51 protein-coding genes (2 of these 51 cut by a window edge) are annotated in these 57671 nt (G+C 47.6%); 17 read left to right on the forward strand and 34 right to left on the reverse strand.

The genetic code is table 11. The features are described 5' to 3' along the window. The 7 genes from BN2762_RS03325 to BN2762_RS03355 form a co-directional block, all read right to left on the reverse strand. Positions 1–1466 carry the 5' portion of a response regulator gene (locus tag BN2762_RS03325; RefSeq protein ID WP_055105615.1) on the reverse strand. Its footprint begins 109 nt before the window's first position, so only the first 1466 of its 1575 coding nucleotides appear in the window; it begins with the start codon at positions 1464–1466; the stop codon falls past the left edge of the window. Positions 1467–1570: 104 nt separating this feature from the next. Beyond that, entirely contained in the window at positions 1571–3244 is a 1674-nt protein-coding gene (locus BN2762_RS03330; RefSeq protein ID WP_055105616.1) for an extracellular solute-binding protein, read from the reverse strand. A gap of 85 nt (positions 3245–3329) precedes the next feature. Further along, the gene (locus tag BN2762_RS03335; RefSeq protein WP_055105617.1) at positions 3330–4223 is read right to left on the reverse strand and encodes a carbohydrate ABC transporter permease; all 894 of its coding nucleotides are present in this window, start codon (positions 4221–4223) and stop codon (positions 3330–3332) included. A gap of 27 nt (positions 4224–4250) precedes the next feature. Continuing rightward, entirely contained in the window at positions 4251–5219 is a 969-nt protein-coding gene (locus BN2762_RS03340) for an ABC transporter permease (RefSeq protein WP_055105618.1), read from the reverse strand. Positions 5220–5454: 235 nt separating this feature from the next. After that, entirely contained in the window at positions 5455–6765 is a 1311-nt protein-coding gene (locus tag BN2762_RS03345; protein ID WP_055105619.1) for a 6-phospho-beta-glucosidase, read from the reverse strand. Next, positions 6758–7753 (reverse strand): N-acetylglucosamine kinase, encoded by a 996-nt coding sequence (locus BN2762_RS03350; protein WP_055105620.1) that lies wholly within the window; start codon positions 7751–7753, stop codon positions 6758–6760. Before BN2762_RS03350 ends, BN2762_RS03345 begins: the two co-directional genes overlap by 8 nt. An 82-nt stretch (positions 7754–7835) precedes the next feature. Continuing rightward, positions 7836–8780, reverse strand: a complete 945-nt coding sequence (locus BN2762_RS03355) for an AraC family transcriptional regulator (RefSeq protein ID WP_055105621.1) — start codon at positions 8778–8780, stop codon at positions 7836–7838. 447 nt (positions 8781–9227) lie between these two features. Between BN2762_RS03355 and BN2762_RS03360 the strand changes: the two genes are divergently transcribed. Together BN2762_RS03360 and BN2762_RS03365 are read left to right on the forward strand one after the other, a co-directional pair. Continuing rightward, entirely contained in the window at positions 9228–10580 is a 1353-nt protein-coding gene (locus BN2762_RS03360; RefSeq protein ID WP_055105622.1) for a lytic polysaccharide monooxygenase, read from the forward strand. Positions 10581–10841: 261 nt separating this feature from the next. Continuing rightward, on the forward strand, positions 10842–13085 hold the full coding sequence (locus BN2762_RS03365) for a poly(ethylene terephthalate) hydrolase family protein (RefSeq protein ID WP_055105623.1): 2244 nt from the start codon (positions 10842–10844) through the stop codon (positions 13083–13085). A gap of 86 nt (positions 13086–13171) precedes the next feature. Here BN2762_RS03365 and BN2762_RS03370 read toward each other — a convergent pair whose 3' ends face one another. Further along, a complete protein-coding gene (locus BN2762_RS03370) occupies positions 13172–13720 on the reverse strand; it encodes a GbsR/MarR family transcriptional regulator (RefSeq protein ID WP_055105624.1) in 549 nt (182 codons plus the stop codon). A gap of 252 nt (positions 13721–13972) precedes the next feature. Here BN2762_RS03370 and BN2762_RS03375 point away from each other — a divergent pair, with 252 nt between their 5' ends. Genes BN2762_RS03375 through BN2762_RS03385 form a run of 3 tightly spaced genes read left to right on the forward strand, consistent with a single transcriptional unit; the run spans position 13973 to position 16956 of the window. After that, entirely contained in the window at positions 13973–15187 is a 1215-nt protein-coding gene (locus tag BN2762_RS03375) for a quaternary amine ABC transporter ATP-binding protein (RefSeq protein ID WP_055105625.1), read from the forward strand. Next, positions 15171–16013, forward strand: coding sequence for an ABC transporter permease (locus tag BN2762_RS03380; RefSeq protein ID WP_195903617.1), 843 nt, complete (start codon positions 15171–15173; stop codon positions 16011–16013). The genes BN2762_RS03375 and BN2762_RS03380 overlap by 17 nt, the downstream gene beginning before the upstream one ends. A 4-nt stretch (positions 16014–16017) precedes the next feature. Next, the gene (locus tag BN2762_RS03385) at positions 16018–16956 is read left to right on the forward strand and encodes a glycine betaine ABC transporter substrate-binding protein (RefSeq protein ID WP_055105626.1); all 939 of its coding nucleotides are present in this window, start codon (positions 16018–16020) and stop codon (positions 16954–16956) included. Positions 16957–17201: 245 nt separating this feature from the next. Here BN2762_RS03385 and BN2762_RS03390 read toward each other — a convergent pair whose 3' ends face one another. The 6 genes from BN2762_RS03390 to BN2762_RS03415 form a co-directional block, all read right to left on the reverse strand. Continuing rightward, a complete protein-coding gene (locus BN2762_RS03390; RefSeq protein WP_055105627.1) occupies positions 17202–18263 on the reverse strand; it encodes a glycosyl hydrolase family 18 protein in 1062 nt (353 codons plus the stop codon). Positions 18264–18303: 40 nt separating this feature from the next. Next, on the reverse strand, positions 18304–19998 hold the full coding sequence (locus BN2762_RS03395; protein ID WP_316246757.1) for a polysaccharide deacetylase family protein: 1695 nt from the start codon (positions 19996–19998) through the stop codon (positions 18304–18306). Positions 19999–20109: 111 nt separating this feature from the next. Continuing rightward, positions 20110–21978 (reverse strand): glycosyltransferase family 2 protein, encoded by a 1869-nt coding sequence (locus BN2762_RS03400; RefSeq protein ID WP_392391558.1) that lies wholly within the window; start codon positions 21976–21978, stop codon positions 20110–20112. A 31-nt stretch (positions 21979–22009) separates the two neighbouring features. Next, a complete protein-coding gene (locus BN2762_RS03405; protein ID WP_055105630.1) occupies positions 22010–23323 on the reverse strand; it encodes a nucleotide sugar dehydrogenase in 1314 nt (437 codons plus the stop codon). A 36-nt stretch (positions 23324–23359) separates the two neighbouring features. Next, positions 23360–24766: a polysaccharide deacetylase family protein gene (locus tag BN2762_RS03410; protein ID WP_148499875.1), complete on the reverse strand. Its 1407-nt coding sequence runs from the start codon at positions 24764–24766 to the stop codon at positions 23360–23362. Positions 24767–25066: 300 nt separating this feature from the next. Then, the gene (locus tag BN2762_RS03415; RefSeq protein ID WP_055105632.1) at positions 25067–25765 is read right to left on the reverse strand and encodes a universal stress protein; all 699 of its coding nucleotides are present in this window, start codon (positions 25763–25765) and stop codon (positions 25067–25069) included. 509 nt (positions 25766–26274) lie between these two features. Between BN2762_RS03415 and BN2762_RS03420 the strand changes: the two genes are divergently transcribed. The 8 genes from BN2762_RS03420 (at position 26275) to BN2762_RS03455 (ending at position 32914) form a co-directional block, all read left to right on the forward strand. After that, the gene (locus BN2762_RS03420) at positions 26275–28677 is read left to right on the forward strand and encodes a Na+/H+ antiporter subunit A (protein ID WP_055105633.1); all 2403 of its coding nucleotides are present in this window, start codon (positions 26275–26277) and stop codon (positions 28675–28677) included. Further along, positions 28664–29086, forward strand: a complete 423-nt coding sequence (locus tag BN2762_RS03425; protein ID WP_055105634.1) for a Na(+)/H(+) antiporter subunit B — start codon at positions 28664–28666, stop codon at positions 29084–29086. Before BN2762_RS03420 ends, BN2762_RS03425 begins: the two co-directional genes overlap by 14 nt. A 4-nt stretch (positions 29087–29090) precedes the next feature. After that, positions 29091–29429, forward strand: coding sequence for a Na(+)/H(+) antiporter subunit C (locus BN2762_RS03430; protein ID WP_055105635.1), 339 nt, complete (start codon positions 29091–29093; stop codon positions 29427–29429). Further along, positions 29422–30900: a Na+/H+ antiporter subunit D gene (locus tag BN2762_RS03435; RefSeq protein ID WP_055105636.1), complete on the forward strand. Its 1479-nt coding sequence runs from the start codon at positions 29422–29424 to the stop codon at positions 30898–30900. The genes BN2762_RS03430 and BN2762_RS03435 overlap by 8 nt, the downstream gene beginning before the upstream one ends. A 55-nt stretch (positions 30901–30955) precedes the next feature. Continuing rightward, positions 30956–31438 carry a Na+/H+ antiporter subunit E gene (locus BN2762_RS03440; RefSeq protein ID WP_055105637.1) on the forward strand — a complete coding sequence of 161 codons (483 nt, stop codon included), beginning with the start codon at positions 30956–30958 and terminating at the stop codon, positions 31436–31438. Beyond that, a complete protein-coding gene (locus tag BN2762_RS03445) occupies positions 31438–31722 on the forward strand; it encodes a Na(+)/H(+) antiporter subunit F1 (protein WP_055105638.1) in 285 nt (94 codons plus the stop codon). The genes BN2762_RS03440 and BN2762_RS03445 overlap by 1 nt, the downstream gene beginning before the upstream one ends. Beyond that, a complete protein-coding gene (locus BN2762_RS03450) occupies positions 31700–32134 on the forward strand; it encodes a Na+/H+ antiporter subunit G (RefSeq protein WP_055105639.1) in 435 nt (144 codons plus the stop codon). The genes BN2762_RS03445 and BN2762_RS03450 overlap by 23 nt, the downstream gene beginning before the upstream one ends. A 279-nt stretch (positions 32135–32413) precedes the next feature. Then, positions 32414–32914: a hypothetical protein gene (locus BN2762_RS03455; protein WP_055105640.1), complete on the forward strand. Its 501-nt coding sequence runs from the start codon at positions 32414–32416 to the stop codon at positions 32912–32914. A 60-nt stretch (positions 32915–32974) separates the two neighbouring features. On the opposite strand, the gene BN2762_RS03460 is transcribed toward BN2762_RS03455, so the two are convergent. The 3 genes from BN2762_RS03460 to BN2762_RS03470 are packed head-to-tail and all read right to left on the reverse strand — an operon-like array spanning position 32975 to position 37010. Further along, positions 32975–34201, reverse strand: coding sequence for a Ger(x)C family spore germination protein (locus BN2762_RS03460; RefSeq protein WP_055105641.1), 1227 nt, complete (start codon positions 34199–34201; stop codon positions 32975–32977). Beyond that, on the reverse strand, positions 34198–35307 hold the full coding sequence (locus tag BN2762_RS03465) for a GerAB/ArcD/ProY family transporter (RefSeq protein ID WP_055105642.1): 1110 nt from the start codon (positions 35305–35307) through the stop codon (positions 34198–34200). Before BN2762_RS03465 ends, BN2762_RS03460 begins: the two co-directional genes overlap by 4 nt. 38 nt (positions 35308–35345) lie before the next feature. Further along, the gene (locus tag BN2762_RS03470; RefSeq protein WP_055105643.1) at positions 35346–37010 is read right to left on the reverse strand and encodes a spore germination protein; all 1665 of its coding nucleotides are present in this window, start codon (positions 37008–37010) and stop codon (positions 35346–35348) included. A gap of 170 nt (positions 37011–37180) precedes the next feature. On the opposite strand from BN2762_RS03470, the gene BN2762_RS03475 reads away from it, so the two are divergent. Beyond that, positions 37181–38104, forward strand: a complete 924-nt coding sequence (locus tag BN2762_RS03475; RefSeq protein ID WP_055105644.1) for an AEC family transporter — start codon at positions 37181–37183, stop codon at positions 38102–38104. Between the two features lie 147 nt (positions 38105–38251). On the opposite strand, the gene BN2762_RS03480 is transcribed toward BN2762_RS03475, so the two are convergent. The 6 genes from BN2762_RS03480 to BN2762_RS26435 all read right to left on the reverse strand — a co-directional run bounded on the left by BN2762_RS03480 (position 38252) and on the right by BN2762_RS26435 (position 46246). Then, the gene (locus tag BN2762_RS03480; RefSeq protein ID WP_083484747.1) at positions 38252–38791 is read right to left on the reverse strand and encodes an NADPH-dependent FMN reductase; all 540 of its coding nucleotides are present in this window, start codon (positions 38789–38791) and stop codon (positions 38252–38254) included. Positions 38792–39104: 313 nt separating this feature from the next. After that, positions 39105–39386 (reverse strand): YfzA family protein, encoded by a 282-nt coding sequence (locus tag BN2762_RS03485; RefSeq protein ID WP_055105646.1) that lies wholly within the window; start codon positions 39384–39386, stop codon positions 39105–39107. Between the two features lie 28 nt (positions 39387–39414). After that, a complete protein-coding gene (locus BN2762_RS03490; RefSeq protein ID WP_055105647.1) occupies positions 39415–40032 on the reverse strand; it encodes an ABC-2 transporter permease in 618 nt (205 codons plus the stop codon). Next, positions 40016–40891, reverse strand: a complete 876-nt coding sequence (locus tag BN2762_RS03495; protein WP_055105648.1) for an ABC transporter ATP-binding protein — start codon at positions 40889–40891, stop codon at positions 40016–40018. The genes BN2762_RS03490 and BN2762_RS03495 overlap by 17 nt, the downstream gene beginning before the upstream one ends. A 2-nt stretch (positions 40892–40893) precedes the next feature. Continuing rightward, positions 40894–41268 (reverse strand): GntR family transcriptional regulator, encoded by a 375-nt coding sequence (locus BN2762_RS03500; RefSeq protein WP_055105649.1) that lies wholly within the window; start codon positions 41266–41268, stop codon positions 40894–40896. Positions 41269–41689: 421 nt separating this feature from the next. Next, complete coding sequence (locus tag BN2762_RS26435; protein WP_148499860.1) at positions 41690–46246, reverse strand: S-layer homology domain-containing protein; 4557 nt, start codon at positions 46244–46246, stop codon at positions 41690–41692. A gap of 365 nt (positions 46247–46611) precedes the next feature. On the opposite strand from BN2762_RS26435, the gene BN2762_RS03510 reads away from it, so the two are divergent. After that, positions 46612–47988: an extracellular solute-binding protein gene (locus tag BN2762_RS03510; RefSeq protein ID WP_055105651.1), complete on the forward strand. Its 1377-nt coding sequence runs from the start codon at positions 46612–46614 to the stop codon at positions 47986–47988. 134 nt (positions 47989–48122) lie between these two features. Here the strand turns inward: BN2762_RS03510 and BN2762_RS03515 are convergent, their stop codons facing one another. The 3 genes from BN2762_RS03515 to BN2762_RS26735 form a co-directional block, all read right to left on the reverse strand. Then, positions 48123–49526 (reverse strand): M56 family metallopeptidase, encoded by a 1404-nt coding sequence (locus BN2762_RS03515; RefSeq protein WP_055105652.1) that lies wholly within the window; start codon positions 49524–49526, stop codon positions 48123–48125. 1 nt (position 49527) lies between these two features. Continuing rightward, positions 49528–49905 carry a BlaI/MecI/CopY family transcriptional regulator gene (locus BN2762_RS03520; protein WP_055105653.1) on the reverse strand — a complete coding sequence of 126 codons (378 nt, stop codon included), beginning with the start codon at positions 49903–49905 and terminating at the stop codon, positions 49528–49530. A gap of 583 nt (positions 49906–50488) precedes the next feature. Continuing rightward, positions 50489–50629: a hypothetical protein gene (locus tag BN2762_RS26735; protein WP_154674762.1), complete on the reverse strand. Its 141-nt coding sequence runs from the start codon at positions 50627–50629 to the stop codon at positions 50489–50491. An 80-nt stretch (positions 50630–50709) separates the two neighbouring features. Here BN2762_RS26735 and BN2762_RS27460 point away from each other — a divergent pair, with 80 nt between their 5' ends. Both BN2762_RS27460 and BN2762_RS03525 read left to right on the forward strand, forming a co-directional pair. Beyond that, positions 50710–50868 carry a hypothetical protein gene (locus tag BN2762_RS27460; RefSeq protein ID WP_222861011.1) on the forward strand — a complete coding sequence of 53 codons (159 nt, stop codon included), beginning with the start codon at positions 50710–50712 and terminating at the stop codon, positions 50866–50868. A gap of 63 nt (positions 50869–50931) precedes the next feature. Beyond that, the gene (locus BN2762_RS03525; protein ID WP_055105654.1) at positions 50932–51849 is read left to right on the forward strand and encodes a hypothetical protein; all 918 of its coding nucleotides are present in this window, start codon (positions 50932–50934) and stop codon (positions 51847–51849) included. 71 nt (positions 51850–51920) lie between these two features. Here the strand turns inward: BN2762_RS03525 and BN2762_RS03530 are convergent, their stop codons facing one another. The 8 genes from BN2762_RS03530 to tatC form a co-directional block, all read right to left on the reverse strand. Beyond that, the gene (locus BN2762_RS03530; protein ID WP_055105655.1) at positions 51921–52193 is read right to left on the reverse strand and encodes a hemolysin XhlA family protein; all 273 of its coding nucleotides are present in this window, start codon (positions 52191–52193) and stop codon (positions 51921–51923) included. A 95-nt stretch (positions 52194–52288) separates the two neighbouring features. Continuing rightward, positions 52289–52732, reverse strand: coding sequence for a hypothetical protein (locus BN2762_RS03535; RefSeq protein WP_055105656.1), 444 nt, complete (start codon positions 52730–52732; stop codon positions 52289–52291). Positions 52733–52887: 155 nt separating this feature from the next. Continuing rightward, complete coding sequence (locus BN2762_RS25750) at positions 52888–53025, reverse strand: XkdX family protein (RefSeq protein WP_083484748.1); 138 nt, start codon at positions 53023–53025, stop codon at positions 52888–52890. Further along, positions 53025–53288, reverse strand: a complete 264-nt coding sequence (locus BN2762_RS03540; protein WP_055105657.1) for a hypothetical protein — start codon at positions 53286–53288, stop codon at positions 53025–53027. Before BN2762_RS03540 ends, BN2762_RS25750 begins: the two co-directional genes overlap by 1 nt. Before the next feature lie 137 nt (positions 53289–53425). Continuing rightward, positions 53426–54730 carry a tail fiber protein gene (locus BN2762_RS27465; RefSeq protein WP_055105658.1) on the reverse strand — a complete coding sequence of 435 codons (1305 nt, stop codon included), beginning with the start codon at positions 54728–54730 and terminating at the stop codon, positions 53426–53428. 299 nt (positions 54731–55029) lie between these two features. Continuing rightward, the gene (gene groL, locus BN2762_RS03550) at positions 55030–56658 is read right to left on the reverse strand and encodes a chaperonin GroEL (RefSeq protein ID WP_055105659.1); all 1629 of its coding nucleotides are present in this window, start codon (positions 56656–56658) and stop codon (positions 55030–55032) included. Between the two features lie 66 nt (positions 56659–56724). After that, entirely contained in the window at positions 56725–57006 is a 282-nt protein-coding gene (groES, locus tag BN2762_RS03555) for a co-chaperone GroES (RefSeq protein ID WP_055105660.1), read from the reverse strand. A 343-nt stretch (positions 57007–57349) separates the two neighbouring features. After that, positions 57350–57671: the 3' end of a twin-arginine translocase subunit TatC gene (gene tatC / locus BN2762_RS03560; RefSeq protein ID WP_055105661.1), read on the reverse strand. It continues 434 nt past the right edge of the window; only the last 322 of its 756 coding nucleotides appear in the window; the start codon falls outside the window, past its right edge — the gene reads right to left on this strand; the stop codon is at positions 57350–57352.

A 57671-nucleotide genomic window follows, 5' to 3' on the forward strand; every position in this document is an offset into this window, starting at 1 on the left:
TTGAGCGTCGGATTCCGCAGCAGCTCACAGGCCTTCTCCATCCTGAGCTGAATCAGCATCTCGCTGAAGCTCCTGCCTACCTCCTCTTTAAATAAATGGCCTAAATAGTTCGGGGAGAAGGAAAATTTGTGGGCGATATCCTTCAAAGTAATGTTCTCATGCAGATTATCCTGCATCGTGCTCAGTATTTCGCGGATCAGCCTGCTGCACTGCGAGTTCTCCCTTTGTCGCAGAGTTTCGGAAATTTCGAAGGCCTTGCGCACGAGCCAGGAGCGGATGTCGTCCATCATTTCGAACTTCAATACGATATCCAGGCTAGAGAGCTCCAGGCCTAATATTTTGGATAAATCCTCATCCAGCGTGCTCAAGTAGTGCTCCAGCTTGAACACAATATATATCGCCAGATTGTAAATCGTAAACTTGGAACGCAGCGTGGATACGGATTGGAACAAATTATCAATTTCATCATGTATTTTAACGAGCTCATAATTGGACATGGCCTTGAATAAGGCATCCAGGCGAATGTCCAGTGTTCTCGCATCTTTCATCTCTGGGGTACGGCGGACTTCTTCATATTTAATGAGCTGTCCCCGGCCAATAAACATTTTGCCGTCCAGTGCTTCAAGCGCCTGCTTATAGGATTGAGGCATCAGGGATATATCCTCGACCGGGTCTCCAAGACCAATCGTCACAGACACAGCCAGCCTGTGGTTAACAGCACTATATAATGTAGAAATGCAATCATTCACTTGGTCTTCACGCATAATGACGGCTATCCGCCGTTTGGACAATTTGCATGCAAACTGCATGCCGAGCTCCAGCAGAAGCTGCTGCAGCTGCTGCAGCAAGCCGTCAAATTGATCTGTCGCTTCCACCTGGTTCTGATTTCTCCGGCTTAAATCATCGATTTCCATGATGGCTGCCCGCAGCGGGCCTTGCAATGAATTTAACCCAGAAGCTGCAGCAACCCGCGTCCAGGCTTCAGTCTCCTGTCCCTTTAGCTCGCCCTCAAGCAGACGCAGGAGCAGTTCGTTTCTCGCCATCGGCATCATGCTTCGATATTGCTCCTCCGCTTCACGCCGTTTACCCTCAATTTCAAGCTCCTGCCTAACCGTCTGCAGCGAGGCAATCAGTTCATCATCATCTACGGGCTTAAGCACGTAGCTGCAAGCCTTCATGGAAAGTGCCTGCTTCACATAATGAAAGTCCTGATATCCGCTGACGAATACAATGCGAATATCCGGCTTCTTCTCGATCGCTATGCGCGCCAGCTCCAATCCAGACATATGAGGCATATTGATATCTGTCACCAAAATATCGACAGGCCGGCGTTCAATTACCTCGCAAGCGGCAAATCCGCTATTCACGGCATCAACCACTTCAAGCCCGAGCTCAGACCAGGGAATGAACTGCCTCATTCCTTCAAGGTCCAACACTTCGTCATCGGCCAGCAGCACTTTGTACATGGTGAACATCTCCCCCTGAGCGATCTTCTTGCTTTTATGAATTATTAATATCTGGATTTAGGTAACACAATGAGGGGTCCCGGAGGCCCCCTCAAATACAACTATTAATTTCTATTAATCATTGCCTTATTCTCTTCCCACTTCATTGTATAATAGTCGAGCACTTTTTGGAATCCAGCCTTCATCGAATCTTCGTGGGCCTTATCCAGTATGGCTAACGCTTCTTCATCCGTCTTAGCATACATGGACTGCGGTCTCGCCTTCAGCCAAATATCCTTAACCCGCTGGAAAGCAATTCCTTCCTCGGTATCCGGCATCGGGTGCATGTTTACAAACTCCGTATAGTCGCCTTGCGTTTTCCATGTGATTTTATACTGCCAGTAAGTCGCCCAGTTCCGATCCTCTTCCTTCAAGGTCTCTTCATATTTTCCTTTCATATCATCCAGATATACGGTATTACCCACCCACTGGAACGGATCCGTACTCTTCTGATACTCGGCCAGTTGGTCTCTTTGCGTTACATATTTCTCCGTAAATATCGGCGTAGTTCCATCCTCTTGCCAGCCTTGCCAGTACTCTCCCTCAACTCCGTAGTATTGCAAGACCATCCCCTCAGGTCCCGTCCACCAGTCAAGGAATGCAAATACAGCCTCAGGATTCTTCGCGCTGGTCGTGATTACCGCAGCATTCCAGCCTAATTTATTATAAGTCCCTGGATAAATTTTGTTCTTGTCCAGACCTTCCTTGTAGATCGGCCAAATCATGAAATAACCGTCATTTGGATCTTTCTTTCTTAACGCTACATCAGCTTCCATAGCAAATACCGTAGGGTTCCCCGAAGCATATACAGCTACGCGGCCGGATACAAGCTTCTCTTGAACCTGATCACGGGTTTGTGTCATGGCATCTTGTGTGATCAGACCTTCACGGAACAATTTAGCCGTGTAGACAACAGATTCACGGAATGCCTCATCCTTATAAATCGATTCCATCTTGTCGCCCACAGGAACGGCATAATATCTTTCGGCACTTAAGTTATTTTCTTTAAATGCAGAATAAATTTGGCTTAGACCGTGTCCCTCTGCGGCCAAATCTGTTTCCAGCGGGATGACGTTTGGATATTTCTCTTTAACCATTTTCAAATAGTTGTATAAATCGTCAGTCGTCTCCAGCTTAGGAGATCCGAGTTCCTCGTAGATTTTCTTGTTCACTACCCAGCCCGCATTACCGTTCGGGCGGTTCGTATACCAGTTCGGGAATTGATACAGCTTCCCGTCAGGTGAACGCAGCATATTTAAGGCTACAGGGTCAAGCCATTTTTTCAGATTCGGATATTTATCCAGGTAATCATCAAGCGGCACCAGAAGCCCAGCTTCCCGAAGACGCTCTACGTCTGCACCACGTTCTCCCCAAACGATGTCCGGCAATTCACCGGAAGCAATCATCGTATTGAGCTTTTGAGCGTTATTTCCACCGTTCGGAATTTCCTTGATTGTAATTTTTTTGTTGTCTTGAACCCATTTGGTCATGGGATCTGCTCCCCATTTCGGCATCGTGTACCACTCATAGTTACCGAAGATTGAGATTTCAAGAGGCTCTTTGCCAAGCTCATACAGGTTGGATTCCTCAGGAGGTGTATTTCCCTCCTGCTGCTGCTCTCCCCCAGTGTTGCTCGGTGCGGCTCCTTTGTTGCCCCCATTGCCGGAGGAGCAACCCACCATGAGTGAGAAGACCATCACCACAGACAAGATACTGATCAGCCAATTTCTTTTTTTCATCCTGCTGCTTTCCCCTTTCAAATTCTTAATTTATGTTTAAAGCATGATGCTCTAAACGCTGTACATACGAGTAGCTGCGCCCGATCTACTCTTTCAGCGAACCTACAAGAACCCCTTTAACGAAATGCTTCTGTACGAATGGATATACAGTAATAATCGGAAGTGTGGCTACCATCATCGTGGCCATGGACAAGGATTTGCTTGTAATCGTTCTCACTTTGGCCATATGCGCCAAAGCGGAGGAATCAAGCCCGCCCTGATCCGTTACAATATTCGAAAGAAGAATCTGCCGGAGGATGGTCTGGATCGGATACTTTTCTACATCCGAAATATAAATCCCCGCCAGGAACCATTCATTCCAATGCGCAACCGCCGTAAACAAGGACAAAGTCGCTATGACCGGACCCGACAGCGGAATTACGATACGGAAGAATGTTCCCCAGTTACCGCAGCCGTCTATTCGCGCCGATTCCTCAAGCCCTACCGGAAGCCCCTGGAAGAAAGTACGGAATATAATCATATTCCAGACACCGACCAGGGAAGGGATGATAAATACCCAGAAGGAATTCATCAGTCCAAGGTTACGGATGAGCAGGAATGTAGGAATCAGACCGCCCGAGAAATATATAGTAATAATACACATAATCATGTAATATTTCCGGCCGATTAACTCCCTTTTTGACATGCCGTATGCAAAGATGGCTGTACAGAATATCGATGAGATTGTACCGATCACTGTACGAAGAACCGAGACAACAAAGCCGTTAATCAGCCTTTCGTCCTTAAACACCACACCATAATTCTCCAATGTGAACACTCTGGGCCAAAGCGTAATTCCGCCTCTTGAAGTATCCATTCCTTCGTTAAAGGAAATTGCCAGCGCATTCAGGAATGGATACAAGGTTGTAATCGCCAGTAAACTCAAGAAAACATAAATGATAATTACCATGAGCCGATCGCCGAAGCTTTCACGTGCCATTTCCGCATTCCTCCAATTGTGTCAGGATTACCATAGACTATTGCCGGATCTTCTAGCTATTAGGTTCGCCAATGTCAAAAGTCCAACGCTTACTACTGCTTTGAACAAACCGACCGCCGTAGCGAAAGAGTAACGATAGTTTTCAATACCCACCCGCACGACATACGTGTCGATAACATCGGAGACGTCCCTAAGCGATTTATCTGCAGCGAGGATCAGGATATCTTCAAAGCCTGCACTGAGCAGATTGCCGATAGCCAAAATCATGAAGATCGTAACAACTGGCATGATCGAAGGAAGCGTTATCAAATAAATTTGTTTAAAGCGGCTTGCCCCATCGATGGAGGCTGCCTCATAGGTATGCGGGTCAACTCCGGCAATCGCTGCCAAGTACACGATTGAGCCGAAACCAATCTCTTTCCACACATTCGTGGTTATGAGAATTCCCCAAAAATACTCAGGCAAGGACAAGAAATTAATCGGCTGGGAGATTAGGTTAAAGCGCTCCAGCAGCATATTAATGGCACCGCTGTCTACGGACAGCAAGGAGCTCACCAGACCGCCAACAATAACCCAGGACATAAAGTATGGCAAGTAAGTCACGGTTTGGACGGTTCTTTTAAATGCCATATTCCGGACTTCATTCAGCATCAATGCCAGCATGATTGGTGCTGGAAATCCAATTAGGAATTTAAGGAAGCTGATGACGATCGTGTTGCGCATGACCACACCGAATTCCGGCGAGTTGAAAAAATAATTAAAATGCTTGAATCCTACCCAGGGACTGCTCGTGAAGCTGCTGCCGATTTTATAATCCTGAAAAGAGATTAAAATTCCGTACATGGGAATGTACGAAAAGACAAAAACGAGCGCCAAAGCTGGGATGACCATTAACTGCAAATCCCATTGTTTCAAAAAGCGCATCAGCCCGCTCTTCTTTTTTTTGGTCTGCGGCAGGCTTGGCTGCATACTTTTCTCAACGGAAAGCTGTGACATATGTTGTTCCCTCCTACTCCGTTTTACAACTTACTTATATCTTAAAAAAGACAGAGATTATTAACTACTTGCCTAATCAACTAAATCTGATAAAAATCACCGTCTTCTTATAGCTGGAGCATGAAGGAGAACAAAATATCACTTCAGCAAACTGAGAACAAAGTATTAGGTAAACAAAGAGATGCCCCTGTGGTCATGCTTGATGACAGCCGGGACACCCCTGATCGTTATAGCTTTATGCAAAAAATTTCGGAAGATACTCGCGATGCGCCTCCAGCATTTCATTCAGGAGCGCTTGCGCCTTCGAGACGGAAGGCACGAGCGGATGATGCGCCAGGGCCAGCAGTGCCAGCGCCCGATCACCGCTTACTGCAGCGTCGATCGCCAAGCTCTCGTACGTCTTGACTGCATGCAGCAGGCCCTTGATGTGCGATGGAACATGCCCTGGGACAAGAGGAACGGGACCGCCGGAGGTCACGACGCAGTTCACCTCAATAGAGGCATCCTCAGGCAGAAAATCATAAATGCCGTTATTTGTCACGTTCAGCGTCTGGATATCATTGCGTCCCAGATACAGCGACTGCATCAGCCTTACTGCAGCCTCAGAGTAATAAGCTCCTCCGCGCTGCTCCAGCTGCTTCGGCTTCTCCTCCAGCGTCTCGTCCTGGTACAGCTCGAACAATTCCTCCTCCACCCGGCTGACGATGTCGGCCCGGGTCCCGTTCTTCAGCAATGATTCCTTCATTTCCTCGAACATCTCGTTCTGCATGTAAAAATATTTGAGATAGTAGGTCGGAACGGCCGATAGCGATTGCAGAAATTCAGGATCCCAGCCGAAGGTCGGAACATTCGTCGCCGTGTACGCGCCGCCTTCGCCCGCGAGGAGCTCAGGCAGAACCTCTTTGCCGTCTACGAGGGCAGAGGTAACCCAGTGCAGATGGTTGATACCGACGAACTCCGGAAGAACCTTCTCCTCCGGCACATGATAAGCCGATGCCAGAGACTTCTTGAAATTGATCGGTGAATTACACAGTCCGATCGATTTGACCCGCGAGTACTTATGGACAGCCTCGGTAATCATTCCCGCCGGATTCGTAAAGTTCAGCATCCATGCATGCGGCGCCAGCTCCTCAATATCGCGGCAAATATCCAAAATGACTGGAATCGTGCGCAGCGCCTTGAACATGCCCCCAGGTCCGGTCGTCTCCTGACCGATCACGCCATGGCTAATCGGAATATGCTCGTCGAGCTTCCTGGCTTCCAGCATGCCGACGCGCATCTGCGTCGATACGAAATCCGCGTCCTTGATCGCTTCCCTCCGGTCCAGGGTCAAATGCACCTCAATGGGCAGTCCTGCCTTGCGAACCATACGCTTGGCGAGATTGCCCACGATGTCCAGCTTGTGCTTCCCCGCCTCGATATCGACCAGCCAAATTTCGGCTATCGGCATTTCCTCATACCCGTTGATTAATCCTTCCACCAGCTCAGGGGTATACGAGGAGCCCCCACCAATTACAGCTATTTTGAGTCCGCGTCTGTCACTCATCCTCTGTCTCTCCCTTCAAGTTGCTGAAGCTTATGCCGCGCAGGCGGCCCATAATCTCCTCGCTTGCTTCATGTCCCGCTGCATCCATGGCGCTTAACACCGCACCGGCAACGGGCTCCATAGTAATGCGCGCAACCTTGGCGCGCGGAGCCGTCAGGCTGATGGTCCTGGCCAGCGCATCGGTCAGAATCGTGCCTCGGCTCTTGGATAAGATGCTGCCGCCAAGCACGACATCAAATTCTTCCTCCTCCATCCCGAGCCTGCGAATCAGCGCTGCAGCCGCATTCCCCAGTTCACTGCCCTGCTCCGCCAAATGGCTGGCAGCGACTTCGTCGCCTTGTTCCGCTGCCGCAAATACAAGCTCCGCCAAGGATAGAGGCGGAACATAGCCTTGATCCAGCGCCGCATCAAGCATTTGCGGAACGCTTGGGAATCCCGTAGCCTGCAGTACATAGTCGTGGAGTATCGTGGGCTTGCCCCGTAAATCCCAAGCGCGAACCGCAGACCGGAACGCGAAGTTCGCCAGATCCCTTCCCGAGCCTTGGCCGTCGCCGTAAATATAGCCGAACCCGCCGTATTGCAGCTCTTCGCCAGCCGAATTGCGGGCGGCGGCATTAAAGCCCGTGCCGCTGATCACGACCGCGCCATAGGAGCGAGCGGTGCCCGAACGCATGGCAATCATCGTATCGCAGGCGATGGAGTGCCGCGGAAAGCCCAATCTTTGAATCATCGGGCGCAGCACCTTATAATCCGGCTCGCGATCCGCCCCGGCAAGGCCGAAGTATGCATGAGTTATATTTTCCTTGGACAACCCCGCTTCCCGGAGAGCTTGATGACAAGCTGAAGCAATATTGTTCTCCGCATGAACGGGGTTGGTCTGATGATTTCCATTGCCGCTTGCACCGCGGCCGAGTGTCTCGCCCTTCTCATTGACGATAAGGCTGTATGTCTTGCTGCCGCCAGCGTCGACACCCAAAAAGAAGTTCATAGGTCATCTCTCCCTCTCCTTATTAGAATAAGGGGATAACCTGCTGAATTCTTCTATAATCAGCCTCAAAACTGATATCATCTTACTCTTTTGGAGCGCTTACAGTCGATTTGACGGCGGATTCCCCCTGCAGCCGCTTTCTCATTGCGCTGGGAGTCATGCCCAAATAGTTCAGGAATAGCCGATTGAAATTCGAGAGGTTTCTAAATCCGCATTGCTCAGCGATTTCCAGTACGCTCAGCTCTCCCTGCTCCAGCAATTCGACCGCATGATCCAGACGGAGCTGGACGAGATAATGCAGCGGCGAGGTTCCTACGACCTGGTTAAAAAGCGCGCTAAAGCGGGAGGGGCTCAGATGAGCGATATCCGCCAGCTCCTTCAACGTCCACGGATGGGAAATTTCGTTTTCCATCGCTATGATAACCGCCCTCATCTGCTCCAGCTGCCTGCGGCCGGAGAGGGAACGGCCCGCGCCTGTGCCTGTGGTTGCACCCGCGCTTCTGCCCAGCCCCTGGCGCTTAAAGCTGCGGTTTACCTCGCCCAGCAGAAGCAGCAGCAAGCCGCGGATGATCGAGGCATACGATGGCTGCATGGCTGCAAATTCCGCATCGATTTGCTCGATATATCCGGCAATTCTGTCACTTCCGGGCTGTTCATTCGAAATATGATTCGAGAAACAGGTCCCGCTATCCCGAAAGGGAAGCAGGATTTCCGGGTCGTATCTTTGCTCGGTTGCAAGCAAAGAAGGCTCCATCATCAGAATTACCATCTCGAGGCCATTGCCTTCGTAAGCACGATGCAGGTCATCCGAATCGATCAGGAAGATGTCGCCCGCACCAAACGGATATTCCTGCCCGTTGATAACATAAATCCCGGTGCCGCGAGCGATCAAATTGATTTCCAGAGCCCGGTGCCAATGAAGTCGCTGAAAGGAAGGGGATACCCCTTCAGTTCTGGAACTGTGCAAAGGGAAGTGCGGGGGAAGCGAAATCTGATCCCGCTGAATGGAAGTGGTTGACGGCTTCATTTTTTTGCCTCCTAACATCGTATTTATCTCTTGATCTAGCAAGGGTTTGCCAATAATGCCTTCATAGCTGTAAAAAAATAGGCTTGACGAGTTGCATAAGAGAGCGTTAGTATGTTACTTAAAATTCTTAATGTTTTGTCATTTCTGTTGATTTTCGGAATATAATCCAGTGTTAACCATGTAATTATTGCTGCATTTTGTCGATACTCGTCGTCTGTTCACCTTGTAAATTGCGATATGAACTCTGTCAAAGACTGTTTCAACCACGGAGCTCCTTGGAACAGCTTCTTCGGTCAGAGTTTATATAAATTTTATTTTGCAGGAGGTGATGCTCATTAGTAAGAAGGCCTGCCAATTCATTGTATAAGGAGGAGGACCTGCATTGTCAATCCAGGTAAAGCAAGGTTGCATAGTCGGTATATCCAATCTCAAAAGGGGGTTATCATAATGTCAGCAATCCGAATTTCTCAATCATCGCTTTTGAAAGCGGTTACTTCTTTAGGCCTAATGATTCTTTTGTCTTTAATCATGGTACTGTTTGCCGAACAAGCATCGGCGCATGGTTATGTGGATAGTCCGGGAAGCCGGGCAATTCTCTGTAAAAACGGGCAAAACAAGGACTGCGGCGCAATTGTTTATGAGCCTCAGAGCCTAGAAGCGCCAAAAGGCTTCCCTCATGCGGGACCTGCTGACGGCAAGATTGCCAGCGCAGGCGGAATTTTCCCTAAACTGGACGAGCAGTCGGCTACACGCTGGACGAAAGTGAATATCAATCCAGGACCGAACACGTTCAAATGGAAGCTCACGGCCGCTCATGCCACCACAAGCTGGAAATACTATATCACGAAGGAGAACTGGGACCCGAATGCTCCACTGTCCAGAAATTCCTTTGATCTGACTCCATTCTGCTCCGTTGACTACGGCGGTGTCCGTCCTCCGTTTGAATATTCGGATACTTGTAATGTTCCAGCACGCAGCGGATATCATGTCATTCTGGCCGTGTGGGAAATCGCCGATACGGCGAACGCCTTCTACAATGTCATTGACGTTAACTTCGGCGGCGGCAATCCCCCTACCGATACTGTTGCCCCAAGCGCCCCTTCGGCTTTAACTTCCACAGGCTCCACTTCCACAAGCGTATCCCTGTCTTGGAATGCTTCAACAGATAACGTTGGCGTTACCGGTTATCAAATCTTTAACGGAAGTTCGCTTGTCGCCACAGTTCCGGGCAATACCTTGAGCTACACCGTTTCAGGTTTAACCGCGAATACTTCCTACACGTTCACCGTGAAGGCCAGAGATGCCGCCGGCAATGTATCGGCTGCAAGCAATGCGGTTACGGTAAAAACGAAGGAAGTCGTTGTAGACACCGAGGCTCCTTCGGCTCCAGGCAATCTGCATGTTATGGGAACTCCAACCTCTTCAAGCGTCTCCTTAATGTGGAACCCCTCCACGGACAACGTGGGCGTAGCAGGCTATCGCATTTACAACGGTAACTCGCTGGCAGCTACAGTCTCTGGTACGACCACTGAGCATGTCGTAACAGGACTGAGCGCAAACACGTCATATACCTTCACCGTCCGCGCCTTCGATGCTGCGGGCAATGAATCCTCGCCAAGCAATTCCGTAAGCGCTACGACGGCCGAAGCACCTGCAGCCCAGCCATGGGCGGCCAACACGGCCTACACTGCGGGAACGCTGGTAACTTATAACGGTTCGGTATATGAGTGCCGTCAACCTCATACTTCCCTTGAAGGATGGGAGCCAGCGAACGTGCCGGCCCTATGGATTTTGAAATAAGGCCCCGCCGTTGACCCTCCTGAATTAGCCTAAGCAAGCCCGGCCCCTTTAAGCTGCCCTTGGATGAATCGCTTGGTTGATCCATCGGCCGTTAAAGGGGCCTTTCGATGTTTATTTGCACTTACAGTATATCCATACATAACCTGCATGCAGCCTTACATAACTTCCATGTTCAGATTCTGCCCATGCCGCTATCCTTCACGCAGCCCGAAGCATGTTACAATAATAGAAGATCAATCATCAAATGGGAGAAACGAAACGATGGAACTTCAGCCGCTTCAAACTGAATATATTCCGTTAAAGCCGAAGCTTACCGAACGTCTAGGCCGCAGAATCCGGCAGACGTACCGCTATGATTCCGCGTTTTGGCGAATAGCCCTAGCGGGACCTTGGGGGGCGGCGATGTTTGTTTTCGCACTGGCTGCCTTGGGCATGCCAACGGGCTTAGGCGCTTTGGCGGATATTATAGTATTTATTTCCCTAGGTACTGTAGGCCTATTTATCACCGCTCATATGGCTGCTGTGCTGCTGGCCGTCCTCGGACTGCCGCTTCCCCGGTTATACGCCGGGGTGGTAATGTATGCCCTAACCGTCATTTTCTTTATATTTTGGCAGGACCATGACGCGGTTATTTCCGCTGCAGCTTCAGGAATCCTCACGCTGGCGGGAATCGCTGCCGGAATCGTCATTAGTCTGCTCTATAGCCGGATTGGCAGACGCCTCAGATTCTATGCCGCAGCCGCGCTCGGACTCCTGTGTGTTCTCACTGCGTTGTGGATCGCGGACAGCCCTGTGGCACGCTCAGACATGGCGGCGAAGCACGCCGAGCCTATCCCGGCAGAGAATCCTGCCAAACCGGGAAGCTACGGGTACACCCGTTTCGATTATGGGAGCGGAAAAGATTATTGGCGAAAGGAATTCGGCCGGGAGACCGACCTTATAACGCCCCCGGTAGACGCTTCAGCCTACATCAAGAAATGGCCTGCCTTCCGTACCCGCTACTGGGGATTTGATCAAAGCGCGCTTCCCTTGAACGGCAGGGTCTGGATGCCTGAAGGGAACGGTCCATTTCCGCTGGTGCTCATGGTTCACGGCAACCATCTGATGGAGGATTTCTCCGATGAAGGCTACGGTTATTTAGGTGAGCTGTTAGCCAGCCGGGGCTTCATCGCCGTGTCGGTCGATGAGAATTATTTGAATTACTCGGTCTGGACGGGCATTCCTGACAATGACATGAAGGTTCGTGCCTGGATCCTGCTCAAGCATCTGCAGCAGATCGACAAATTTGCGGAAGATCAGGCAACACCTTTTTATCAGAAGGTGAATTTTGACCAAATTGGATTGATTGGACACTCCAGAGGGGGGCAGGCGGTAGCCATGACGAAGGACGCCGGCCGCTGGTTCAGCGAGGACGAAACGCTCAGCAATCTAGAGCGGTACAACATTCAAGCCGTCATTGCCATTTCTCCTACGGATAAGAAGGTTGACGGCGGACTGGCGAGAATCAGGGACGTCAGCTACTTGGCTATTCAGGGGGCGCGGGATGCGGATGTCATCGATTTTGACGGGGATCGCCAGTATATCAGGACTTCTTTTACAAAACCATCTCCCCATTTCAAAGCATCGATATATATCGCCGATGCTAACCATAGCCAATTCAATACGGAATGGGGCTTCAGGGATATTAGCTATCCGAAGGGCATTTTCCTGAGCCAGAGCGAGATCATGGGCCCTAAGGAACAGCGCGAAATCGCCAAAATATACGTCTCAGCCTTCCTGGAGTCGACGCTTCACGGAGAGCAGAGCTATCGGGCTTTGTTCCAGGATTACAGATCAGGGCTGCACTGGCTTCCAGCGGGTACCGAGTATTTCAACCGCTTTGAAAGCGCCAATTTTTACAAATTAGCCTGGTATGATGATGACCTGAATCGGGTCACGCTTCCGGACGGCGGCTTGGCCCGCGGCGAGAAATTGACCTGGGTCGAAGAAGAGGTTAAGAACCGCAAGGCGGTGAGCAAAGGAACCCGGGGAGTAACCTTGGAATGGGCGGCTAGAGAAGACGGGGCTCCCGCTTCATATTCCTTGACATGGAATGCCTCCTTCCTGCCAGGGGCGATGACCAAGACACCGGAAGTCCTCTCGTTTTCGTTGGCCGATCGGAGCTTTGAGCTCTCCGACCCAACAGCTTCCACCGCTGAACTGGAGGTCGAAGTGGAGCTGCTAAGCACGAATGACGAATCGGCGCGCATCTTGCTGTCCGACCATGCGGAGATCACCCGGCCGCCGGATATCGCCTTCACCATTCATCCCTGGGTGGAGAAGCGGTTGTCCAACGGCAAGTACAAGCACCCGCAGGAGGCGGTGTTTCAGACCGTCCTGCTTCCTTTATCCGAATTTAAGAAAATGAACGAGCGGCTTGATTTGTCCTCCCTCAAGGAAATCACCTTTTACCTTTCCGGAGGGCCTGGTAAGATTATGCTCGACGATATCGGCATTTATGAATAAACAGCACCAAAAAACCGCCGTACCTGGTCGGCAGCGCCGATTACAGGCAGGGCGGTTTTATGCTGATAGCAAGACTCAACCTCGAGTTAATCCTTCGGAACAAGCTGATATATTTCTCCGCTCTCCATCGCATCAATTAAACGGTCAAGCCATTCGTAGTACTTCTCGGCATCGCGCATTTTTCTGCAATCCTCCCGCAGGACTTCGGCAATAGCTCCATCCGGCTCTGAGTCCAGCCATTTATTGATCTCCCCGATTGACCTGCGTAAAATGAGGAGGTTGGATTCTACCGCTTTTCTCCATTTGATCGCGAAATAATCCGTAAATGTCTGATGCCAATCGTACTCTACCTCATATAAATCTTTACGGGAGCCTTTCTCCCACACTTTGTTTACCATTTTAAGATCAAGCAGAGTCCTTACGCCCGTGCTCATGCTTGTCTTGCTCATCTTCATCTCCATGCCCATTTCATCCAGCGTCATCGGTTTATTCGCAAAAAAAAGCAGACCGTAAAGATGACCTGTAGATAATGAAATGCCGTACAAATCCATATTTCTGCCAATGGCTTCAATGACGCGCTTGCGCACTTTCATCACATCCGCCTGCTGCTCTGGGGTGAGCTGGTCCAAGCCCATGCTTGCAACCTCCTATCACGATACTTCCTATATCTTAAAAAAAGGCCCGTTAAAAGTAAAGCGGCGGCTTTGCGAGCATTTGTAAGCATAACAGAGCATATGTACCGTTCATTACGTACAGTTTTTTCTGTACGTTCTATACGAACGGTATTAATGGTTGTTTAATTTATCTTTCTTTTGTTAGACTAAGTACCATGTGAGGCTACAGGCCCGTGCAGCCTTAGTAATTTTATTGGAAAAGGAGTGGATAGTTTGGAGGAACCCATTTTAGAAGTAAAGCAAGTTACTAAATTGTTTGGTTCGAATGCGGAGCTTGGGCTTCAACTGCTTGAGCAGGGTCAAACCAAAGAGCAGCTGGCCGAAAAAGGCATCACCGTTGGCGTGAATCGGGTCAGTCTAGATATCCGGCAGGGAGAAATCTTTGTCATTATGGGACTGTCGGGCAGCGGCAAATCGACTCTCGTCCGAATGCTGAACCGCCTGATCGAACCGACATCCGGCCAAATTCTCATACGCGGTAAGGATTTGCTGAAAATGAACAAAGCCCAATTACGGGAAGTACGTCAAAAGCGCATCAGTATGGTATTCCAAAAATTTGCGCTGTTTCCGCACCGGACGGTGCTGCAAAACGTCGAGTACGGCCTGGAAATTCAAAAGGTCGATGCTCAATCGCGAAAGGAAAAGGCGGAGCAAGCCCTCGAGCTCGTAGGACTTAAGGGCTGGGGCGATAAAATGCCGGATGAGCTCAGCGGCGGCATGCAGCAAAGGGTCGGCCTTGCCCGTGCCTTGGCGAATGATCCCGAGGTGCTGCTGATGGATGAGGCCTTCAGTGCGCTGGATCCTCTGATTCGCCGGGACATGCAGGATGAGCTGATCGAGCTGCAGGAAAAAATGAAGAAGACGATCGTCTTTATTACGCATGACCTCGATGAAGCACTGCGGATCGGGGATCGGATCGCCTTGATGAAGGATGGCTCGCTCATCCAGATTGGAACGCCAGAGGAAATGCTGACACAGCCGGCTAACGGTTACGTCGAACGATTTATAGAAGATGTAGATCTCTCCAAAGTCCTCACAGCTTCGCACGTCATGCGAAGACCCGAGACGATCACTTTGGATCGCGGACCGCGGGTTGCCCTGCAACTGATGCGGGAACGCGGAATTTCAAATCTCTTCGTTATCGATCGTTCCAAACGCTTGCTTGGCGTTATTACAGCAGAGGATGCATCCGAAGCGAATAAGACAGGAAAAGCGCTATCGGACATTCTGATAAGCGATTGCCCGCAGGTGCCTCCGGATACCGTGCTGAGCGACCTGTTTGAAGCAACGAGCTCGACTAAAGTGCCGCTGGCCGTAGTCGATGAGCAAGGGCGGCTGCTGGGCGTCATCGTGCGCGGCGCAGTTTTGGGCGCTCTTGCGGGAGATGTAGGCGAAATGGAGGTGAAGCAGCATGAGCTTCATTCCTAAAATACCGCTTGCGGATTGGATTGAGTATATCGTCGATTGGATGGAATCGAACCTTGGGGGCTTTTTTGAAGGGCTGTCCAAGATCATTGAAAGTGTCGTCGAGTTCTTCTCCTGGTTGTTTCTCTTACCTCATCCGCTTCTATTCATCGTTATTTTCGGCGTCCTTGCGTACCTGATCGGCAGAATTCCGCTCACGTTATTTACGGTAATCGGGTTCCTGCTCATCGACAATCTAGGCTATTGGACCGAAACGATGAATACCTTAGGACTCGTAGTTACGTCCGGCATCATTTCAGTGGTCTTAGGCATCCCTATCGGAATATGGAGCGCCTACAGCAAGACTACCCATCGCATTGTTTCACCGCTGTTAGACTTCATGCAGACGATGCCTGCATTCGTATATCTGCTGCCAGCCGTCACCTTCTTTAGCCTCGGGGTAGTGCCCGGCGTGATTGCTTCCGTCATCTTCGCGATCCCGCCTACGATCCGCTTGACCCATCTCGGAATCAAGCAGGTATCCGGCGAGCTTACGGAAGCGGCCGACGCCTTCGGCTCGACCTCATGGCAGAAGCTGTTCAAAGTGGAATTGCCTCTCGCAATGCCCACGATGATGGCCGGCGTCAATCAGACGATTATGCTGTCGCTCTCGATGGTCGTCATCGCTTCGATGATCGGGGCGCAGGGCATCGGAGCAACGGTATACCGCGCGGTCACCCAGCTCAAGATCGGCCAAGGCTTTGAAGCCGGACTCGCTGTAGTCGTGCTGGCGATCGTGCTTGACCGTTTTACGCAAAATCTATTCAAATCTAAAAAAAGAGGTGCTTAAGAACATGAAGAACAAAAAAGCTGGTCTCTGGACGACTTTAAGCTTGGCGGCGGTGCTGCTGCTATCCGCTTGCGGAAACACAGGGAACACAGGGAACACAGGGAATGCCGGGAACAGCGCGGGCAATGCCGCCGGAAATGCCGGAGGCAAATCGCTTGGGGAGCAAGTAAAGTATGAAATTATCGGCATTGACCCCGGAGCGGGAATTATGAAGGCGACAAGCAAGGCTATCGAGGAATACGGCCTTTCCGACTGGACGCTGATCGAAGGATCCGGCGCAGCGATGACAGCTACGCTGGCCAAAGCAGTTAAATCCGAGCAGCCGATCATTATTACAGGCTGGACGCCGCACTGGATGTTCTCCAAATATGACCTGAAATACTTGGATGATCCAAAGAAAGTATACGGCGAGGCGGAGGAAATTCACACCGTAGTGCGCAAAGGGCTGAGGGAGGATCATCCGGTAGCCTATGAGTTCCTCGACCGCTTCGAGTGGAGCTCCGACGAGATGGGTGAAATTATGACGGCTATCCAGGAGGGTCAAGATCCTGCGGAAGCGGCTAAAGCTTGGGCAGAAAGCCATAGCGACCGCATCGATACCTGGACTGCTGATCTGACGCCAGTCAACGGGGATAAGCTTAAGCTTAGCTATGTAGCTTGGGATTCCGAAATCGCCAGCACGAATCTGCTCCAATATGTTCTGGAGAATCGCCTTGGATACAAGGTAGATGCGCTCCAGGTAGAAGCTGGACCGATGTGGACGGGCGTAGCGAGCGGGGACGTGGATGCGACGGCTGCAGCTTGGCTGCCTTTGACTCATGCGGATTACTGGGACAAATATAAGGATCAGCTAGAGGATCTCGGGGCCAATATGACCGGAGTCCGTACAGGGCTCGTCGTACCCGCTTATGTAGACGCCAGCTCCATTGAAGATTTGAAATAATGCTCTAAATTTATAACCATGAATACAATGTTTACCGCCGATCTTTTGGCCGAATCGCGGCCAAACGGCATAGACCCCATCCCGCATAGCGGGATGGGGTCCTTTATATAAGGAAAAGGGAGTATATTTACCTTACCCCCTTTTCCTTAAAGCTACATTACTGTAACCTGAAAAAGAAATTAAAAATGGTATATAAGATTATCCCACCGATTCATTATTCGCTTTTCCCGGAACAGGAAGTTTGCTTACAGACCTTTCAGCCTATTCAGTGTTGCCTGTTCGAATTCGCCCAGCCTCCATAGGACAATATTATGATATCCAGACTGCTCAGCCACGCCGACCCACTGCGCTATCGTCTCCCCGTCCGCATACCATACGGTATGCTTCCGGCCATCTTCGTCCTTGTAGGTGAAATGCAGGCTCCCGCTCGCCTTATCCCGTACCGGGGAGGTTGCGCTGCTAAGCTGAAGAAGCTCTGCCGCCCGCTGTTCCGTCACGGAGGCTGCCTTTCCGCCGTCCGCCCAATCAAAGCCGCCAACCGACAAAGCGATCGCCGTCTCACCGGGCAACGCCTTCATGCGGGAAGCCAGCTTCTGAATGAACGAATGATCCGCTTTCGGACCGGGACCGCTATGACTGCCGAACAGATTGTAGGCCATCATCACATAAACAGGCCCTTCCGGCAGCGACAGTCTCTCAATAGGGGTTCGCGGCTCCAGAATAATGCGAAGGGCCTTCCCTTTAGCATTCAGGCGTTCATACAGCTCCTCATAGAAGCTGCTAAGCTTCTCCCAGTCGGCTTCGCTGACCTTCTCGAAATCCATTTCGACGCCGTCGAACCCGTACCGTTCTACAATATCGATAATCTCCGCGATATGCTTCTCCTGACTTTCCTGTGAGCCCAGAATTCGCGTGACCACCTCTGGATCCTTCTGTACCGACGTTCCATCCGGGTTCCAGCGGTCATTGACGATCGTCAAATCCACATCCTGCACGCCCCCCTGTCGTGCTGTCTCGAATATGCGCGGCAGGGCTTCATACATATCGTCGGTAAAATAAAGATGGTTCTCGCTATCGAAGTAAGCGGCAAAAACCTGCAGCCGCTCCAGCTTCCTGCTTATATGCTGCAAATCGGCCACGCCGGATTCCCAATTCCAGTCAACGACCCAGGCGGATAATTCCAGCTCCGGCTCTCCGGTAACGGTCCGAGGCTTTTGCTCATCATCTCCTTGCCTGCAGAACCAGAACACTCCGGCTATACTAATAATTGCTGCTGCAGCCGCGACATAGCTCCATTTTCTAGCCATCTGCTTATTGACACCGTTCCCCTCCGCTTTTTTTAAGGTACTAGAAGGTGTCCATCACCCAGTCTATAGAGGCATCCAGCCCTTTTTTGAAGCCATGGACGATGCCTTGAAAGCCTGTAATCCTGCTGCTAAAGACGACCTCTGGCCTGCTGTCCTCCCCAGTCAACAGCGAAACCTCGAAATCCTCGAATACGCCGTCGTAAATATCGTCCTTCTTATTCTGCTCGCTGTATTCCGCCTCCAGCGCAATACCTCCGCTCTTCAGCAAGCCCTGAAGCGCTTGTCCGTCAACAATCCGATCGCCGTCTACCGTAACCGCCAGCCGGTCTCCTTTGAGCTCTACCTGCAGCTGCCTCGTCTGCTGAATATTGATCGGATATTCTTCCTCCTTCGGCCCAGTACTTGCCGCAATTTGCTCCTTCGTATATACCGAGGCCTTGTCAAAGGCGAGATCCTCTTCGCTCCACGTGATCGGCTGCAGCGGACTGGAAAATACACGCTCGGTCTTGCCGCCAGCCTTCTTCTGTTCAATGTGCAGCTCGTTATTCTCCACGACGACCCGCAAAAAGGCTCCCGTTGCCAGGTCATAGCGGACATACACGGTCTGCTTGCCGACGACATTCCCCGCTAATTTGTAGGAGATCAGCATATCTTCGCTGCTCTCGCTATGATTTAGGTACAGCATTCCCGGAGCCGCCGGCGGAGAAGTCAAAATGATTCGATTATCGACAAATTCCGACGCCCCGCTGACCAGACGCCAGGGATCAGCCAACTGTTCGTCGCCGCGAATGAACTGCATGCTCTCCCCCGTATCCTTCTGGATTTTCATCAGCAAATGATTGGTGTACCAGTACGGCGCCGCCTGTACCCGCGTCAAATCATACACATCCGCTTCAGCAGAATTGAAGGCCACGCCTTCCCGGTTGAAATGGATGCTGAACATCTGCTTGATATTGTCGTTATTCGCCTGGGCGACAAGCGGGTTCATGCCATTGTTCAAGGCATTCGCATGCATGATCATGTAGACCGGAGGGATAAATCCCAGCTTGCTGCTGTAAATCTCCTTCATTTTGCCGTAATCGCTATGAATCCTCGCTTCCATCTCCGTTCGATTCTCTACCGGAATCATGTTCTCATCGCGAATAAAATCCATCAAATAATGATTATAATACTCGATATGCTCTTTATTAGTTATTTCGTTCTCTTCCTTCATCCCGATGAAGTTGCCCTGATCATCAAAAATATTAATGTACGTCAGGCGATTTCCGTTAGTTCCCAGCTCCCAGTAGCCTGTCTTCATCATCTTCAGCATATCTTTTGGCTGCAGGAATTTGCGCTCGCTGTTTCCCATCTTGTTGGCGTAGGAGAAGAACGTCGCCTTGTAATTATATTTCTCCAGCAGCGGCTGGGAGAACAGGCTGGAGTCGTTCCTTCCATCCTCAAAGGATAAGAACAGCGCCTTATCCGGCAGCGGTTTGTTATGCAGATAGAAATCCGTAACGTCCTGCTGCGATATCGTAACATAGCCTTGATCATAAAGGGCCTTAAGCTGCTGACCGAGCTGGCTCTTGGCCACCAATTTCGGGGTCGCTGAACGGCCTACGCCGAAATAGGATATGGCGATAAAGCCCTCCCTGTTGGTCCAGGCGGATTTGTCCGGCTCCTCGTACCGCCGGATTCCGAACAAGGCGTTGAACAACAGAACGCCCACGACCAGCAAAATCGCACTCTGCACGATAGTCTTTATCACTTTCCTGCGATTTTTCTTGTGATAATCAAGGGCAGAATTACGCTTCTTCTTTAACATTTCTGCCATCCTCACTCTATGAATCTTCAGGCGATTGCGCTAAAACGGCAATCCGATTCCCTTTTTATTTTTTTTCCTTCTTGCTTCTTTTTTCTCCCTGGCCTCAATATCCTGCGGCGTTTCTCGCGTACCCCAGGTGGATTTCCAGAACGTCACCCAGGCGACGGGCATCTGCCACAGCAGCACCGCTTCGTAAAATACGCAGAACACAAGCCCGTACACCCACAGCTTGCTCTTGCGGAACAATAAATGGGCGAGGCTCATCAGCAGTCCCATCAGGAGCAGCCCCATCAGGAATGTGCCTGGAAAAACATGGTGAGCCAACGGGACATACACCAGGTTATACAGCACTACGATCGGCGCGGCGATCGGCACGATAACCCCGACGTAGAAGAACAGCGACATAAAGGGCTCCTTCCGCCAAATGAACCCGGAGGCCCGCAGCGACTCGCGCAGCCATGAACGCTTCCAGCGCATTTGCTGCTTGAGGAATACGCTCATTTTTGACGGTACGATCGTCGAGCAAATCGCGGCATCCTGATAGGCGGTACGATGCGTCCTTAAGATAAAATTCGTCATGCTCCGGTCATCGCCGAAGGTCGCCGGCTGCCCCAGGAACTTCTGGTTGAGCCAAGCTTCCGAATGCTTCAGCACGAGATCCTTGCGGTAGCAGGACAGCGGCCCAGACAGGCAGGTAACGCTGTCGAAGTAAGATTCCGCAGCCTTCATGATCCGAAAAGCGATATAGTAACGTACAGTCTGCAGCTTCGTAATCGAATTCGTATACTTGTTCTCGACATCCGTGCGGCCCGCGACGCCGCCCATGCGCGGATCCTGGAATGGCTGCACCAAATGCTTGATCGCTGTCGGCTCGAGGAAGCTGTCGGAATCTACGAAGACGACGAGATCATGCTTGGCCATCTCCACGCCCTTCACCAAAGCAACCCGCTTGCCTCCGTTCTCCGGCAGCACTACCATCTTCAATCTTTCCTTGGTCGCATAACGTTCCGCTTCTTGATGAACCTTCTCAATCGTCCGCCGGATCTCCTCGGCCGAGTTATCGGTCGACCGGTCATCGACGACGATAACCTCCAGCTTGTCCACCGGATAATCCTGGTTGATGCAGCTCAAGATCGTCCGGTGGATCCACTGGGCCTCGTTAAAGCACGGAATAATGATGGTCACTCCCGGGGTGTAATCCGGATTGACCGGCACGTCCCGGTAAAACGCTCCAAACAAATACCGGCTCAGCAAAAAAAGGGCTGCGATCAAGCTGTACAAATACAACCAGAAATTATATTTGAAGTACAGCACGCTCTCTACGCGCATCAGCATGATGACGGCGACAGCAACGAACATTAATCCGCTCGCCATGTAAATCGAATATCCCCAGCGCTTTCTCTGGAAATAATCAGTTAGAGGCTCAGCAAATTGAAGGGCCGCCATCTGCTTAACCTTCCCCTCAGACTCCTCCGTGAACGCGCGAACGACGTCAGCGTTCAGCTTGATGGAGGAATCGAAGCCTTCCGGCATCGTTCCTGGCGGGATATGGCCGCGAAGCTGATATTGATCCCCCACCTGAAACTTGCCTGCTTCAGGACTCAGTTCTATTAAAACTCCCGTGGAAGATATATCGACGGCCCGGGCCTTGATTCCTGCGTTCTTCTTTCCCCTTGCGGGAATTAACAGAACATCGAAATCCGCGATATACCGCAGGCTAAGCAGCCGCAGCTTCTCCCGGGATTCCAGGTCATTGCCGTCCGGCACTGTTCCATCGTCCCGGAGCCCTCTGCGGTCGATCCGTCCCCGGATATTCTCGGGATCCGGTACATGTGACAATGTACGTCTATCTTCCCTTGGTACAGTGAGTACCTCTTCTACCTGCTTGTTCTTCTTACCTTTAATCACTGTCTGCGTCCCCATTCATTTACTGGTATTCCTACAGCCTCCAATAATAGAACCCGCTCTGCTCATATTCCCCTTTGGAGTAAATCCCTTTGACGTCGATCATAATTTTCGTCTGATTATCGCTGTACATGCGTTTATAGTCCTCTATGTTCATCTCGGCGAACGCGGCATGCGGTACAGCCACAATGACCACATTCAAGTCCCGGAACGAGGACATGTCCGACAATTCGATGCCGTATTCCTCATAGGCCTCCTGCGGATCTACCAAAGGATCGGCGACCAATGTAGTCACACCATAGTCCTTCAGCTCACCGATAATATCCGTAACCTTCGTGTTGCGAATGTCCGCGCAGTTCTCCTTGAAGGCCAAGCCGAGCAGACCGATTCTCGTATTGCGGATATCAAGCTGCAATCTGACCAGTATTTTTATGATATTATCCGCGATATAGGCCCCCATGCTGTCATTGATGTGCCGTCCGGCGAGAATGATCTTCGAATGATAACCTGTATCCTCTGCTTTATAAGTCAAATAGTAGGGATCGATGCCGATGCAGTGGCCGCCTACTAAACCGGGCGTGAAATGCAGGAAGTTCCACTTCGTTCCCGCCGCCTCCAGCACAGCCTTTGTATCGATGCCCATGCGGTTGAACACCATCGACAGCTCGTTCATGAATGCGATATTAATATCCCGCTGCGCATTCTCGATGACCTTGGCCGCCTCTGCCACCTTGATGCTCTCCGCCCGATGCACGCCGGCCTCTATGACCAGCTCATATACCCGGGCAATCACCTCCAGCGCTTCATCATCGATGCCGGATACGATCTTCACGATATTCTCCAATCGGTGCACCTTGTCCCCCGGATTGATGCGCTCAGGCGAGTATCCTACCTTGAAATCCTCTCCGCACCGAAGTCCCGATTCCTCTTCAAGGATAGGAATGCATACATCCTCCGTTACGCCGGGATACACCGTAGACTCATAGACCACGACCGCTCCTTTGGTCAGCTTTCTTCCAACGATTCGGCTCGCACTCTGCACATACTTCAAATCCGGCACATTTCCGCTCTGAATCGGCGTCGGCACTGCGACAAGGAAGAAGCGAATCCCTTCCAGCCTTTCCTCATCCGAGGTAAACTCCACACTGCAGGATTGGATGACGTCATCTCCCACATCACCCGTTGCATCGATCCCTGCCAAATACCCTTCTATTTTCTTCCGATTCACATCAAAGCCGACTACTCTGGTCTTTCTAGAAAAAGCAACCGCGATCGGCAGGCCGACATATCCAAGTCCGATGACAGCTATTCCTTCTTGCCGTTCAACAATATCCTCATATAATCCCATTTGCTCCATCCCCGTCTATCAAAATAATCCATACATCTACTCGATCAAATCCTTCATCTTTACGAACGTATAGCCCTTCTCCTTCAACTGCTCGAGCACGGTCGGCAGCGCCTCTGCCGTATGGATGCCGTCAAGGATATGAAGAAGAATGACGCTTCCGTTCTGCGTCTGCTTCATTACGCCGTTCACGATATCTTCGGCACTGTTGCTGTCATTCCAGTCCAGCGTCGTCACATCATACATCGCAATTCGGGGATAGCCCGCAGCTGCGATAATTTCTGCGCTCTTATGATCGATCACACCCGTCGGCGGCCTGTAAAGCATCAGCGGCTGCTCCTGAATCGCCTCTGTGATCACTCGGTGGGCTTTGACCACATCCTCCTGCAGCTGCTCGGGAGTCAGCGTAGTTACCACCTGGTGGGCATAGGAATGGTTCGCCACGTCATGCCCCTCTTCGATCATGGCCCTCGCCAAATTGGGATTCTGCTCCACGCCCTGCGCCCGCAGAAAAAACGTCACCTGGATGTCATGCTCAGCGAGAATGTCCAGAATCCGCGTCACCGTCTTGTCTGTCGCCCAATCGTCAAAAGTAAGGGCGATTTCCTTCTTCTTCGTGTCAGCCTTGTATATGAGCTCATATGGTGTGCCTTCGTAGTCCGGATTTAGCTGCGCAGCATCAAAGCCTGAAATTTCCTCGAGCGGCTTGCGTTCCCCGCCGTTCTTTACGAGCTCGTCCAGCGTAATCAGCCTGTAGCCGATCTCTTCCGCTGCCTCGGCAATAAAGCCGACCGCCGGTACAATTTCCGGATTAATGTCTGTGTTCAGCGTAATGACGCCCCCTCTAGACATATATCTGGCTACATATTCGCCGATCTCCTTCGCGCCTTTCATGTCGCGGTCCTTCGGGTTAATGCTGTAGCTCACGACCCCCTCCATACCAAGCTGGGCGGCGGCAAGGCGGATATCATCCGAGTAATCGCCCGATTTTGTTCTTATGTATTTTGGGGATACGCCCGTCTCCCTCTCAATCACCTCGTTGGCAAGCTGAATTTCCTTATAAATCTGTTCATAGTCCAGCTTCGTTAAATCCAGGTGGTTCAAAGTATTATTTTCGATTTCATGACCGCGCTCGATAATACTCTTCGCAATATCCGGCTCCTCCGCGACCCTCATGCCCGGAAGGAAGAAAGTCGCCTTAATGCCGTACTTGTCCAGCTCATTCAGCAGCCTCTCCATCGTTGCCGCATCTCCCATCCCGTTGAAGGTAAGGCTCAATTCTTTCCTGGCCGTATATACGGATGAGATTATCCTGCTCTTCTCTCCCGTATAGCGTTCGATTTTCCTTTCACCTTGTTCCTGGCTCTCTGCAGGTACAACCGGACTATTGCTGGAGCCGAGCATCCCGCAGCTGGTTAATAGAATCAGGCTCAAGAACAGGGCCATATATCGAATCAACGAATTCCTACACTGAAGCGTGTGATTGCTCCTCATTCCCTAGCTCCTTTTTACCAGATAATTTAAAATTTTCTTTACTATGTTCCTGAATCGTCCAATAATATATCAGGCTATTCTTTACATTTTCTGAACAAATACGCCTAGTCTATAAATAACAAGAAATCAGCCGAGAGTGATTTATAGGTATTATAACCTACCGGAAATGGATCCAGGAATCATTAATCTGCAGCGTAGATAGAGGCTTTCCCACAAAAAAAGACCCCCTTGCGGGAGTCTGGATCGACCGAATCAAATTAGGTCATGCGTCTTATTTTCATATTTCACATTGGAAGGCACATCAATCGCCTCAGTCACTTTGTCCTCGGCCACATGGACCTGGTGCGTCTTACCATTGCTGACGAATTTGAACATGCCATTATTAAAGTCCGTGCCGATCTCTTTATAGAATATCCCTTCATAGCTAGTGTTCTTCTGGCAGGAGAAGCACAGTCTGTAGCTGTCCCCTTCCTTCAGCAGATAACCGCGAACGCCGGCTTCATACTCGATTTCGTCCTCGCTCCTGATCGTACGATCCAGCGAGACGATATGGAGGTCAACGAAAGTGATTTCGCGAAGAAGCACATTCACGAAGGAGCCTTTCGTAATTTCCTCCCATCGATTCTGGGCCGTCTGTCCGATCACGATTTGCGTGACATTGTATTTATGCGCAACCTCCGCAATCATTTTGGCAGTAGGCCGCTTTTCATTGTCCAGGAGGATGAACTCTTCGACATCGAATTCCTCGGCCAGCTCCCTCCACCGCTCGATATAACCCGACTTCTCGGCATCAAACTCATCGTACGGGAGTGGATCCACCGTCAGTATATAGAGCGGACAATTCAACATGCTCGCCATCTTATGGCCGCGTCTGATCAGCCGCTCACCATTTGGACCGTAATATACGCAAACGAGAATGCTCTCATCCATACGACCCTTTTCTTTCTTCATGACGAAAATTCACCTCATTAAATGATACTTTAGTTTAAGCTGCCCAAGATTGTGGCAAAAAGGAAGCAAATGACAACTCTTCACAAACTTCTATAAGAAAAGCTTATACATGAAATGTATAATTGTACAGCAGGTATATTTTTATTGTATAATTATCTTATTATTATAATTTTTCCTTATCATATAATAAATATGTCGAAGTGGTCTGCCCGTTTCTTTTTCAGAACTCCCAATTCACTTTCCAAGTGAAGTCCTCTCTTTCACGCCATAGGCAATCACAGGACTTATGGCTTCCTATTATCCCGCTTATTGACATAGGAGTCAAGCCCTGCGGGAAACCTTCTTTAGAGACCGCTGTATGCTCTATAAAGAAGAACGTATATATGCTTGCACATTCTTGTAATTTTAATGCGGCAAGCCAGCATACACAAGTATTGTACCGCACCAAAGTGTACAAACTTTATGTAACCCTGCGCTGCACCCATCATCATGAAAATGGAGGTTTGACTTTGTTATCCGTGAACTTAGCCATTATTATCCCTTTTCTAGCTGCTGCACTCGTTCCACTTCTGTATACAAAAATTTCACGCAAACATATCGGCTGGTTCGTTCTGATCGTGCCAGTCACCCTGTTTGTTACGCTGGCGCGTTATATTCCGTCAGTTGCCCAAGGCGAGACCTATTTCAGCTCAGTCGCATGGATTCCCTCCTACGGCATCCATTTTACCACGTATCTCGACGGTCTCAGCATGATCTTCGGCCTCTTGATTACCGGAATCGGCAGTCTGGTGATCCTCTACTCCATCTATTACTTATCCGCAGAGGAGTCTCTGGGCCACTTCTATATTTACCTGCTGTTGTTTATGGGGGCCATGCTTGGCGTTGTCTTCTCCGACAATTTGATGGTGTTCTACGCCTTCTGGGAATTGACGAGCATTTCATCCTTCCTGCTGATCGCATTTTGGTATCATCGCAAAAGATCCCGATATGGAGCAAAAAAGGCTCTATTAACTACAGTCGTCGGCGGCATCGCCATGCTGACCAGCTTCATTATGATCTATGTGATGACAGGCACAATGAGCATCCGGGAAATTATTGCGGCCATCGATCCCAATCATATGCTATTTATTCCCGCAATGCTACTGCTGCTTCTTGGCGCGTTCACCAAATCCGCCCAGTTTCCATTTCATATCTGGCTGCCGGATGCGATGGAAGCCCCGACGCCAGTCAGCGCCTATCTGCACTCGGCCACGATGGTCAAGGCAGGCATTTATCTCGTCGCCAGGTTCACGCCGATATTTGGCAGCCACGAAGCCTGGTTCTGGCTTGTCAGCAGCGTTGGGCTCATTACGCTATTCTGGGGCTCCTTCAACGCCGTCCGCCAGACGGATCTCAAGGCACTGCTGGCCTACTCGACCATTAGCCAGCTCGGTCTCGTCATGAGCCTGTTCGGGATCGGCTCGGCAGCATTGTCCATGGGAGCGGGCGAGGAGACCGTAATTTATGCCCAAGCAACCTTTGCCGCTCTGTTCCACTTGGTAAATCACTCTACCTTTAAGGGCGCCTTGTTTATGGTCATCGGCATCGTGAACCACGGTGCCGGCACCCGCGACATCCGCCGGCTTGGCGGGCTGATGTCGCTGATGCCGATTTCCTTCACGATCGCATTGATCGGCAGCTTCTCCATGGCAGGCTTGCCGCCTTTCAACGGCTTCCTGAGCAAGGAGATGTTCTTTGAAGCCGTAGTCAGCGTAAGCCAATCCGGGATTTTCTCACTGCATATATCGAAGGTGCTGTTCCCGGCCATCGCCTGGATTGCCAGTGTATTTACATTCATATACTGCATGATTATCGTGTTCAAGACGTTCCTCGGCCCATACCAGCCGGAGAAGCTGGATCATGAGGCTCACGAAGCGCCGGCAGGGATGCTTGTTTCACCGATAATCCTGGCCATTCTCGTCGTAGGCATCTTCTTCTTTCCCAATGTCCTGGGCGATTATTTATTGCGTCCGGCGATGGCAAGTATTCTCCCTTCGCTTCAGCTTGAAGGCATGGTCGGACCTATCTCGGCCTGGCACGGAATTAATCCAGCCTTCCTGATGACGGTCGGAGTCATTATCATCGGCACCCTGCTCTACTTGTCGATTCGGCGCTGGAAGAGAATTTATTCGCTGCTGCCGGAGAAATGGACGCTCGACAATCTGTATAATAACAGCCTGATTCAGATGGAGAGGATCTCGAATCGGATCACTTCCTTCTATATGACGGGTTACCTTCGGAGCTATTCGATTTATATATTCCTGTTCTTCATCGCCGCTGTAGGAGGGACCCTGCTGTTTACCGGAGCCTACACCTTCGACCTTTCGGGGGATGCGCCGATCAGTTTGTATGAAATCGTCCTGGTTCTGATTATGATGGCTGCCGGACTTGCGATCCCCTTGGCAAAAACCCGCGTAAACGCCATACTCCTCAATGGAGCGTTGGGATATTCCATGGCCCTGTTCTTCGTCGTGTTCCGTGCACCTGATCTCGCGCTTACCCAGCTAGTCGTCGAGACGGTATCGACAGCCTTGTTCCTGCTGTGCTTTTATTATCTGCCCGAATGGAAGAAGGAGAATTCGCCTCGCCGGACTAAACGGAACAATCTGATCATTTCCATTGCCGTGGGTGCCATCTTCGTATTGGTTGCTCTCTCGGTTCGGGGCGGCAAGCTGTTCGAGACAATCTCCGGCTACTTTGAAGATGCTTACGAGCTCGCAGGGGGCAAGAACATCGTCAATGCGATCCTTGGTGACTTCCGCGCATTTGATACGATGCTCGAGGTCATCGTTCTCTTCATTGGCGGCCTCGGCGTATATACGTTGATTAAATTAAAGACAACGAAGGAGGAGCGGAATCTTGAAGATCAATGACGTCATTTTACAAACGGTAACCAAAATCGTAGTTTTCATTATTCTGACGATGGCCGTCTACTTATTCATCTCCGGGCATAATAGCCCCGGCGGCGGCTTTATTGGCGGCCTCGTGCTGGCCTCCGCGCTCGTGCTGCTGTTCCTTGCCTTTGATACGGAGACCATCATGAAGCGGATTCCACTGGATTTCAAAATGGTCGCTGCCGTCGGCGCCTTCATTGCGGTAGCTACAGGAGCCGCCTCCTTGTTTTTGGATATCCCTTTTTTAAGCCATGCTTATTCTTATTTCAATCTTCCTGTCTTTGGCAAAACAGGCCTTGCTACGGTCACTATATTTGAGCTCGGTGTAGCTCTGGGCGTAGTCGGCGTCGTCGTCACGATTATTCTAAGTATTAGTGAGGATGTGTAAGTATATGGAAACGTTGATCATCATCCTGACGGGAGTGCTGGTGTCCGTAGCGACCTACCTGTTTCTCTCCAGGAATGTTATTCGGATCATTCTTGGCACGGCCGTGCTGACGCATGCGGGACATTTGCTGATCATGACGATGGGCGGGCTCAAGACCGGGGGCGTTCCCGTACTCGGAGAGGAGACGACCACTTTTACCGATGCCCTGCCTCAAGCCCTGATTCTGACTTCCATCGTAATCAGCTTTGCGGTCACTGCCTTTCTTCTCGTGCTGGCATACCGATTGTACCAGGAGAGCAGGAGCGATAATTTATACGAGCTAAGAGGTATGCTGAATGAATAATATTCTTGTTCTCCCCGTCGTCATTCCAGTGCTAGCTGGTATTATCCTTGTTTTTTTCCGGTCGTATATCCAGATCCAAAGATGGCTTAGCCTGGCCGCCGTCCTGTCGGTTACAGGCGTCAGCCTGTATATGCTGAACATCATTCAAAATGAAGGAATCATCCGCCTTGACTTCGGGAATTGGCAGCCGCCATTCGGCATCCTCTTCGTCGGCGATTCCTTCTCGCTGCTGCTCGTGCTTACGACTAGCCTTGTTGCTGCAGTCTGCCTGATCTATGCCTTCTACTCCATTGGGGAGAAGCGGGAGCGAATGTTCTTCTATCCGTTTGTCCTGCTTATGGTCGCGGGTGTAAACGGCTCTTTTCTCACAGGAGACCTGTTCAACCTGTACGTGTGCTTCGAGGTCATGCTGCTGGCTTCCTATGCGCTCATTACGCTTGGAGGCACCAAGCCCCAGCTGAGAGAATCCATCAAATACGTAGCTATTAACGTGCTCTCCTCTTGGTTCTTCCTTGTAGCCATCGCCTACCTGTACGGCACACTAGGCACATTAAACATGGCTCATCTCTCCGAGCGGATCGCCGAAGCCGGGCAAACCCCGCTGCTTACCGTAATCAGCATACTGTTCCTGCTTGTCTTCGGCTTGAAGGCCGGCCTGCTGCTCTATTTCTGGCTGCCTGGTTCATATAGTGTGCCACCGGCCGCAGTAGCTGCTTTATTCGGAGGGCTGCTTACGAAGGTCGGTATCTATGCGATGTTCCGCATGTTCACCCTGCTCTTCTATCACGAGCCTGGGATCACACATACGTTCATCGGCATCATGGCGGGCATTACGCTAATCGGGGGCTCCTTCGGAGCAATTGCTTATAAGGATATTCGTCAAATCGTATCCTTTAATGTTGTCATCGCGGTTGGCTTCATTCTGGTGGGTCTTGCCGTTGCCACTCCATCGGCTTTTGAAGGAGCGATTTATTATTTAGTGCATGACATGCTGGTCAAGGCAGCCTTGTTCCTCATCGCCGGTTCCATGGTTGCTCTAACCGGCACGACGATGATCGACAGAATGAGCGGACTCATTCGCCATTATCCGGTATTAGGCTGGTCGTTCTTTGTCATCATGCTGGCCCTTGCCGGCATTCCGCCCTTGAGCGGCTTTATGGGAAAAATTCTAATCGGCCAAGGGGCTGTAGAAGGCGGGGCGTATATCCTGCTTGCACTTTCCCTCATATCCAGCATATTCGTGCTCTATTCCCTGCTGCGCATATTCCTGAACTGCTTCTGGGGAGAATCCACGACGAGCGAGGAGGAAGTTGTTCCCTTAAGCAAAGGCTGGCTAATCCCCTGCGTCTTGCTTACAGCCGCTTCTATCGGGCTGGGGCTCGGAGCAGAATTCGTATCGCCATACGTCGCGGACGCGGCAAGGACTTTAACCAATCCTTACATTTACATTGATGCCGTCATGAACAAGTAATTGGATAGACTGAATGGTTCGCCAAATGCGCGATATGGAGGAAGGGGGGATGTAAATGCCTGCTCAGTTTCTGTTAAATTTATTTATTGCCTTTCTGTGGATGGTTCTTAACGATGAGGACGAGCTGAGATTCACGACGTTTTTTGCCGGCTTTCTTGTCGGGGTGGCCATTATCTTCGTCATGCAGCGTTTCTTCGGAAAACAATTTTATCTCCATCGGTTCTACCGGGTCGTCAAGCTGATCCTGATCTTCATTTCCGAGCTGTTCCAGTCGGCCTTTGTCGTAATGAAGCATATCATCAGTCCAAAAATAGATATTAAGCCTGGGATTTTCACCTATCGTACAGCCCTGAAAAGCGATTGGGAAGTAACTACGCTGGCTCTGCTGCTAACGTTGACACCAGGTTCGGTCGTAATGGAGGTATCGCCTGAAGGAGATACGTTCTATATTCACGCCCTGGACATCGAACGCTACAAAGGCGATCTCGTCCGTTCCTTAGGCCGGTTTGAAAAAGCAATCATGGAGGTGACTCGATAATGATCAAAATTATGCTGGGCATTGCGCTTACCCTGTTCAGCGTGGCGATTGCCATTTCCCTATACCGAATTATCAAGGGACCGTCCATTCCCGATCGCGTCATCGCGATGGATATGATCGGCGTTAACCTGATTTCCGGCATCGCCGCTGTATCAATATTGCTGAAAACCAAGGCCTACTTGGAGGTTATCCTCATTTTGGGCATATTGGCTTTCATCAGCACAATTTCGCTCTCCAGATTTATCGAGAGAGGTGTTATTATTGAACGTAAACGCAGTGGGTGAGTTCGTAGGAGCTGCCCTGATTCTCATCGGCAGCGTTATCAGCGTCATCAGTGCTATCGGTATTATTCGTTTTCCGGACGTATATACACGGGCGCACGCCGCAACCAAAAGCTCTACGCTTGCCGTGCTGCTGACCCTCGTAGGAACCTTTCTATATATCTGGTTCAGCGACGCTTTCATTAGCGTACGGGTTATTCTCGGTATTTTATTCGTATTCATTACGGCTCCGGTATCCGGGCATCTCATCATTCGGGCTGCTTACCGCTCCAACGTCAAGCTGGCGGATTCGACGATCGAGGATGAGCTAAAGCCTGTCCTGCAAGAAAAAGGGCGAGAGGACAAAGATGAGGAAGCTCAAGAGGTAGTTCAAGAGCAAAAGCAGGGGCAGGAGCAGCCGCAAGGCAGCGTATAAGCAGGATACATCGAAAAAAAGCCGAGCAAGGACAAACAAGCGTTGTTCCTTCTCGGCTTTAGGTTTTGAACGGCTCTGATCAGTTTGTTTATTAATACGGACAATACGCGGCTATCTCCTCTCTCAATTGCGGCTAATTGCCCATTAAGTTATACTTATCAAAAATACTCATTATGCCCAAAGCATCATATAGCATAGTCTTTATCTGACCAACTAGAATCGAGTTCATATATCCGCATCACCCCAGTACAAAGGTTAAAAGGAGGGATTATAACTTCTATGAGCGATCAAATCCTAGCGCAAATTCTCGATGAGCTTAAATCATTGAACACCCGAATGGGGGGCTTGGCAGACAGACAAACATCCCTTGAAGAGGGGCAGCAAGCTTTGCTAGCTAGACAAACATCCCTTGAAGAGGGGCAACAAGCTTTGCTAGCTAGACAAACAACCCTTGAAGAGGGACAGCTAGCTCTGCTAGCTAGACAAACGAACCTTGAAGAGGGACAGCAAACTCTGCTAGCTAAGCAAGGGGCTTTAGAAGCAAGGCAGCTGAACTTTGAGGCCGAACTAAAGGAGATTAAAGCCAATACTGCGGATATTCCTTTAATAAGACAGGCCGTTCTAGAGACGCTGGAGATTACGAAACGGCTGGATTTGTCCCAGAAATCCTTCGAGAGAAAAACGGTTAACCAGCTCAATACGCATGAATACAGCATTGATATTATTAATCGCAGACAGCTTAAGCTGGAAGCAGATATGGAAAGCCTAAAGCGTAAATAATCATTTTAGAACCTCGCCGATGGCGAGGTTTTCTCGTAGATCATACTCGATTCTGTAATATTAATCTGTAGAAGAAGCAACGTCCTTGATTGTCACATTGACGTCGTAGGTAATTGGAACATGACTGAAAATGTCCTCCCACCTCTCTTTTAGCTTCCTCCAACGCTTCGGATATTTAAATTTCAATTGTTCTCCGAAGCCGCCGACGTCAACATGATACACCTTTTGCATTTTGTGCAGGACTTGTCTGATTTGTTTCTTGATTTCTTCCTCGAACTGTCCCTCCAGCTCATGAATATACTGCGGAGATGAAGGGACTTCCGGAAAGCTCCAGTCCTCGATTAAACTTCCTTCAGTTTTAATCTTGATATGAAATGATATGTCATCTCCCGACACTTCAGGGATAATTGAAGCTTTAGAGGTCTCCGGCTCGTAAGCTATCGTGTAGCTTCCCCTTGAGGCATAGGTTTTCAAAGCGCCTCCTACTACGTCTCCCTTGATCCAGGACAAGCCCTCGATATCATACTGGGTTAATTCCCCGATCCATCGCTTGGTATCTCCTTTTATAATCGCTGCTCCGGAGAATTTGTGCTCATCTTTGGCGGTGACAACATTCTGCAGCAGAAAGCTGGCTCCCGATTGCATGGCGCTATCCAGCTTGATCAACGACACCGGCGGTAAGATCTTATTCGAACGATACCGATTATTGACGACTCCCAATAAATACAGGGCCGGTATCTCTCCGGGCTCCTCCGAGCTCAACGCTTCTAGAGCACTTCGATGACTTACCACTACGAGACAGCTCGGCCGTATTTCATTGTCACGAAGAATAAAGTCGAATATCTGCTCCAGACTGTATTTCTGAGCTAATTCCCGGGCAACCACGATCACCTTAAGATGATGCCCGATAATCGGCCGGTCCCGCCGCAAGGAGAATTGACGAAAAATTTGAATGACGGAATCCCCTGTCAATTGTTCATTCAAATATGCCTTTTCCGATGATGGACTCGAGCCTCCCCCTCCTCCTCCACCGCCTCCACCCTGTCCTCCCTTTTTGGCGTTGATCGGCGGAATAATTTGAATCGTAGCGGTTATAACATTTTCCTTAGGGTAATGCGCTCCCTGCTCATTGATTTCCTTCTCAAACGCGGACTCTTTGGCAGTATCCAGCCCCAATCCAATACTGACCGTTACATCTTCAATTTCATTGGCGCTCCAGCAGCCGGTGGATATGAGCAATAACAAGCTTGCAGCCGCCAGCAAAACACGCCTAACGTGTCTGCTCAATTCGGATTCCCTCCTTTTTTCCGAACCATGCTGATTAACAGGAGCAATAAGGGAACCCCGCCGAACAGAAAGATCGATATATTTCCAACGATGTCCCCCAGCTTAAAGACTTCCAACACATTTTTTGGAACCATGGCTATCAGGAATATAACAGGCAGCATGGCAAACAAAAAAGGCTTCAGGCTTTTATTAAATAGCTGCGACCACCCCAGAGATGCGGCATAGTGCGTGACCGTAAAGGTCGAGAAGATCTGCATGATCCAAATGACGAGCAGCAAAGACTCAAAACGTTCAAAAATCAAGCCCTCCATTTCAAAGCTGCGCAGCAAATCCAAGCTAGGCCAGGTTCTGGTCTGCACCCCGTATATGGATAGTCCGCCAATAACCATGATAATAGTGACTAAGTAGATGAACAGAGGAACGGTCGTACCGGCAAGCACGGCTTTAACTGCCTTCTTCGGCATTTTCATATAAGCCGTAGCAATCAGCATGATCTCATAACCGGTAAAAGGAAACAGCGCCGGCTTAATTCCTCTAAGCACTGGCATGATTCCAGATCCGAGCACGGGCCTTAAATAATCAATATTAAATATTTTGGTGCTTAACAGGAATGAAATTAAGAAAAATATAAGTGTAATCGGTAAAATCAGCTCGTAGATTCTAGCCATGCAATTGATGCCCCCCAATGTCAAATAAAGGCCAATCCACATAAAGGACATTACAATAGCCCAGACAGGAGTGCCATCCAGCAGATAAAAGCCCGTAACCTCTGCCATAACTCGAATTTGGACAGCTGAAATGACAAGGAAAACGGTAATGACGGTGAAGCTCAATATCCAGGCCAACCATTTCCCCGTGATCTCCGGCACAAACTGAAACAAGGTTTTCCCCTGAAATCTCCGGCATAGCAGCACAACGATTAATCCCGCTGCAGTCACGATTATTCCGGAGATAATTATGGAGAGCCATACATCCGGAGTTTGCGCCGCCTCCACAGTCGTTCGCGGAAGCGTTAATACTCCAGAGCCTAACGTATAGTTAATGATTATTACTGCCGCTTGGGAAGTTGTTATCTTGTCTTCTGCACTAATACTTGCCCTGTTCATGGGATTGCAACCTCTTTCCTGTTTGTAGAGATGTCAATTCAATTTCTGCGATCAGCATCGTTCGGCCTGAGCATATATGGCCGTTTCTTCATCACCTTCAAAGGGGCGCGAATGAGAATGTCCTTCCAATCAATGATTCTATATGGAATCAGGGGATTTAGATAAGGGACGCCAAAGCTTTTCAACCTGACCAGGTGGCAGCAAATCAGGAGGAAGAACATAATGACCCCATAAATCCCCAATGCGCCGGCGATAAGCATTGCAGCAAAACGGAGAATACGCAGCGTAATCCCCGCGCTGTATACCGGGATTGTGAAGGAAGATATCGCCGTTACCGCTACGACTATAACGAGAAACGGGCTGACGATTCCCGCATTCACGGCAGCATCGCCGATAATCAAGCCGCCTACGATCCCCATGGCAGGACCAATGGGCTTAGGCAGCCTAATGCCAGCCTCCCGGAGTATCTCAATGGAGATTTCCATAATGAGCGCTTCAATAATTGAAGGAAAAGGCACCCCTTGCCTGGTTTCAATAATGGAGAGCGCCAGTTTGGTCGGGATCAGCCCGGGATGGAACGAAATAAATGAAATGTACAGCGCTGGCGCGAGCAGAGCTAGCATCGCCGCTAAAAAACGCAGAATACGAACGAAGGAGCCTGGAATCCACCGCTCGTAATAATCCTCTGGAGATTGCAGCAGCATGCTGAAGGTAGTTGGCAGGATGAGGGCGAACGGCGTGCCGTCAAGAAGAATAGCCACTCTCCCCTCCAGCAGGGAAGCAATCACCCTGTCCGGCCTTTCGGTATTTTGCAGCTGCGGAAAGGGACTTAATATGTTATCCTCAATCAACTGCTCGATGTAACCCGATTCAAGCGGATCATCAATATCTATTCTCTGAATCCGCGAATGAACCTCGTCAACCAAGCGCGGATCGGCAATATCCTGCATGTAAGCCACGATCATATTCTTCTTAACACGATTGCCCACTTCGAATTGGCTCATAATCAGGCTCTCGTTCTGCCCCTGCATCCGGAGCAACCCCATATTATCCTCAAGCTTTTCCGTAAAACCAATGCGTGGACCGCGCAATAGTGCTTCTGACAATGGCTCTTCGACATTCCTGACCTTTCCTTGGGCCGCGCCTATGAGAAATACTCCTTGTATCCCTTCAACGAGCAGGGCGGTTTGACCGATCAGAACGCTCCGCGTAAGCTCTTGCAGCTTCGATGTCTCATTGAGCTTGGAAACGGGAAGCAGCCGATTCGCGATATACTTTTGCAAGGAATCACTCGAACGCAGGGCGGTTTCCTGATCTGTATCCGGAATTCCATGGATCATTAAGGGCGTTATTAGATGGGTATCTATAATATCGACATCCGACAGTCCGTCAACATAGACGATGGCTGCCCGATTTTCCGTCCCCCTGATCGTAAATTCCCTGACTCGAACATCCGCGTTATAACCGATAGCAGCCCGCACGGAGGACAAATCAGTATCATATCGTCCGGTCAATGGACCTGACTCGGAACTGTCTTCTTTGATGGGCGGGGAAGCTTGATTGGGGTGAAGTGCATAGCCTGAAATAATTGCTTTTCGTATCCATCCGAAGAGAGCCATCAGCAGAAGCGGAATGACTACGAGCAGCAAAGCTTGAACAAGAATGGTCCACTTCGGTATGTAGGATAGAATTACTGACCACATCAAATATCACACCCCATGTTTTCCAGTCTCAGGCATGTACACATCTTTCTGGTATATTGTTACCCTGCATGCTCCTACAAATTCCTATATACGCAAAACAAACATGGTATAATAACTAGCAGCCTGTAAATCGGGGATTTTTATCATTTAGAAAGAAGATGGACATCAAGATGGTAATCGAAATCGTTATGGACGTAGTTCTGCCCATTTTTGTGCTCATTGGGCTTGGCGCGCTTATGCATCGCGCTTTTCAGCTCAATTTGTATACATTGGCGAAGATCAATTTTTATTACATCACTCCTGCCGTTGTATTCCTAAGTATGTATCGGTCGAAAATGTCGCCCTCATTGCTCGGAAGCGTAACTTTATTTTATGCGTTATATGTTGCGCTCCTCTATATGGTAAGCTCTATCGTCAGCTGGAGGAGGAAATTCAATCCTGGGATGAAAGCGGCTTTTACGAACAGCCTTATTCTCGATAATTCGGGAAACTACGGACTCCCCATAAATCAGCTTGCATTCAAGGGGGATCCGCTGGCTTCTTCCATTCAAGCATTGGTGATGACCTTTCAGAGTCTCGTGACCTTCACCTATGGGGTCATCTCGGTTCAGCGCGCCAAGTCGGGAGGAACGCTAAAAGCTGCATTAATCGGGTTTCTAAAAATGCCGGTTCCGTACGCTCTGGTGCTTGGCCTTGTTTTTCACGTCTTTCACTGGCCGCTGCCCGAATTCGCGGCCAAGCCGCTGGACTATATCGCGGACTCCATGGTCAGCATCGCTTTATTGACGCTGGGCGCGCAAATCATTCAATATCCGCTGCGCCTTGACCGGATGGATGTATATATCAGCGTTTTCTTACGCTTGCTGATCGGTCCGGCTATTGGACTGCTGCTTATTTTCGCGCTTGGACTCAAAGGCATACCTGCCCAGGCGCTGCTTATTGCTTCCGGCATGCCCACAGGCGTTAACAGCACCATACTGGCTGAAGAATATGATAATGAACCGGACTTCGCCTCCCAGACCGTGCTTATTTCCACGATTCTGAACGTGATCACTGTGACGGCCTTGGTCTCGTTATCCAAATTCATAGGTTAATTCCCTTGCTGACCAATACCGCTAAATAAAAAGGCATCTCCTAAGCTTGAAGCTTACGGGATGCCTTTCTTGGTTGTTCCTGCAGTACTGCGGCCCACTGGTTATTAAAAACACCATGAGCATGCACCTATGCCCATGGTGTTACCATTACTTACGGATTGTTTTTAATGCTGTGGACCAAGGAATCAGCTGGTCAAGCATTTGATTTACCGAATCTCTCTGCACATCCTTAGGCTTAAAGACCGAACCATTCTCGAAATCCGTGAACAAGGACAAGGCCGGATGTACACGGACGTCAGCCACTAACAGCTCGCCTAAAATTCCCCGCAAATGCTCTGCCGCACGGGCGCCGCCCACCGAACCGTATGATACGATTCCGGCAGCCTTGTTGTTCCACTCATCACGCAGGTAGTCGAGAGCATTTTTCAGTGCGCCTGTAATGGAATGGTTATATTCTTGCGCGATAAATACAAATCCATCGCAGCCGCTAATTTTGGCGGACCAGGCAGCTGCTCCGGAAGCATCAGCGCCAGGCTCCCCTAACAATGGCAGTTTAAATTCCGCGATGTCAATGATTTCATATTCAGCATCCTTGCGCTGATCCGCGATTTCTTTCACCCATGCGCCAACCTGCGGACTTACGCGGCCTTCACGTGTACTGCCTAAAATAATCCCGATTTTCAACATTTCTTTTCCTCCTATTTGTTTTCTTCTATATTTATCCCGAAATAATCATTTAATAATACCTTGACTCAACCATTAAAATTCATGCAAGCCATGCGTTGATTTTTATGCCCTTTTCAATCCCCACCCCTGTCCGAAGATACTGGAATTTCGCCAAATATCTTAATTTGAATTTTCTTAAATCCAAGGAATTTTACAAAAAAATATCTCAATGTAAACTATCTTGAATTTAAAATAAATTTAACATATTATCTGTGTCATTGTCAACATTCTGCTTCTCAAAAAAGACACCCTAGAGTAAATTTCTAAGGTGTCTCTACTTCCGGGATAATTTCTCAATTATACGGATTAGGCCGTGCAGGGTCAAAATCCCTATCCAAACCACCGTAACATAATTTAACTGTTCAGTATTGTACAATTGAAACTTGTCAAATAGCTGATGCAAGCTTGAAACGACCCGCTCGCCTGTTGAGTTTAATTTGAAGATCATCCAAATTTTCGACTCATCAAATACGATAAAAATAACTTGAAAACATACGAACAAAAGAAAATGCACAAGCCAACTAAAACGCCATTTTAAAGTTGTTTGTTCCTCCATGCCTCGCCTCCTTAACACAATCTTCGCATTATAAAATCCCTCTATTCTTGTAAATTTTAATGGACAGCCTCCAGGACAACATATATAAACATAGGGCTATCACGAAACCGAAGCCAAATAGCTTCCCATCGCTCAATGCTTGAGGAATAATGAGTGTATCGGACAGGTACAGATACAGATAATAGAATGAATATGCCCCTGCAATGACAAGCAGAATATACAATATGAGCAATACAAAAATAACACTCCGCTGGGAAAGCCAATAAAAAATAGGGAAGCATAATGCCCCGGAGAGCATTATCAAAACCACACCGCCAACCAATTCTTTCCAAATTAATACATCCCATCCCCCATTGAGGATCGGCTCAATCATCATGACTGTACTCATGCTGATAACCGTAACAACTAACAAACTCGAATATCGGGCACTAACAATTTCACTTCGGGTAAAGGGCATTGCATTCCACAGCTTATGTCCATTTGCCTGCTCATCCGCAAAGAATGCATTCATCGTTATAATGGCGCTCATTAAAGCGATAATAAATATGGCATCTTTATCTAGAAGCATAAAGAAAAGAAGCATCGCCAAATACAAGAGCCATTGAAACTTATGGATGGCTATATCTTTTTTAATTAATTGAAGCATCAGCTTTACCTCCCCGAGAATAATACATGATTTCTTCCAGACTCGCTTTCTCAATAATTACTTCATTCCCAAACAGCGCTTGAACTGCTTTATAGTCTGAGGTCAAAGCTTCAAATCCGCTATCTGTCCGTGTAATAGAGAGAAAATATTGCTCCGTATCACCATCAAGCAATTCCACCTTGCCACGAACGATGGCATATTTCTCTTCGATTTCATGCAGCTCTTTCGAGAATACGATCTGTCCCTTTTGCATAAAGGTGATGTAGTCGGCTAAGGATGATAAATCACTCATAATATGAGTCGACAAGAGTATCGTCTTCTCCTCATTCAACATAACCTCATGCAGGAGCTGCATGAATTCCCTGCGAAAGATAGGATCTAGGTTAGCTGTCGGCTCATCCATAATTAGGAGATCAGCATGATGCGATAACGCAAATGCGAGAGAGACTTTCATTTTCATGCCATCTGAAAAAGACTTTATTTTATTCCGGAGAGGAAGCTCAAACCGATCGCAATATTGATGAAACAACCGATCATCCCATTGCCGATAGCAAGGTGCAATCAGCTTTTTCATATCAGACAAGTCCAATTCTTTGTATAAAGTGGCATCATTAAAAACGAACCCGATTCTTTCCTTGATTTTCTTTTCATTCTCTTTGTAGTTCATTCCCAGTACACGAATCTCACCCGAATCAGGCTGAAGCAGGTTCATCATCATTTTGATCAGCGTCGACTTCCCGGCTCCATTCCCGCCAATAAACCCGGTCACAAACCCTTTTTTGACTTTCAGTGACAAATCCGTGATACTAAAGCTTCCGAATGATTTATGTACATTCCGTAGTTCAATCGCATGTTCCATCTTCATCTCTCCCCATACAAAATAGTTATCCAGTCTTTAATGTCTTGCAGCGACAATCCAACCTCTTTACTATTGGCTATTACTTCTACCAGCTTTTCTTCGATTGTCGTCAGCTTCTTTTCTCTAATCACATCCGCATTCTGCTCTGCGATATAGGAGCCTTTTCCTACAATCGAATAAATGAATCCTTCTTTTTCTAACTCTTCATAGGCACGCTTTGTCGTAATGACGCTAATATGCAAATCCATTGCCAATTGACGCATCGAAGGAAGGGCGTCCCCTTCAACCAGTTCCCCCGATAGCACTTTTTCTTTAATCTGATTTTTGATTTGAATATAAATCGCCTCTTTGGAACTATTAGAAATCAATATTTGCATTTTTTGCTCCTCCTGCAGCTGACGATTTTTATATATACATTATATACAATATACACAAAGTACACAATAAAATTTTCAGAACTAATCTGACGAACGATCTCACTGGCCAATACAACGCTACCAAACAATCTTGATTATTTACCAATATACTCGCCAAAAATAGCCCCCGGGAGTCCGACGAAGACATGAAAAAAGCACCCGAAGGTGCTAGCTAAGTTTATTATCCACAATTACTTCAAAACAGCGCATCATCCTGCTCGAAGAACTCATCAACTTAAGCGAGTTCGCTATGCTCTATGAGCCATCATCGAGCTTTCGCCGAATATTACCCTTGAATGTAACGATATTCAATTGCCCGCTGCTCATCAGGAATAATAATAAACCTCGCCCATTAGATACGAGCGAGGTTTACTACATGTATTTACTTTTTCATTAAATTGAAAATCGCCTGAATGGCCTCCGCGCGTGAAAGCTCTCCTTTCGGAATGAACTTATTGTTCCCGCGACCGCTTACTAAGCCAAGCTCATAGGCGGTGTTTACAGATTCCCTTGCCCATGAACTGATGTTGCCATGATCAGCAAACGATGCTTCTTCCTTCGCTTGTATCGCAGAAGCTTGCTTGAAGTTATACGCTCGAACGATCATAGCTGCCATTTCTTCTCGTGAGATGGTCTGATTCGGAGCAAATGCTGTTTCAGTTCGCCCATTAACAATGTCTGCCTGATAAGCAGCAGCCACGGATGAAGCAAACCAGTCTCCCGCCGTGACATCCGCGAATGGACTTGCTCCTTCCGCATCCAGTCCCAGTACCCGAACGATAAGCGCAGCGAATTCCGCTCGGGTTATACTCTGATCCGGTGCAAATTGGGTGTCGCTGACTCCATTCGCGATTAGCATCGCTGACATAATCTTGATGGTTTGAGCGGCCCAATGATCTTCTCGTACATCAGCAAACGTTTTGTTATACTCCAACACAGCATATTTGTTAAAATGATGGATTTCCGCAGTCAGCCAATCGCCTTGAAGCTTTCCGCCAATGTAAGCCAACGTGCCATCATCAGATACATCGTAGATTGCCGTCAAATCGCGATTCGCATCTTCCCGGAATTTCATCGTTAATATAAGAGGTTCATCTAATACAACAAGCTCGTATTGTTTTCCATCACCGGTAAGAACCGAAAGGTTGAACGTATATGCTTCCCCTGCTTTTTTAACATCTGCTTTATGGACTTCTTTAGCCCTCTTTACTATATCATTCATGTCCACATCAGTGATCTTCTCGTAGGAAAATATGATGTGCGCTCGAGCGAGCTCCTTTTCAGATACAAGCTGTTGCAGCTGCTTCAGCACTGCGGGGTTAATCTCAATCGCAAACTCATCACTTGCCAGCAGTATAGCGTCTTCACCAACAATCCCTGCCGCACTGGCTGGAAGCCATACGGATTTCTTGCCTTGGGCAATGTCCACCTGCACCTTGCCTTGTTGTTGACCAGCCTTTAAGCTGTCCTCATTCACAATTTGCTTTTCTGGATCATCTGACTTGGTTGGTGCAGGCTTCCAAGGTGTAGATGGACGAACTGGTTGTTGAGGTTGTCCAGGTTGTCCAGGTTGTTCAGGCTGTTCAGGCTGTTCAGGTTGTTCAGGCTGTTCAGGCTGTTCAGGTTGTTCAGGTTGTTCAGGTTGTTCCGGCTGTTCCGACTCCTTCCAGATGATGACATAGTCAAGCGTTGATTTGCCATCCTTGGCCGTCACATGTATGCGTGTCTTCCCTTCAGCCTCGCGAGTATCCTCTATAACGACCGCAGCTTCAGCTTGCTTTGCTGTCGCTTGAACATCCGACGCATGTGGGGCAGAAACAGCATACTCCAGCACCCCAGGAGAGAAATCCTTCAGAGGCTCTCCATTGATTATGATCGCCGAAAGAGTCGCATCTGTTTCCGGTACCGCAATCACGGACATTGTTGTCCCTGCATTCGGCGCATAATAGATGCTGCCGTCAATGCCGATGGCCATATCATTCATCAAGCCCTTATCGTCGATTACCTTATATTGCAATGTCTCAGGATCAATAACCATCAAAGTGCGAGACAATGTCGTATACAGCATACCATCTGGACTCCAGGCGATTCGGTATGGCTTCCACTTGCTCGTATTATACAAGCTCGGACGAATCGTCTTGCTCTTCACAATTTCTTTTGTGGCGACGTCCATCGCGAAGATCGTTCCATCTACGGCCCCCCAGAGATGTCCGTCTGGTCCGAAGGAAAGCTCGCCAATCATCCGAGGCGCTTCATCGATCCCCGGGATGTCGGGTGTGAATTCATCGATTTTCTTGCCATTTTTAACGTCCCATATGAACATCTTTGCAGCAGATTCGACCGGATCTTTACCTAAGCCGCCCCAGACCGAAGTGCCGCCGTATAGATAGCCGTCTTTATAAGCCAAACCGATAATGCTTTGATTCTGAACCACTTGATCGTACTGCATCCATTGATCGGTTGCTTCATCATAAATCCCAAGCGATCCGCCTAATATTCCGTAGTCAGGAACGGTGCCTACAAAAAGCTTTCCATCCCCTGAAGTTAAAGCGAACGGGCGATCCTGGTAATTTTTAAACGGATACACCATTTCCGGATTCACATTCAACTGAACGTCCTTAGCTGGATCAAAGCGATACATGACGGCAGCAACATAGGTTCCGTAATATACGTGACCATTTAAAAACCCAATGCCCTCCGGTTGTGCAAACGAGGAAATATTCAATTCAACTTGTTCGGTAAACGGATTGTAGACGCTCATTCCCCGTTGATACCCACCTAAGTACAATCGACCGTCCTCTCCTGTGCTGAGAGCTTGAATCGCAACAGGCTGAGGGGCGATCTCCAGTTCAATAAACGACAGCCAGTGATCGGTTGGGTCGTATAAAATAAATTCGCCATACTGAGTGATGATCGCCAAAACGGTCTCCCCCGCTTTTGGACCGCTCGTCATTTCAATCCACTGCATATCCTTCACTCGAACTGTATCCGGCAGCGGAAAAGGCAGCTCAATCTGAGTCGACTGATTCGTGCTGAAATCATATTTGAAAAACTCTGTGCCGAACTTATAAAAGATGACATTAGGATCGACCGGATACGGTTCCGAGATCATGTTGCTATACTGGAATGTATGCTCAATCTCGTAGGTTTCTATATCCATGACAACCATATTGACCGTGCTCACCGATACAAGGAGCTTGCCATTAAGAACGAACACATCCGCAACCATTCCGCCTGCACTGCCTGTATATCCTTCTATAGGGATTTCACTTTTCTCACCCGTCTCCCGATCGACTTTGAACAAGTGCAGGTAATCGGTGCCGAGCCCAACATAAATATACTTTTCATCTACTGCAATGCCTCTGGCATATTCACGACCTGGCATGATCGACCCGTAATCCCGGAATTGACCGGTTTCAATATCATATTCGAAAACCTTGCCCTCTCCGCCCTTTGAATAGGTGGAGCCGTAGATCTTACCATCAGGTGTTGCCTCAAGATCCCATACCCAAGCATCAGACGGGTTAACACCTACGGTTTCTACGACTTTTTTCTCAGGAACATACCGGTACAAATTCCGATCTGCAGTACCCGAGAAGTACACATTTTTATCAGGTCCAACGGTCATCGCCCATGTTGCTTCCGTATTGGGAATAACCTTTGAAAACTTCAGCTTGCCCGTTTCTGCATCAACAACAAAGAAGGATCCCGGCTTACCGTTCGACATGAAGTAGGCTTCATTCTCACCCAGCGAGTTCTGTTGTATGGCTGCTGCCTGACCTAGATTCACGCTTACCATCGGTCCCAGGTCTACCGGCGCTCCATATTCACGATCCAGCGGCGCCTCTTGAGGGATCGATTCGAACGAGACATCATCGAAGTACGCCTCAGTCAAACTCGGATCTCCGGAATAAAAAGCAACTCTAGCATAAGCCGCTGAAGCAGGCGCGTCGGTCATCACCCGAATTTCAGTCCATTGGTTTTTGCCAAGTGCCAGCTCTCCAAACAGTTCCTGCTTCACGCCAACTTGATCATTATTCTCATTATAATAATAAATCTGGTAAACAATATTGTGAGTTTGCTGTACGACATTGACATACGCCTTCGCAATGTATGATTCACCTGGCATAATCACAAACTTGTCGCTGAACACCCGTAGACCTGTCTTATCCGAGGAATCTTTAAAATAAAGACTCCTCTCGCCGCTGTTCGCTCTATCCGTACTTACCTCAAACAGCCCATCCGTACCTGGGCCAAGACTCCAACCTGGAATGTGGCCATCTACCAAATCCATTTCAAAGCCGGGATTGACGATCTCTCCTGTTGGTTCGGGTTCATCCGGCCCTTCTTGCCCCGGCAGACTGACGACTTCGACCGAAACATCGTCAAAGTACGCTTCCGTCAAAGCAACTTTTCCTGAATTGAAGCGAACTTCAATTTGTGTTGCGCCAACCGGTACTTCAAACGGCACATTGATCTCATTCCACTCGTTCAGCTTAAGGGTGCCTTTAGCGAAATTAATAAAGGTAGCATTCCCGACCTTTACATTGTTACTGTCAAAGAAATGAACCTCATACCCAATGCTATGGGTTTGGCTGACAACATTCACAAATGCTTTGGCATTGTATTTTCCACCAGGTACAACGGAAGCATAATCACTCTTTACCTGCAACTGCTCCTCAGTTGACGAATTGTGAAAGTGCAGGCTTCTATCCCCCGAGTATGCATATGTATCGATCGTCACCGTACTCACTTTATTTGATGTAACTATACTCCAACCTGGAATCTGCCCGTCGACTAAATCCATTTCAAAGCCTGCATTGTATATCTCCGGTGCCTCCTGATCTGCAGCTGAAGTAGTGGGGAAGGAAAGCATTCCGAATATCATTGCAAAACAAACAATTATCGATAATACACGTTGATACGATGTTCCAGACACTGAATCACCCCGGTTTATTAATAATGGTAACCGCTTACATGAATTCAAACTACCCGCTCATTGCTGCTGCCAATCTGCCGTCTGCGCATATGCTCAACCAGCCGCTTTCTTTTCAGAGCCTCCTTTCGACTCTAGTAATTTCTATATCATATCTGTATCATATCCACATGATATTACATTAATTAAAGCGCTGTCAATTCCTTTATCCCAATAATCATGTCAAAATAGGTCTGCATCTGGCTTTCCTTCACAGTGCTTGGACAAAATTTTCCTTTTTCCGTATAATGGTGTTAGTTTGATAGCTCTACAAAATTCAATTTTATGAAACCAATTCAGTTAATGAGCTTAAAAGGGGACGAACGGATTTGCAGGCCAAACCTAGCCGGACTACGTTTCGAAATCGACTGGACGAAATGATCACTGCACTGCGAGATGATATCGTCACGGGAAGATTAAAGAGCGGAGAATTCATACCTTCATTGATGCAATTAAGCAAACAGTTTCAGTTGAGTATCAACTCTGTTCAAAAGGGGCTCGATCAGCTTGCAGCCGAATCCTTAATTGAAAGAATCCCGCGAGTCGGAATTCGAGTGAAGGATTCAACCAGGCATTCAACTGTATCTCTTTCCTTTGGTTACTATCCTTCTCTGATGGAGGATGTGGATCTTCAACACCTTATTGCAGCATTTCAGGAGGAGCATCCTCATATTCGCATACAACCGGTCCCTCTACAGTATGAGAACTATTACGATGTGACGAGCAATTACTTGTATAATGAAATGCTGGATGTTCTAACGATCAACCATATCAACTTCAATCAGTATGAAGATCGACACACCGATATCCGAGAAGTTTTCGAACCGATCAAGCCTGCAGCAGGTATATACCCCTATCTATCTCCTCCTTTCATGAGGGATAAGACGCAGTATGTGCAACCGATCGTTTTTTCTCCGGTTATCCTATGCTATAACCAACAGCATTTCGAGCAGCGTCAAGCAGATGAACCGCCGCTAGAATGGACGTGGCAGGAATTTATGGCTTGTTTGGATCGTTTGGGCCGGGATGAATCGAGGCTGGCCTTCTATTTTTACCCGGCAACCTTGAACCGATGGCCAATCTTCCTGCTCCAGAGTGGTGTGGAGTTTAAGAGGAATAAGACGGGGAAAATGAATCTAGCTGCTCCGCAAATTATGGACAGCATCCAAACATGCAACGAATTGATCCAACGCCAGAATATGTTTCAGATTCTGCTGTCTGAGAATGATGTCAATGTTGAGGAATTATTCTCTCAGCAGAGAATCTCTGTTATGATGACAACCTATTTCAACATGAATAGACTGCGCAGGGCTTCTTTTCCTTTCGATATCGCGCCGCTGCCCTACGTACATACTCCAAAAACACTGCTGATTACGATCGGAATGGCAATTAATCGGCGCTCCAAGCAAAAAGCTGCGGCTCAGGTGTTTATCGATTACTTGACGTCATACCGGTCTCAGCTTCATATTCGGAAAACGACTTACAGTATCCCTGCACTGCAGCGAGCCGCCGAGTGGCATGGAGAAGAGCTCGGGTACCGCCCGTCCAGGTACAATATATACCGGGATATCAGCCATACCTATGCTTTATTATCCGATTTAAATCTGAACCCGCACGAAATCGAGGAATTACTGAATGCGATGAATATGTACTGGATGGGCATGGAAAATAAAGAAGCGACCCTTTCCCGTTTGGCCACCATCTGAGCTGCCGCCTATAAAAGAGGCTATAACAAGCCAGAGATAGAATTGAAAATCATCAATAGAAAAAGGCTTCTCACCAAGTTCAAATTTGAACCCGTGAGAAGCCTTTTTTTTTTACAAGAGTATTTTATAATTTATTACTCAACAGCTACTGATATTTCAACCCTCCCTTTAATATTTTCTAAAGATTTACCCTCATAATTACCAACGAACAAATAGTACGTGCCAGCTAGATGGCTTGGTACTACATGAGGATGAGGGAACTCCTTATTTAATTCGTTGCCAGTTAATCCGATTACTCCTAAATATCCATCACTCTCAATATACTCGTCCGTTTTCATAAAGCTGATAGTTAAATTCCCCGTTCCTTCTGACTTAAGTTTATAAGTGATGAAATCCCCTTCTTCAAGCGCATACTGTCCCAGATTCACGCCTTCACCACTACCTAAAGAGTCTACATCTACATCAATAACATGTTTAGATTCAGTAAGTCCTTCGTATACTTGGCTTTGATCTTTTCCATCAACTTTAAAATTATCATTTGATGCTAAGCTAGTTGCAGCTTCACCGATGCCAGTCGCTATAAATACCACGATAGACAAGACCAGTATTCCAAAAATAAGAGCAATACCACTTTTCTTTTTTCTTGTATCCATAATAGATAAAATTCTGCTTTTCATGTTTTCTTTCCCTCCATAAAAATGAGTTGATAATGCAGTTTTAAACCTAGACTGCTGGCAAATGACACCGATAATCGTTTCGCAATATTGTTGCCTTTTATCCTCTTGAGAATTTTTCACCACTTCCAGATCGCAGGACAATTCACATTGTAGAGCGATAGATCTTGACATCAAATACACGACCGGATTAAACCAGTGTATTGCTGTTGCTAAAAGCACTAAACTTTTGTACCAAATATCTTTTCTCTTATAATGAACCAACTCGTGTGCCAGAATAAATGACAATTCATCCTCTGAGAAATCTGTTGAAGGTAACAGGATAGTCGGGGTAACAACACCAAACATCATTGGGGTTGTTATTAATGAACTCCTTTGCAAATACACTGGATTCGTTATACCTATTTTTGCTTTTAGTTCCTCCAAGTGAGCTAGGATTTTCTCGTCACCAACATTCTCACTCCAACGTTTTACCAACTTTATAAAATGAAGATGACGAAATATATGGAAAGCAATAACTAAAATCATTCCTGTAATCCAAATACATCCAATAACTGGATAGATCGATTTTACTGGATCCTCTAGTGACCCAATTATTTCATTACTTGCCACCGTAACAAATTCTTTTGTACCAAGGTGGAACACTTCGCTTGGTTGAATCGTAGGTAAGCCCACTTTTAGAAACGAAAAATGGATATCAGGTCTAAAGGGAATAATGAACCCAATCACAATTACAAGCCATGCATAATACTGCCACTTGGATTCATATATTTTTGATAAAAGTGGAGAAATTAAAATTAGCAGAACCGCCACAATGGACATCGTGATCGAACTGGTAAGAAGAGTGTTCAAAAAGTCCTGCATGCTACCTCCTCCGTTCTTTCACCAACTTCATTAGCTCGTCCAAATCTTTTTCGCTTAATTCCTTCCCATCGTACAAAGTATTTACAAAACTTACAAAGGAATTTCCGTGATATTGCTTAATAAAATTACCTGTTTCGAACTTAAGGTAGTCTTCTTTCGTTACCAATGGAAAATACGTGCGCTCTTTACCGATTTTCTCTGTTTTTAAAAATCCCCGTTCAACGAGACGAAGCATTAACGAGATAACTGTAGGGGCTTTCCATTCTTTCTCATTACCTAATTGCTCCATAATAATCTTTGTTGTTAATGGTGGATCGTTTGACCATACCACCTTCATAATTTCAAATTCAGCATCAGGTATCTTTTTCAACTGACTCACGTTCTCTCTCCTTCCTATCACTAGCCTGCCGATTATCGATATTAGACAATTGCCTATAATTGTATTTTACATTTGCCTAAAATAAAGTCAAGTGATCTTCCTGCATTTATATAAAATCTTCACTAGGATTTTTGAGGACACTTAAAAATATTGATCCAGCAGCCTACTGCGGAATTGTTCACTATAAAAACCTTAACTAAGAAAGCGACTGTTTTAAATATACGGCATGGTGTTGGTGGATAGTCAAAGTACCCTATAAAATTCAATTGGCCCGCTAGTTTGGAAAGGTTACACTAAGTTAGCCAATAAAATAAGCCCCCTCATTTTGAGGGGGCTTATTACCTATAGATCATTATCTGAGTATAAATGTTGGCAAAGTGTTGGCTGAGTATAATATAAATCGCTCAAAACCTTAATATATCAAGGTTCCAAGCATCTTTACATCATGCCGCCCATGTTGTTTATCGATTCATCCATATTCACTGGAATTCGAATAACCCTACTATTCAAAGAAGATATCAATTTAAACAAAATTATTGTTCGCCTATGTTCGCCTACACCAATCACATAGGCATCTTCATATTCATGGTACATGCGAAATTTGATCGCCTGACCGCTTCCTTTGCGCCTCGATAATAAAACGGCCTATCTGCACCTTTTCCTGATCGTCAAGCTCAACACGCTGCCTCTTCGTCTCTTCCCTCTGTTGCCGCTGGGCTGCCATTACATCCCCCTAATACTGAGTCCAGTAATCGTCCGTACCGCTCTAAGAGCGGGGGTTACTATCAAGCTATAACAAATAAGATGAGATCAAAAATTCCATATGGTACAAACCTTAATACGCTCACTAAAAATGAGATTCTTGATGCGCATATTGAAGCTTATAAAAAACTTTGGGAAAGTACAGATGATGAAGTTTGGGAATTCCTTTATAAATTTGCATTAAACAAACAATATGAGTGATAATCTATATAGGGGGCGGCATATGCTCGCCCCTTTTTCTCAATAAAATTAGGAGGATAAGAAATGGAAGTAATCAATAGAATAAGTTTCTTTATTGATTATTCGTACTCTAAACAAATTGAAAGTTTTTTCAATGAATTTGGCATTACGGTTATCTCACCTGAAAAAGGGAGTCGTACAACTGAAATAAGGTATTTAGTTCCGATTACCTTCAAACCTACTGAAGATATGACCGATAAGATTAGAATTATATACAATAAATTGATCAATTTTTTCCCAATTACCGGGATCGGAGAAGCAATTTTCTTTAACTGCGATAACGATGATTATAATAAAGCACCGTTTTTTGCTGTAAACTCAACTGGAAATTCAGCTAGTGCTAATTTATTTGATACCAAAACCCCTATGATAAAGGAGACCTTCTGTAATGCCTGTGGGCTTAAATTACAATCCTTAGAATCAAATCTGGTAATTGATACCTCAAAGTTAAGAAAAAAATATATGATCAACGTTGACAGTATGTTTTGGGTTATTTCTGAAGAAATGGCGAGACTTATGTCAGAGTGGAAAATTACAGGATATCAGTTGAAAGAGGTTATTCATCATGGAAAAGCAGAAAATTATGTACCTGCCTATCAACTTATTATTAATAATAATATGCCGCCGCTAAGTCAAAAATCTAAAAGCTACCATTTTGTGTCAGAGCCTGAAGGAAAATGTGATGTCTGTGGTATTAAAGGAAAAGTGAATTATCCTTATCTTTATGAAACGTCAGATATTAAAACTTGTACAAATGATCTGTATTTATTAAATGAATCGGTTAGTAATGGAAGCTTCGTTTATCAACCCCTATTTATAAGTCAACGCTTCAGAACATTACTTATTGAACAAGGAGTAACTAGGGATATAAGGAGTGTATATGACAGTAACTATGGATCTAAAGATTGGTATATGACTCCTGTATTTCTAGATCATTATTGAAAGTTTTGCCGATGATTTACTGGCCTCTCTGATTTAGTCTCTGTTCTTTTAAAGTGCATCTTTTACCTACATTAGCCTTGTAGTTTAAACAATAAATAAGGAGCCCCGCCAGCGATAATAAAAGCGGCAATCGCCAAGATAAAAGCCCCGGCGAATGTTCGCCAGAGCCACTTTTGACCATCTTCGATACGATTTAATCTTTCATGTGCAGATTTAGCAGATGATAGAGCTTTTACCGCAGTTTCGTTCGCCGATATTGCCCTATCTAGTTTTTCATTCATGTTGTCCACAGTAGTTTCTACCCTTCTGATTCGCTGTAACATTTCGGCTTGTACTCCATCCATCCCCCTACCCCCATTTCAATATGAATAGCCACCGGATCGGCTCCGAGGGCATGAAAAAAAGCACCCAAAAGGGTGCTTCTTTCTAAGTATTTTTTTTAATCAACTGGATAATTAATAAATACCAGTTGATATCCTTCGTACATTTTAAACTCTCCCATTTGTTCAACGACAAGATAAACAGTAGCACCATTTGGAATAATAAAACCATTCCAATGTATAGAATGATGTGGTTTGCTCATCGCATAGAGCATATCAGTTTCAAAACCATCAGCATATTTAATCATAAAACCAACTAGATGATTGACGTTCCCTTGGTTTAAAAAACCTGAAGCATATACAGCTCCGCCGGTATTATTTTTCCACGAATACCAATCTTGATCAGTGCTGTTGGATATAAATAAATTATATTCAGTTCGGGGAATAAGAGTTATTGCTGTTGCTTTAGTATCACCTAACCCCGTTACAGCACCTGCAGGCGACGAGAATGTTAGTAATAGCACAGATGTGAAAAGAACTGTTAATATCTTCTTAAATTTCATGTTCTTCCACCCTTTACAGTTTATTTGAATCGCTAGATTCGACTCTATTATAATCGCTTGCTAACTTCAATTGAATCCAACGAAATTACCATATGCTAGGATGTTTTGTTTATGTTTGGATTTTTTCCACAAAAATTCGCCTTGAGGCGCTGTCTCTACGCATATTCAATATCAGTAATCTGCTGGTACTGCTGCGGCGTAATCATCTTAGCTACTACAAACATCTTTAGGTTCTCAGGTGTGTACGCCGGATGGCCATTGTCGTAAAATCGCTTGATCGATGAGAACCACATCACTCAGCACCTCCTTTCAGTGCTACAACTTCCAGAAGCAGATTACCGACGGTATCCTCCAGCGTTGCAATTGTGGCCTTGTCAGCAGCGTTTTCTAGTAACAAGTTTGCGAGGTCAGATTCGAGCGATTTTACTTGTTCCAACAAAGGTAACTCCTGCTCCGGATTGGCCACTGTCTGCACAGCGGCGTTATACTCTTCTAGCGTTATTTCAGTGGCCCCATCAGGGATATCGCTACCGTCTGGCATCCCTACATACGCCACAAATCGGTCTCCTTCTTTTAAAACATAAGCAGATGTAAGTGCACAAATATCAATACCTGAATAAATATATCGAATGGTAACTCATTCAATAATTTCCACATTTTCCGTTAACTTTAGATACATATCAGATCCCCCTTTTAGAATTGAGTACGTGGATACAACTCCCGACCATATATATATTTATAAATATTCTTAGAAAGATGTCGCCTCTCTACCTGCGATTCCGCCAAGGTGGTGGTTGTCTTGTAGATAGTGCCATCGGTTCTTACAAAAGCCATCCTATCCTGCCGCTCCAAACACACGAACATACCCAACCCTTCATCCCATAAAACATTATCATAGCCGGTATATTCTAGGGCGACCGTCCTGATCAGCGCGCCGTTACTAGCATTTAGAAACTCCAGCCTTCCATCCGCCCACAAACAAACCAAAACATTCCCATTTGTAGCTATGTCTCTAGTAAACTGTTCATAACGTTCCCTTTCAGTTTCCCACACCTTAACACCTAACGTTGTATATTTAGCTATACGGTGGTAATAACCACTTGCATATATCCTATACAACGTAAAGAAATACTGACCGTCCGGGGAAATAACAGGAAAATCATACGCGAATGTATCAGCAGATTCATATATCGGAACCATATTTTTGTTTAAAACAACGATCTTGTTAAGGTTGTTCCGAAATAATATGTTCTTGTGGGAATCCAAAGTTACCTTCAAATAAGAACCATTTGCCATTGACAGATATGCCTGAATTCTAGCAATCATATCTGATGTCTCTTGCATAACGTCTTCTATATTAGTTTGTATCTGGCCTATTTTTTGTGCTAAAACTGGAAATGTATCGCTCCCTGATGCCGGTACTCCTTTGCCAGTAATAGCGGAAGCGATCTGTGTTTTCCCATTACTGACATTTGTAAAAAGCTCGTTTATTGCGGCTACAGCATTACCCTTGGCTGTTGTGAGTAGATTCGACAGCGTCCCGACTGCATTGTCGACGGTGTCTTTCCGAGCAATATCGTCGGCAGCAGCAGGTGCAGCCACTTTAGCCCGGCCAGCAGCATCTCGGAGGATTAGGCGGTTTGCTGTAGCTGTTGAGACAGCCCCGTGCACTGACGTCAAATTCGCGTGAGCATCTACCTTACTTTGTGCGCCGCTCGGCGTCTCTGCAGCTGCCGCCGCCGCATTAGCCGCATTTGCGGTGTTTTGCGCTGCAGTTGCCGTATCAAAAGCCGATTTGACTGCCCGCGGTGTTGCCGCCAGTGCTTCACTTGTACTATTCGTTGCATTCGACAGTTGCACAATCCCTGCTTCCGTTAACGAGGCCGTTGGAACCTCAAACTGATCCACATCCGTACGCAACTGATTAATTTCTCGCCCAATGTTGTTGAAGTCATCCGGCTTCACCGTATCCGTTAATGTCCAATCTGTTTTTGCCATGAATGAATACCTCCGCTTTTTATAGTTCATAGCAGCTAATTCTTATCTCAGCTACATTCATTCTATAAAAAGCACAGCGTAAATATTGGCCTTATTGCGGACAGTAAGAGGACATGGGGAGGACAAAAAAATCGCTTTAGGAAGGCATTCTGATCATTATCTACACCCTTCGTTTTAGCAGTTTACCATCATGGCAAGGTGTCTTGCAGGAAATGTGATTTTTTATGTGATTAAATAGAAAAAGGCTCCCTTTCGGGAGCCTTTAATCATGCACTATTACAGGGTTTTTGAACCCCTTATTACATCATGCCGCCCATTCCGCCCATGCCGCCCATGTCCGGAGCGCCGCCTTTTTCCGGTTCAGGTTTGTCTGCGATTACTACCTCTGTAGTCAGGAACAGACCTGCTACGGATGCAGCATGCTGCAGCGCGGAGCGAGTAACCTTCGCAGGGTCAACGATACCTGCTTCGATCATGTTCACCCACTCGCCAGTAGCAGCGTTGAAGCCGATGCCTGGTTGTTCTTTCTTCAGGCGATCCACGATAACGGAGCCTTCCTCGCCTGCGTTCGCAGAAATCGTACGAATCGGCTCTTCCAGAGCACGCAGCACGATGTTCACGCCTGTTTTCTCGTCGCCTTCTACTTGGAGCGCAGCTACAGCATTGTATACGTTCACGAGGGCTACACCGCCGCCGGATACGATACCTTCTTCAACAGCCGCACGAGTAGCGTTCAATGCGTCTTCAATGCGCAGCTTGCGCTCCTTCAATTCAGTCTCGGTAGCTGCACCGACTTTAACTACGGCTACGCCGCCAGCCAGTTTAGCCAGACGCTCTTGCAGCTTCTCTTTGTCGAATTCGGAAGTGGTCTCTTCCAATTGCGTACGGATTTGGTTAACGCGAGCTGTAATGTCAGCTTTGTCCCCGCTTCCGTCAACGATCGTAGTGTTCTCTTTCGTAACGATAACTTGGCGAGCGTTACCCAGCTGCTCTACGCTGGTGCTTTTCAGATCCAGTCCAAGCTTCTCGGTAATCACTTGGCCGCCTGTCAGAGCAGCGATATCCTGCAGCATTGCCTCGCGGCGGTCACCGAAGCCAGGCGCTTTCACCGCAACAGCGTTGAACGTACCGCGCAGCTTGTTCACGATCAGCATCGCTTGTGCTTCGCCCTCGATGTCCTCAGCAATGATCAAGAGCGGTCTGCTTTGCTGTACGATTTTCTCCAGGATTGGCAGAATCTCTTGCGTGCTGCTGATTTTCTTATCCGTAATCAAGATGTACGGGTTCTCCAGAACGGCTTCCATCTTATCCGTATCCGTAATCATGTACGGGGAAATATAACCGCGATCGAACTGCATTCCTTCTACAACCTCTAACTCAGTATAGAAGCCGCGGGATTCTTCAACGGTAATTACGCCGTCTTTGCCAACTTTCTCCATCGCTTCAGCGATCAGCTCGCCGACTTCCTCGTCGCCAGCAGAGATAGCCGCAACTTGAGCGATCGACTGCTTGCCTTCGATGGATTTAGAAATCTTCTGCAGTTCTTCTACCGCAGCGCGAACCGCTTTGTCGATCCCTTTGCGCAGTCCGATTGGGCTTGCGCCTGCAGTAACGTTCTTCAAGCCTTCACGGATCAGCGCTTGCGCCAATACAGTAGCTGTCGTCGTACCGTCACCGGCTACATCATTCGTTTTCGTTGCTACTTCTTTAACGAGCTGAGCGCCCATGTTCTCGAACGCATCTTCCAGTTCGATTTCTTTAGCAATCGTTACACCGTCATTCGTGATCAGCGGGCTGCCGAATTTTTTCTCCAATACCACATTGCGGCCTTTCGGTCCAAGCGTTACTTTAACTGCATTTGCCAAAGCATCTACTCCGCGCAGCATCGCACGGCGAGCATCTTCATTGAATTTAATCTCTTTTGCCATAATTCAATTACCTCCCTGAATGATTGTGGATTTGCTCTTTATTCATAAGGTCAGGCTGATGTACGCTTAACCCACGATCGCGTGGATGTCGCTCTCTTTCATAATTAAGTATTCTTTGCCTTCGTATTTGATTTCAGTTCCCGCATATTTGGAGAACAGTACGCGGTCGCCTTCCTTCACTTCCAATGGAACACGTACCCCGTCCTTCAATGCTCCGCTGCCTACGGCAACGACTTTACCTTCCTGCGGCTTTTCCTTCGCTGTGTCTGGCAGCACGATGCCAAATGCAGTCGTTTCCTCTTGCTCAATCGGTTCTACCAGTACACGTTCACCTAAAGGTTTGATCATGAAAATGTCCTCCTTTAAATATGTTTTGTTGAATTTAATAACGTAATCATGTGTTAGCACTCGATACACAGTAGTGCTAACAACCACTTTTTATGATACTCAAAATGTGCTCGGATTTCAAGTTCCCTGCTGCATTTTTTTCGCATTTCCATTGGATTTGTTTAGTGCGCCCTATTCATCATATCCTCTTGTATCTATAAATATTCCAAATGGCTCTTTCAATTCATGGTAGTTTTTCTTGTGATATAACGATGCAGTAGACTCCGATGCTTAATCTCTCTTGAGCTTAAAAAACACATCTTCCAGCCTGGAAGATGTGCTTCTCATGACGTCATGCGTCCATTTATTTATATTGGGCCTCCCGCTCCGCGTCCGCTGCCAGCAGCTTGCGGTGCACGCGCGCAGAGAGGATCACGCTGATTTCATACAGGATGATGAGCGGAATAAGCACTAGAAAAGCGGAGAGAAAATCCGCCGGCGTAATCATGACGGAAATTACCACTAGTGCAAAGTACGCCACTCGCCTCATTTTCCGCAGCAGCCTTGGCGTTAAAATTCTAAGCTGCGTCAAAAACAGGATGACAATCGGCAGCTCAAAGAGCAGCGAAATCGGAATAATGATATTAAACAAAAACTTAAAATAATCAGCCATTCCGTAGGTCTCA

The organism is Paenibacillus ihumii (assembly GCF_001403875.1).
Taxonomy (GTDB): Bacteria; Bacillota; Bacilli; order Paenibacillales; family Paenibacillaceae; genus Fontibacillus; species Fontibacillus ihumii.

What these genes read in the sequence shown, in the direction of transcription:
- BN2762_RS03330 (WP_055105616.1), bottom strand. Translation starts at nt 3,244, where the DNA reads ATGAAAAAAAGAAATTGGCTGATCAGTATCTTGTCTGTGGTGATGGTC.
- BN2762_RS03335 (WP_055105617.1), bottom strand. Translation starts at nt 4,223, where the DNA reads ATGGCACGTGAAAGCTTCGGCGATCGGCTCATGGTAATTATCATTTAT.
- BN2762_RS03340 (WP_055105618.1), bottom strand. Translation starts at nt 5,219, where the DNA reads ATGTCACAGCTTTCCGTTGAGAAAAGTATGCAGCCAAGCCTGCCGCAG.
- BN2762_RS03345 (WP_055105619.1), bottom strand. Translation starts at nt 6,765, where the DNA reads ATGAGTGACAGACGCGGACTCAAAATAGCTGTAATTGGTGGGGGCTCC.
- BN2762_RS03350 (WP_055105620.1), bottom strand. Translation starts at nt 7,753, where the DNA reads ATGAACTTCTTTTTGGGTGTCGACGCTGGCGGCAGCAAGACATACAGC.
- BN2762_RS03355 (WP_055105621.1), bottom strand. Translation starts at nt 8,780, where the DNA reads ATGAAGCCGTCAACCACTTCCATTCAGCGGGATCAGATTTCGCTTCCC.
- BN2762_RS03360 (WP_055105622.1), top strand. Translation starts at nt 9,228, where the DNA reads ATGTCAGCAATCCGAATTTCTCAATCATCGCTTTTGAAAGCGGTTACT.
- BN2762_RS03365 (WP_055105623.1), top strand. Translation starts at nt 10,842, where the DNA reads ATGGAACTTCAGCCGCTTCAAACTGAATATATTCCGTTAAAGCCGAAG.
- BN2762_RS03370 (WP_055105624.1), bottom strand. Translation starts at nt 13,720, where the DNA reads ATGGGCTTGGACCAGCTCACCCCAGAGCAGCAGGCGGATGTGATGAAA.
- BN2762_RS03380 (WP_195903617.1), top strand. Translation starts at nt 15,171, where the DNA reads ATGAGCTTCATTCCTAAAATACCGCTTGCGGATTGGATTGAGTATATC.
- BN2762_RS03385 (WP_055105626.1), top strand. Translation starts at nt 16,018, where the DNA reads ATGAAGAACAAAAAAGCTGGTCTCTGGACGACTTTAAGCTTGGCGGCG.
- BN2762_RS03390 (WP_055105627.1), bottom strand. Translation starts at nt 18,263, where the DNA reads ATGGCTAGAAAATGGAGCTATGTCGCGGCTGCAGCAGCAATTATTAGT.
- BN2762_RS03405 (WP_055105630.1), bottom strand. Translation starts at nt 23,323, where the DNA reads ATGGGATTATATGAGGATATTGTTGAACGGCAAGAAGGAATAGCTGTC.
- BN2762_RS03410 (WP_148499875.1), bottom strand. Translation starts at nt 24,766, where the DNA reads ATGGCCCTGTTCTTGAGCCTGATTCTATTAACCAGCTGCGGGATGCTC.
- BN2762_RS03415 (WP_055105632.1), bottom strand. Translation starts at nt 25,765, where the DNA reads ATGAAGAAAGAAAAGGGTCGTATGGATGAGAGCATTCTCGTTTGCGTA.
- BN2762_RS03430 (WP_055105635.1), top strand. Translation starts at nt 29,091, where the DNA reads ATGGAAACGTTGATCATCATCCTGACGGGAGTGCTGGTGTCCGTAGCG.
- BN2762_RS03435 (WP_055105636.1), top strand. Translation starts at nt 29,422, where the DNA reads ATGAATAATATTCTTGTTCTCCCCGTCGTCATTCCAGTGCTAGCTGGT.
- BN2762_RS03440 (WP_055105637.1), top strand. Translation starts at nt 30,956, where the DNA reads ATGCCTGCTCAGTTTCTGTTAAATTTATTTATTGCCTTTCTGTGGATG.
- BN2762_RS03445 (WP_055105638.1), top strand. Translation starts at nt 31,438, where the DNA reads ATGATCAAAATTATGCTGGGCATTGCGCTTACCCTGTTCAGCGTGGCG.
- BN2762_RS03455 (WP_055105640.1), top strand. Translation starts at nt 32,414, where the DNA reads ATGAGCGATCAAATCCTAGCGCAAATTCTCGATGAGCTTAAATCATTG.
- BN2762_RS03465 (WP_055105642.1), bottom strand. Translation starts at nt 35,307, where the DNA reads ATGAACAGGGCAAGTATTAGTGCAGAAGACAAGATAACAACTTCCCAA.
- BN2762_RS03470 (WP_055105643.1), bottom strand. Translation starts at nt 37,010, where the DNA reads ATGTGGTCAGTAATTCTATCCTACATACCGAAGTGGACCATTCTTGTT.
- BN2762_RS03475 (WP_055105644.1), top strand. Translation starts at nt 37,181, where the DNA reads ATGGTAATCGAAATCGTTATGGACGTAGTTCTGCCCATTTTTGTGCTC.
- BN2762_RS03480 (WP_083484747.1), bottom strand. Translation starts at nt 38,791, where the DNA reads ATGTTGAAAATCGGGATTATTTTAGGCAGTACACGTGAAGGCCGCGTA.
- BN2762_RS03485 (WP_055105646.1), bottom strand. Translation starts at nt 39,386, where the DNA reads ATGGAGGAACAAACAACTTTAAAATGGCGTTTTAGTTGGCTTGTGCAT.
- BN2762_RS03490 (WP_055105647.1), bottom strand. Translation starts at nt 40,032, where the DNA reads ATGCTTCAATTAATTAAAAAAGATATAGCCATCCATAAGTTTCAATGG.
- BN2762_RS03495 (WP_055105648.1), bottom strand. Translation starts at nt 40,891, where the DNA reads ATGGAACATGCGATTGAACTACGGAATGTACATAAATCATTCGGAAGC.
- BN2762_RS03500 (WP_055105649.1), bottom strand. Translation starts at nt 41,268, where the DNA reads ATGCAAATATTGATTTCTAATAGTTCCAAAGAGGCGATTTATATTCAA.
- BN2762_RS03515 (WP_055105652.1), bottom strand. Translation starts at nt 49,526, where the DNA reads ATGCAGGACTTTTTGAACACTCTTCTTACCAGTTCGATCACGATGTCC.
- BN2762_RS26735 (WP_154674762.1), bottom strand. Translation starts at nt 50,629, where the DNA reads ATGGCAGCCCAGCGGCAACAGAGGGAAGAGACGAAGAGGCAGCGTGTT.
- BN2762_RS27460 (WP_222861011.1), top strand. Translation starts at nt 50,710, where the DNA reads ATGAGATCAAAAATTCCATATGGTACAAACCTTAATACGCTCACTAAA.
- BN2762_RS03525 (WP_055105654.1), top strand. Translation starts at nt 50,932, where the DNA reads ATGGAAGTAATCAATAGAATAAGTTTCTTTATTGATTATTCGTACTCT.
- BN2762_RS03530 (WP_055105655.1), bottom strand. Translation starts at nt 52,193, where the DNA reads ATGGATGGAGTACAAGCCGAAATGTTACAGCGAATCAGAAGGGTAGAA.
- BN2762_RS03535 (WP_055105656.1), bottom strand. Translation starts at nt 52,732, where the DNA reads ATGAAATTTAAGAAGATATTAACAGTTCTTTTCACATCTGTGCTATTA.
- BN2762_RS25750 (WP_083484748.1), bottom strand. Translation starts at nt 53,025, where the DNA reads ATGTGGTTCTCATCGATCAAGCGATTTTACGACAATGGCCATCCGGCG.
- BN2762_RS27465 (WP_055105658.1), bottom strand. Translation starts at nt 54,730, where the DNA reads ATGGCAAAAACAGATTGGACATTAACGGATACGGTGAAGCCGGATGAC.
- groL (WP_055105659.1), bottom strand. Translation starts at nt 56,658, where the DNA reads ATGGCAAAAGAGATTAAATTCAATGAAGATGCTCGCCGTGCGATGCTG.
- groES (WP_055105660.1), bottom strand. Translation starts at nt 57,006, where the DNA reads ATGATCAAACCTTTAGGTGAACGTGTACTGGTAGAACCGATTGAGCAA.